The sequence below is a fragment of the Candidatus Endoriftia persephonae genome (genome assembly GCF_023733635.1).
GTDB classification, from domain to species: Bacteria; Pseudomonadota; Gammaproteobacteria; order Chromatiales; family Chromatiaceae; genus Endoriftia; species Endoriftia persephonae.
The window spans coordinates 2,873,547-2,930,510 of the sequence record NZ_CP090569.1 but is presented as its reverse complement, the minus strand read 5'-3'; the positions used below and the strand labels follow the sequence as shown (position 1 = coordinate 2,930,510).

Below are 56,964 nucleotides of genomic sequence, written 5' to 3'. Positions count from 1 at the left end.
GTAAGGGGCGCCCGACCTGCAAGGTGGAGGTGGTGGATGCTTGGTGATGGCAGGAAACGTCACAATTGTTGACGATTTCTATGCCAAACGATGGAGAAGTGATGGCTACACAACGTGCTGGAGTGATTGGCACCCTGGTGTTCGGCGTCATTTGCGCCTTGGCGGGCTATTTTGCCGCCTTTGAGTGGGGCAAGCCGATCCTCGATAAGGCCGAGGCAAGCGTCAATTGGCCGCAGGTTGCAGGTCGGATCGAGATCGCGGAACTGCAGCAGGCGCGTGACAGTGACGGCAATCGCCTCTATCGAGCCCAGATCGACTACAGCTACCAAGTGGCGGGGGCGCACTACCGGGGTTCGCGCATCCGCTTTGATGGTGGCCCCAGCTCAAGCAGCGCCGCTGAGGCGAAGCGGGTACTCAATCGTTACCAGCCGCAGCAGCCGATCGAGGTCCACTACAATCCGCAATCACCGGAAGAGTCGGTGCTCGAGCCCGGCACCACCCTGGATAGCTATCTGCCCTACTTTATCGGTCTGACATTTTTTACCATTGGGGTGTTGATCAGCGTTGGCATGCTGCTCAAACTGCTGCTGGTGGGAGGCGTCATCGTTGGTGCGCTGCTGCAGCGGTGGAAGCAGAGAGCAACGCCGCCACCGCCACCCAAAGGCTGAAGCGACTGAGCTGCCTGGTCTGAACAGAAAGGAAGGAGAGCAAACCATGTTTGATGCAGAGAAGATGTTGGGCGGACTGCTGGGCGGTGTGCTCGGTGGTGACAGCGGAAAGTCCGCCATCCCTTCGGTGGGGATGGGGGTGCTGGGAGTCGCGATGGCCGCCTATGAACATTTTACCAGCCAGAGTGGTGCCGGGCAGGCGTCGGCCCAACCCGGCACGACCCAAGCCCCGCCGCCCCCGCCTGGGCAGGCCGCTGCGCCGCCACCCCCTCCGCCTGGTGTGGCCCCCACCACAGCTGCTCCGCCGCCTCCGCCCGCTGCTCCGCCGGCCGCTGCCGATGAGAGCCAGCCAAGCCTGGCGGTGGTGTTGATCCGCGCCATGATCGCCGCCGCCCATGCCGATGGCGAGGTAGATGCCGATGAACGCCAGCGTATCTTCGGCAGGCTTGAGCAGAGCGGTCTCGACCCGGAAGAACGGGCCTTCATGGAGCACGAGATCGACAACCCGGTGAGCGCTGCACAGCTGGCTGGCTGGAGCGACTCCGCTGACAGTGCCCAGCAGATCTATTCGGCATCGCTGCTGGCGATTCAGCTCGATACCCCGCAGGAGGTCGTCTATCTGCGCGCCCTGGCTGGTCGGCTGGGGCTGACAGATGATGCGATCAATGCGGTGCATGCGGCACTGGGTGTGCCGCCGCTGGCGCCTGCAATCTAAACGACAGAAGGAGTATCAGGATGTCTCAAGAGTGGTATCTCAGCTATAACGGCCAGCAGATAGGGCCGATGGATTTCGCGCAGGCCGCCGCCCGCGCCCAGGCCGATCCCAACGGCCACGCCTGGCGTCAGGGCATGGCGGAGTGGCTGCCGATCAACCAGATCCCAGAGCTGATGAGCGGCCAGCCGCCGGCAGGTTCCGCGCTAGTGCCGGGTAAGGCGGACGAGATTGACTATCAGATCCACGGCCACGAGAGCCAGTTTGTCGAGGTCGAGCTCGATCCCGGCGAGAGCGCGGTGGCCGAGGCGGGGGCGATGATGTACAAGGACGCTAGCATCGGCATGACCACCCTGTTTGGCGACGGCTCCGGCAGCGATGGCGGTGGCTTCATGGACAAGCTGTTGGGGGCGGGCAAGCGTCTGCTCACCGGCGAGAGCCTGTTCACCACGGTCTTCACCCACAATGGTTCGGGCAAGGCGAAGGTCGCTTTCGCCGCGCCCTTTCCCGGCACCATCATCCCGATCTCCCTGGCCGACATGGGTGGCCGGCTGATCTGCCAGAAGGACAGCTTCCTGTGTGCCGCCAAGGGAGTCTCCATTGGCATCCACTTCCAGAAGAAGATCCTCACCGGACTGTTCGGTGGCGAGGGTTTTATCATGCAGAAACTGGAGGGCGACGGGCTGGTCTTCGTCCAGGCCGGCGGCACCCTGCTGGAGCGTGAGCTGGCCCCCGGTGAACAGCTGCATGTGGACACCGGCTGCCTGGTGGGGATGCAGGACTCGGTGCAGTTCGATCTGCAGCAGGCGGGCGGCGTGAAGACCGCCCTGTTTGGCGGCGAAGGCCTCTTCTTCGCCAACCTGCAGGGGCCTGGCAAAGTCTGGCTGCAGTCGCTGCCATTCTCGCGCTTGGCTGGCCGGATGCTGGAGGCCGCGCCCCAAGGTGGCGGGCGAGACCAAGGTGAAGGTTCCGCGTTGGGTGGATTGGGTGATCTGCTGATGGGGGATAATTGATCCGGCGCTTGCCGGTCGGTTCTGCCCTGTCGCAAGAACATTAGGAAACCGATGTGATGTTTGGCCTGTTGAAATCAACCCCGCCTATCGATGAGCCCTCAGCAGAGTGGCTGTTTGATGCCTATGCTTGGGCGCTGAGAAACTTTGATGCGCGGGTCTTCCATCAGGAGAGCATCCTGGTGGTGCCCTCCAATGAACACTTTCCGGGTCGTGAAAACAGCCTGCACGGCATGGCAGAGCTGATCTTCGAGCAGGTCAAGGCCTATGCTGGCATGGCCCACTGGCCCTGTCGGCTGCTGGATCAGCAGGCCTGTATGACACTGGAAACGCCCAGCCTGCGTCTGGCCGGTGCAATCAGAGGCTCCCGGGGTATTCCGCTCACGACGGTGGCGGAGGATCAAAAACTCATCGTCCTCTACCAGCCGAATCAGGTCAGCAATCCGGAGGCGCTGATCGCCAGCTTCGCCCACACCCTGGCCCACTATCTTGGCACCACCGCTGAAGAGCCCCCGCCGGGCGGGCCGGAGCAGTGGCCCCATCTCACAGAACTGTTGGCGGTGTTTATGGGGTTTGGGCTGATGTTTGCCAACAGCGTCTACGCCTTCAAAGGCAGCAGTTGTGGCAGCTGCGGCGGTGGCGCCCCAGGTCGCAGCGCCTTTCTTTCAGAGGAAGAGACAACCTACGCCCTGGCAATCTTTGCTGTGCTGAAAGAGATCCCGGCCAAAGATGTCAGCCGCCACCTGAAAAAATCACTGCGCCCGGTCTACAAGCAGGCGCTCAAGGATCTGGCAGGACGAGGAGAGCAGCTTGCGCGGTTGCAAGATATCGATGGGGATGCTGTTGCTGCCTTAGCCCAATAGGGTGGATTTTGTGAAGCGCAGCTCGTCATCATCACCCATAAAAAAGGCCTCCCCACCGAGGTGAGGAGGCCTTCTTCACAGCTCAGATCGCTGTCGATCAGCCCATGTTGCTGGCAACGAAGTCCCAGTTGACCAGTTTCCAGAACGCATCCAGGTAGGCGGGGCGGGCGTTGCGGTAGTCGATGTAGTAGGCGTGCTCCCAGACGTCGGCGGTGAGCAGGGCCTTCTTGCCGGCAGTCATCGGGGTGCCGGCGTTGGAGGTGTTGTAGATCTCCAGGCTGCCGTCTTCGTTCTGCACCAGCCAGGTCCAGCCGGAGCCGAAGTTGGTGGCGCCGGAGGTGGCGAACTTCTGTTTGAATTCGTCGAAGGAGCCGAAGGTGCTGTTGATTGCGTCGGCCAGGGCGCCAGTCGGGGCGTTCTCATCGCCGGGCGAACGCAGGCAGTTCCAGTAGAAGGTGTGGTTCCAGACCTGAGCGGCATTGTTGAACACGCCGCCCTCGGACTTCATGATGATCTCTTCCAGGGAGGCGTTTTCGAACTCGGTGCCCGGGATCAGATTGTTGAGGTTGGTGACGTAGGTGTTGTGGTGCTTGCCGTGGTGGAACTCCAGGGTCTCTTGGGAGATCACAGGCTCAAGGGCGTCGATTGCAAAGGGAAGCGCAGGCAGTTCGTGTGCCATCAGTCAGGTACTCCTTGGATCTTATTGAGAGTCGTGGTGGGGTCGATCTGTGCCGCACCACTGGTAAAACCTAGTAAAATGCTTGGCCATTCTAGCCAGAGGGGTTGAGTCTGGCAAGGTTATTTTTGTACTGATTCTAAATGGAAATATGGGAACGTCGATGGACCCGGTTGAACTGAATATCTTCGCCTCGCGTCTGGAGGCGGTCTGCGATGAGATGGGGGCGGTGCTGCGTAATGCCGCCTTTTCGCCCAACATCCGCGACCGTCTCGACTACTCCTGTGCGGTGTTCGACGCTCAGGGGGAGCTCTGCGCCCAGGCGGCCCACATCCCGGTCCACCTCGGTAGCATGGCCTTTGCGATGGCCGGAATCGTCTCGAGTCTGGAGTGGCAGGCTGGCGATATGGTAGTCCTCAACGACCCCTATCTTGGCGGCACCCATCTGCCGGATGTGACCCTGATCGCGCCGCTCTTTGCCGACGGTGAGCTGACTGCTTTTGTGGTGAACCGCGCTCATCATGCGGATATCGGCGCCGAATCCCCAGGTTCGATGCCGCTCTCCAGCTCTCTGGAACAGGAGGGGCGGGTGATCCCCCCCGATTATCTGCTGCGCGGCGGTGAGCTGAATCAGCGACTCTACCGCAGCTTGGTCGAGGAGAACCGGAACCCGCAGGAGTCGGCCGGCGATTTTGCCGCCCAGATCAGCGCCAACCGCAGCGGTGTGGAGCGACTGAGTCTGATGATCGACGAGTGGGGGCGGGCGGGCTTCCTGAGCGGCCTGCAGGCGCTCAACGATTATGCCGAGAAGCTGGCGCTGAATGCTATCGCCGCGCTGCCCGACGGCGCCTACCGCTTTGAAGATCTGATGGACGATGATGGTCAGGGTAGCCTCGATATCCCGATCCGGGTCTGTCTGACGATGCGTGGCGGGCGGGTGACGGTTGATTTCAACGGTACCGCCGGGCAGGTGGCCGGTAACATCAACGCGCCGCTCTCGGTGGCCGCGGCGGCAGTCTTCTACGCCTTCCGCTGCTTGATGCCGCCTCAGACCCCCGCCTGCGCCGGCACCTTCCGGCCGATCAGTCTCAACGCCCCGGTGGGTTGTCTGCTCAATGCGCAGCGCCCGGCGGCGGTGGCGGCGGGTAATGTGGAGACCAGCACCCGGGTGGTGGATGTGGTGCTGGGGGCGCTGGCCCAGGTGGTGCCGGAGCTGATCCCGGCCGCCAGCCACGGCAGCATGAACAACCTGGCGATGGGCAGCGATACGCCGGGCCGCCGTTGGGACTACTACGAGACCATCGGCGGTGGCATGGGAGCGGGTTGCCGGAGCCCTGGTCAGAGTGGGGTGCAGACGCATATGACCAACACTCTCAACACCCCCATCGAGGTGGTGGAGGGCCGCTTTCCACTGCGCATCCGACGTTATGAGCTGCGTCGTGGTTCCGGTGGTGCAGGACGGTATGGCGGTGGTGACGGACTGCGGCGGGAGTTCGAATTCCTCGCCCCGGTCCAGGTCTCACTGCTCACTGAGCGACGCCGACGTGGGCCTTGGGGTGCCGATGGCGGTGGTGCTGGGGCGGCAGGGCGCAATCTGCTGGATGGGGAGGAACTGTCGGGCAAGGTCAGTCTGAAACTGGAGGCGGGGCAGCGTCTCATCATAGAGACCCCCGGCGGCGGGGGCTGGGGCACTCCCAGTTCCGACGAGTAGGCCGACCGGCGATGTGTGGTATCTGCGGCGAATTGCGCTTTGATGGTGAGTCGGCGGAGCTGGCCGTGATCCAGCGCATGAGCGTCCGACTGGTGCGTCGCGGTCCTGACCACGCCGGTCGCTTCAGTGACGGTCCGCTCGCCTTTGGGCATCGCCGCCTCGCCATTATCGACCTCTCCGAGCAGGCCAACCAGCCGATGTTCGATCCGCAGCTCGGGCTGGTGCTGGTCTTCAACGGCGCCATCTACAATTATCGGGCGCTGCGCGAGACGCTGATCGCCAAGGGTTACTGCTTCTTCTCTACTGGCGATACGGAGGTGATCCTCAAGGCGTGGCACGCCTGGGGCGAGGCCAGTGTTGAGCGGCTGGAGGGGATGTTCGCCTTCGCCATTTGGGATCAGCAGCAGCGCCGGCTGACTCTGGTGCGCGACCGGCTCGGCATCAAACCATTCTACTATACGCTCGATCAACGCGGTCTGCGTTTCGCCTCCAATACCCAGGCACTGCTGGTGGCAGGTGGCGTCGACACCTCCATCGATCCACTGGCGCTGCACTATCAGTTCACCTTGCATGGGGTGGTGCCGGCGCCACACACCATCTTCAACGGCATCCGCAAGCTGGCGCCGGGCCACGTGATGCGGGTGAGCGAGGCGGGCGCCGGTCCGCAGTACGCCTATTGGTCCTATCCTGTGGATCGTCCGGCCGTGCCACGCAGTGAGGGCGAGTGGCTGGAGGTGATCGAGGTGGCGCTGCGCCAGGCGGTGCGCCGACGCAGCCAGGTGGCTGATGTGCCGGTGGCAGTGTTGCTCTCCGGTGGCCTCGATTCGAGTCTGTTGGTAGCGTTGCTGGGGGAGGCGGGGGTCAGCGATCTGCATACCTTTACTATCGGCTTTGAGGATCAGCCGGAGGAGCAGGGTAACGAGTTCGAGTATTCCGATGCGGTGGCGGAGCACTGCGCCACCCGCCATCAGCGGTTTCTGGTCTCTGATGCCGAGGTGCTGCGGCGTCTGCCGGAGGCAGTGGAGCAGATGGCGGAGCCGATGTTCGGCCAGGATGCTGTGGCCTTCTACCTGCTGGCGGAGCAGGTTGCCAAACAGTTCAAGGTGGTGCAGTCGGGGCAGGGGGCAGACGAGGTATTCGGCGGCTATGCATGGTACCCGCGGATGTTGGCGGATAGTCATGGTGATCCAGTGGCGCGTTTTGCCCGCCACTATTTCGATCGGGATCATGGGGAGTACCTGCGCCTGATCACTCCGCGGCTGGCCGGGGCCGACCACAGCCGGGCGCTGATTGGCGACTATCTACAAGACGTCGCTGATGAGGACTTTATGCAGGCGGTGCTGCGCATGGATCAGACTATGCTGCTGGTCGATGATCCACTGAAGCGGGTCGACAACATGACCATGGCCTGGGGGCTGGAGGCGCGGGTGCCGTTTCTTGATCAGCAACTGCTGGAGCTGATGGCGGCCTGCCCGGCGGAGCTGAAGCTGCGTGAGGCTGGCAAGTATCCGCTCAAGGCGGTTGCCCGGGGGCGGTTGCCCGACTCTGTCATCGATCGTCCCAAGGGCTATTTCCCGCTGCCGGCGCTGAAGTATGTGCGGGGAGAGTTTCTGACGTTTGTGCGCGATATCCTTGATTCATCGGTGGCGTGTGAGCGCGGTCTGTTCCAGCGAAAATATGTTGAGATGCTGCTGGCGGCGCCGCAGATGCACCACACTCGCCTCTGGGGCAGCAAAATCTGGCAGCTGGCGGTGTTTGAGCTGTGGCTGCAGCGGCAGGGCGTGTAGGTTATTAATCCGGCCAAAGCAGGATCTATCGGCGGTTAATCATAGATATAGGGCGGCCTGTGGCCGCTGTCTGTCATATATTGAAATCATGGATGATGTCGGGCGCAGCCTGCCCTATACATGTGCCATGTTTAAATGTCGGCAATCAAATGGACCTAGTAATAGCCTCGCCAAGTCCCTACAAAGACACGATGTTCTTCCCCTGTCTGGCGGGGTAAACTGCCGCGCATCATTGCGGCGCTTGAAAAGCGGCAGTCTGCCACCATCTAGTGCCGGTCACTGAACTCATTACCGAGGTATTCCGATGGACGTGTTGGATCGAATTCGTGAACAGGTGGAAGGCAATCCGGTTGTCATCTACATGAAAGGCACCCCCCAGTTCCCCATGTGCGGCTTCTCCTCCCGTGCGGCGGAGGCGCTGAAGGCATGCGGCGCGCCTTTCTCCTACGTCAATGTGCTGGCCGATCAGGAGATTTTTGAGAACCTGCCACGCTACGCGGATTGGCCGACCTTCCCCCAGATCTATGTGGATGGTGAACTGGTGGGCGGCTGCGATATCACCCTGGAACTGCAAGCTAGCGGCGAGCTGAAAACCATGATGGAGAAGGCCGTGGCGAAGTCGGAGGCTGCCGGCAAGTCCGAATAGTCGATTCTCTGCGGCAGGCGCTCACCTCTGCCTGCCGCTTCTCTGTCTCTCTTCCTGTCAGGCTCTGTTGTTGGTCTGCAATGGGGCCTCGCTTTTTTGCATTGGCTGATCCCAGGGGTTGGCGGGGCTCAGCTCCTGCCAGCGGTTGACGATGGTGCAGAATAGGCGCGCGGTCTGTTCGGTATCGTAGATCGCGGAGTGGGCCTCGTTGCTGTCCCACTCCAGCCCGGCGCACTGGGCAGCCCGTGCCAGCACCGTCTGTCCGTAGGCGAGACCGGCCAGGCTGACCGTGTCAAAGGTACTGAAAGGGTGGAACGGATTGCGTTTGTAGTTGCTGCGTTCCACTGCGGCATTGATAAAACCTAAGTCAAAAAAGGCATTGTGCCCGACCAGAATGGCACGCTTGCAGCCGCTCGCCTTCACTGCCTTGCGAATTGGCTCAAAGATCTTTTTTAGTGCCTCCCGCTCCGGTAGTGCATCGCGAAACGGGTGGTACGGATCGATGCCGTTAAAGGCGAGCGCCTTGGGGTCGATATTGGAATTGGGAAAGGGTTCGACATGGCAGGCATGGGTCTCACCCAGTTGTAACAGGCCGGCCTCGTCGAGCAGGAGGGTGGTTGCGGCGATCTCCAGCAGGGCATCCTGCTTGGCGTCAAAGCCGCCGGTCTCCACGTCGACCACAATCGGCAGGTAGCCGCGGAAGCGGTCGGCGATGATGGGGTTGTATATCGGTTCGTTCATCTGCCAAGGATAATGAAACTGCGGTGGATTTACGACCTACACTGGGGTTGGTTAAGGTAGTTCTTATGAAAGTTCTACAGGATGCCGGGTATGCTGAGGGAGATAGGGTGCCGTTATGATGAGTCGCTTTTTTTTGCAGAGTGGCGCTGTGAGTGTGTTGGTGCTGGTCTGCCTGGGGATGATCTCCGGTTGTGCCAGTGTGCCTGCTGAACAGGCTCATCCGTCCGATCCACTTGAATCGTTCAATCGTGGCAGCGATCGTTTCAATAGGGACTTTGATGAGGCTATCGGCAAGCCGGTGGCCAAAGGGTACCGTCGGGTGTTGCCCGATCCGTTTGATCGGGGTTTCACCAACTTCTTCGAGAATCTGACCGACGTCAATTCAGCTGCCAATAATCTGCTGCAGGCGAAACCCAAACAGGCGGCCTCTGATGTGGGGCGGTTCTGCGTCAACACCACCATTGGTCTGCTCGGTTTCTTCGATGTGGCCAGCGATATGGGGCTGCAGCGCTATCGGGAGGATTTCGGCCAGACGCTTGGTCATTGGGGTTACGAGGAGTCCGCTTATTTTGTCATTCCGATCCTTGGGCCGAGTACGGTGCGGGATGCTGCAGGGCGAGTGGTGGATCTGTTTATCAATCCGCTCTACTTCACGCAGGAAGGGCTGCGTTGGAGCTTGTTGGTGGTCAAGCTGATCGACATCAGGGCAGACCTGCTGGAAACGGTCGAAGCAGTGGATGAGGCGGCGCTGGACCGCTATGTCTTTGTGCGAGAGTCCTATCTACAGAAACGCCGCTACGATATCTTTGATGGCGATCCTCCGTTGGAGGACGACCTGTTCGATGAGTTCTTCGATGAAGATCTTAATCAGACTCCATAGCGGTTAATCACTGACGATTCGCCATTCAATCTTCTCCCCGGCACGCAGCGGGATTACCCGGTCACTGCCAAAGGCGTAACTGGTCGGTACATCCCAGGCGCTTTTCTCCAGCGTGATGCTGTCTCTGTTCCTTGGCAGTCCGTAAAAGTCCGGCCCGAAGTGGCTGGCAAACCCCTCCAGCTTGTCCAGCGCGCCGGCGCGGTCGAAGGCCTCTGCATAGAGTTCGATGGCGGCGTGGGCGGTGTAGCAACCGGCGCAGCCGCAGGCGCACTCTTTGGCGTGAACCGGATGGGGAGCGCTGTCGGTACCCAGAAAGAAGCGTGGATCGCCGCTGGTGGCAGCATCGACCAGTGCCTGTCGGTGTCTCTCCCTTTTAAGGATCGGCAGGCAGTAGAGGTGAGGACGAATGCCGCCAGTGAAGATCGCCGTGCGATTGTAGAGCAGGTGGTGGGCGGTGATGGTACCCGCAACCCGTCCGGAAGCCTGTTTAACAAACTCCACGCCCTCCTGGGTTGTGATGTGCTCGAGTACTAGGCGTAGCTCAGGGAACCTCTCCACAAGCGGCGCCAACTGTTGATCGAGAAAGACGGCTTCACGGTCGAAGGTGTCGACCTCCGGGTGGGTTGCCTCGCCATGAATCAGCAGCGGCAGATCGTGCTGCTGCATTGCCTCCAGAGTGGGATAGATACGTTCGATATTGGTGACACCGGCGTCCGAATTGGTAGTGGCGCCGGCCGGATAGAGCTTTACCGCATGCACAAAACCGGAGGTCTTGGCGCGGGCGACCTCATCGGGACCGAGGTTATCGGTCATATAGAGTGTCATCAGAGGCTCGAAATGGCTCCCCTCTGGCAGGGCGGAGAGGATTCGTTGTCGGTAGGCCTGAGCGGTATCGGTATTGGCTACTGGCAGTTTGAGGTTAGGCATGATGATGGCACGGGCAAACTGTTTGGCCGAATGGGCCAGGACAGAGGTCATCGCCGCGTCATCACGCAGATGGAGGTGCCAGTCGTCGGGACGGTGGATGGTTATCTTCATAGAACGCAATTCTTATAAAATAATATTATCTATAGATAAGCAGAATAAATTTGTTAGATTAAGTAAATACTAATATTCTTTCGCTCGAAGGCTACGCTGTATCTGCTTTCAACAACGCTGCTAAAGACACATTGTATCTATTGGAGAGTTAACAATGAACAAAATCGTTAAAGCCGCTGCTGCTGCAGCTCTGGTTGTTGCTTCTGCTTCTGCTTCTGCTTGGTGGGGCGGTCCCTGGGGCAACCGTGGTTGGAATGACAACAACTGGATGGGCGATGGTTTCGGCGACGGCGCTTTCGATTTCAACATGAGCGCTCGTGGTCGTGGCAACGGTTATGGTAGCGGCTACAACCGTTACAACGACTACTACGGTTACGGTCCTTACGGCTACGGTGCTCCTTATGGCGCTCCTTACGGTGCTCCCTATGGCGCTCCTTACGGTGCTCCGGTTGCCCCTCAGGCTCCGGCTGCTCCTGCTAAATAAGTAGGAACGAATCAGGATGATTGACAGCACAGGGACGTGCTGAAAAGACTAAGCGTGGTTTTCAAAAGATTTTCCGGGTGAGTGACATGAAAAAGGTTTCTACTATCGCTGCTGCCGTTGCACTGGCTGCTGCTTCTGCTTCCGCAAGTGCCTGGTGGGGCAACAACGGCAACAACTGGGCGAATGACTTCCTTGGTGACGGTTTTGCTGATGGTGCTTTCGACATGAACTTCAGCATGCGTGGCCAGGGTCGCGGCAATGGCTACGGCTACAACCGTTACAATGACTACTACGGCCCTTACGGTTACCCCTACTACGGTGCCCCCTATGCAGCGCCGGTTGCTCCGACCGCTGAGCAGCAGGCTGCCCTGACCGAACAGCAGAAGACCTTCGCTGAGCAACAGCGCAAGGCCTTCGAGCAGGCGATTGCCGCCCAGCGTGAGTACGCCAAGAACTTCCAGAATGTTGATCCTTTTGCGTCCATGGAGCAGGAGAGGAAGGCCATGCAGGAGCGTATGGCAGCAGAGCGCAAGCAGATGGAACAGCGCTTCGCCAACTTTGCTCCCGCCAACCGCGCCATGCCTGCTGACGTTGCCAAGCGCATGGAAGAGTCCAAGGCTCGCCGTGAAGCATCTATGAAAGAGATGGAGGCGCGCCGCGCCGAAGCTCGCAAGCAGATGGAAGAGCGTCGCAAGGTTGCTATGGAGCGCAAGCCTTTTGAGCGCCCGGCCTTCGCACCGCACAAGGACATCTAAACTCTTGCGGGTTTGATGCCGAAAAAGGCGCGTTCGAGTAATCGGACGCGTCGCACTGCTGACAAAGCCCTCGCCGTCTGGTGGGGGCTTTGTTTTTTATGGGGTTTGCTGAACTCCAACCCCATCTGTAGTACGCATCCCTGACGCTTGCGATGATGCGGTAACTCGTCCCAAGTGTTTCGCCTTTGATTCCCTGGTGGTTCCGCTTGGGAGGCTTAACAGCTCCCGGCTCAACGCTCGATGGTGTAGAACAGGTCCACCCCCTGGGATCGACCGGTCTCGGTCTGAATCTGCAGCCTGTCGGTGAGGTCGTAGCGCAGCCGCAGCTTGGTTTCGCGCGAGGCCAGTTCGTTGACGTATTGCACGTAGAGGCGCGGCGACAGATAGGTGCCGGCCACCACCGATGCCTCGGCCAGGCTGTTACCGGTTTCCACCCGCAGTTCCTCCAAACCCAACTGACGGCCCACCTCGGTGGTGAGGCTACCCACACCGGTGGCCTGTAGTGCCGTGGCCACGCCCACATTGGCGCCGGATTTACCCGGCGGATGCCCGGTGAGCAGATAGGAGACGACCTCACTCTGGGTCATGGGCGGGGTGGAGTAGAGTGTCAGCTTGGGCGTCTTCAGGGTGCCGCTCACGCGCAGCCCGGCGGTCACCTCGCCAACCTCGCGCACCGCCTGCACGTCCAGCCCCGGATTGTCCACCGGGCTGTCGGCGAACAGGGCGTAGCCGCGTTCTATTTTGAGGTCCTGGCCGTAGGCGCGGTAGCTGCCGTCCGTCACGCCCAGCCGACCGCGACCGATGACCGGCCGACCCGGCTCGTCGATCACCAGCAGGTTGCCGGTGAGGTTGGCGCGCAGGCCGAAGCCCTCGAAGCTGACTCTGTCGCCGAAGACGATGCGCAGCCTGGAATGGAAGTTCGGGTCGGCCTGTTCCTGTTGTGGTGCATCGCGGCCCACCACCACCAGATCCGGGGTGCCGGTGACAGCGGTTTCTGGCAGTTCGCGTGGCCGGATGCGGCCGTAGGGGATGCGGACCTCGCCGTTCAGCTCGGTTTGTTCCTTGGTGTGCAGGATCAGCAGATCTGGCGATACATGCACCTCCGCCTCGGGGATGTTCAGCGCCACCCAGTCTTTACCCTGCAGCTTGAGTCGGGTGAGATAACCCTCGGCCGGTTCGATGCGGGTCTCACCCTCCAGGGTCAGGGTTCCTCCGCCGGAGCGTACCCTGCCCTTTATCTCCAGCCGTTCCAGACTCGGTGCCTTCAGGCTCAGGCCCAGTTCGCGCAGCTCCAGCCCGAGTTCCGGGATATCCAGGGCTCCCTCTTTCAGCTCCGCTTTGCCCTTGAGTTTGGGTCTGGCCAGGCGCCCGGCCAAGGTGAAATCAAGATCGATGTAGCCCGCTACATTCTGCAACTGTGGTGCCATTGCCGAGGCCAGGCTCAGGTCGTTGATGCGTGCTTTAAGCTGGCCGGCCAGGGGTTGCTTGTCCGGGGCAAGTGCCGACAGTTTCAGTCCGGGCAGGCGTATTTCTCCGTCGATCTCCCCCAGGTCGGCCAGGGGTATGCCAATTTCGGCATGGGCACCCGTGGCATCCAGCTTTGCCTGCAGGCTGCCACCGGAGAAGTCCAGTTGGTGTGGTTCGCCCTGCACCTCGAAGGCTAGCTGGCCCTCGGGTAGCTCCAGTTCGGCTCGGCCACGGATATCCCCATCTGGGGCGGCATAAAAGTCCGCCGCCAGGTCACTGCGACCAGTGAGCTTCAATTCCGGGGGCAGCCAGTGCTGGAAGAAGGCCAGGGGAAAGGCGGGGGCGCTCAGCTTCGCTTTCCAGCCCTTGGCGTCGCTGCCATCGAATGCCGCGCACAGACGCCCGCCGTCGGCGGCCAGACAGAGTTCCTGCACCCGCTGGGTCTCGGTCGCCAGGGTGAAGAGGGTGGGGTGCTCCAGATCCCAGCGGCCGATCTCGGGCAGGGTGAGGGTCAGGGCCTGTAAGGTTCCGCTCCAGCTGTTTTTTGCATCCAGGCCGGCGTCGATGAGCAGTTGCGCGGTTGGTGCCTGCTCGCTCTCTAGTTTCAACTCGATCTGGTGCGCATTGCGCGTGCCCTTGGCGCCCAGCGTCAGTTGATGCCACTGCATGGCGCCGGATTTCAGCCCTCGGGCTGCCAGGTCCAGGTCGATATTCTGCTCACCGCCCAGCTCCAGCTCCGCCTGTACCTGGAGATCTGCAACCGCGTGCTCCTCGAAACCGATGGCCTTGCCGTCGATGTTGGCCTTGAGCTGTGGTGCTTCACGGCTGCCAGCCAGCCGACCCTCGCTGTGCAAGGAGCCGGACAGGCCTGGCCACAGGCTGGCCAGATTCTCTGCCTGTAGCGTCCAGCCCAGGTCGAGGATATTGCCGGCGCTGCCCTCGATGCGAATCACACTGCTGCCGGAGGTCAGCGCCAGTTGCTTGATGTGCAGCGTCTCGCCGGTCAGTTTCAGTTCGCCCTCGGCCTTGAGCGGATAATCGCGCAGCACGCCCTCAAGCTGGGTCAGCTCTACCTCGGCTTGCGGCGTGCCTTCCGCCACCCGGCCCCGGGTGGCTAGCTGCAGCGCTAGTTTGCCGGGAAAATCGGGGTGGAACAGACCGGGGTTGATGCTGGTGCCGGTCAGGTTCAGCTGCCAGGCCGGCTGCGGCGCCCAGTCGGCGCGGCCGGAGCCGTCGATATGCCCCTCTGGCAGGCGAATGCGCAGCGCCTCGAAGTCCACGCCATCGGTATTGCCGCTGCCGGATGCCTCCAGCGTGAGCGCAGGCTGATCCGGCAGGATTGCGTCCAGGATCAGTTGGTAGCGGTAGTCTGCCGGTTGGCCCTTGATTTCCAACCGGCCCTGGTTGCTACGTACCTGGACTCTCTCCCCAGTCAGGGGCCAGCGCAGAGCGCTCCAGGCGAGCTCGGCATCGAATACGCCCAAGGCGTCGTCGGTAGTGTATCGACCGGAGCCTTCGAGTTTAGAGCCAGCGGGAGTAGTAATGAGCAGCCGTTCGGCGGTCACCGTGCCGTCTTCATAGGTCGCGGCCAGGTCCATATTCAGCTCGCCCAGGGCGGGCTCGGTCAGCCTCAGTCTGCCGTCGACTGTGACTACCTCCGGAGTACCGCTACTGTGTAGTCGTCCGCTGACCCGGGTAGGAAAGTTGGCGGCAAAGGCGCCGAGATCGGTGTTGTTCAGGGTCAGCTTCGCATCCCACCGGGGTGCCTGCTGCAGTTCATACAGGCTGGCGTTCAAAACGGCGGCGAGGGGGGCAGACAGGGTCTGTTCGAGTTTGAGTTCGGCCAGATCGCCGGTAATCTGGCCCTGGCCGGAGAGTTCTGGGCCTTCAGGTAGCTGGTAGTGCCAGCCCAACTCCAGGTTCAATGGTAATAACGGAGCCAGTTGCAGCTCGCCGGCCAGCTCCACCCGGGCGCCAAAGCCAGCAGCCTCCAGATGTTCGATCTGCACCACATCGTCGACGGCCCGGGCAGCCAGGCCGACTTGTTCGATGAGGATGGGTTCGGCTGTCGTGGGTGGGATGATGTGGACGTCGGTCAGCTGGAGCGATTCCAGCACCAGCTCCAGGGGCAGGCTGAGACCGGGGAAGGGTTTGGTCGGGGCAGAGTCCGACTCGGTTGGCGGCAATGCCAGGCGGCCCCGATCCAGTTCCAGGGAGATAATCTGCAGGCGCCGCTGCAACAAGGCGGTGGGCCGCCAGTCCAAGTGTAGCCGGTCCAGCTCCAGCAGCAGATCGCCATCGTGATAGCTGAGCCCGGTGAGGTCCAGCGGGCCGGTGAGGCGGCCTTTGAGGCTCTCTGCGGACAGCTCGCCGGGGACCAGATCCCGGGCCAGGTTGAACAGCCAGCGGGTGCCGTTTTCACTATGCACTACAAGGCCTAGTCCCAGGAGGAGGCCGATCAGGGCCAGCAGGGCGGTGTTGAGCAGGGTCGCCAAAACATGCAGCGCTTTTCTGCGCCAGCTCATAGCTCGGGGCCGACCACGATGTGCAAGCGCAGCGCGGCTTCATCCGTGCTCAGAGTCCTGGCCAGATCGATGCGGACCGGCCCCACTGGCGAGTGCCAGCGCAGACCGATGCCGGCGCTGTAGTGGATCTCGGCATCGTAGTCGGGGTCGAAGGCGTTGCCGGCATCGATGAACATTGCAGCGCTCCACTTGCCAGTCAGCAGACGTTCCAGCTCGATGCTGCCCACGGCGAGAAAGCGACCGCCGATCACCTCGCCGGATGCATCCCGCGGGCCAATCTCATCCAGGCCGAAGCCGCGTACGCTGTTGTCACCACCGGCGAAGAAGCGCTTGGAGGCGGGCAGGTCGGTCAGGCCCTCCGCCAAGGTGGCGCCTAGCTCCGCCCGGGCGAGGATGCGCCAGTGGCCGTCGCCCAGACCGCGGATGAGCTTGTCGTTGGTGTGGGCCTGGATGTAGCTGGTGCTGGAGAGCAGTTGTTGGGTGGCGCCCTCAAGGCGGAAGTCGATCCGATGGCCGCGCTGGATGTAGTCCAGGCTGTCGCTGTGCAACTGCGACCAGCTGAGGTAGGGCACCAGCAGGAAGGCGTTGTCGTCCTGCGCGCCCACTTCGAAATTCTCGTAGGAGTAGTCGATGCCGATGGTGCGTCGCCAGTCGTTGTCCAGGCCGATTGAGTGGGCGCTGTTGAGCAGCAGGCGCACGCCAAGACGGCTGTCGGTATCGTAGTGGTCACCCTGGGCCGAGAATGATAGAGAGTCTTGTGATGGTCGCTCCAGAGGGATGGTGTATTCCGTCTTCAGTGAGCTGCGTGGTGCCGACAGACGCAGCTCGCTGAGCATGCGGTGGCCTTCACGGTTGATCAGTCGGCGTTTCCAGTCCAGGGTGATGCGCGGTCCGGTGTCGGTGGAGAAGCCAATACCGGCGCGGTAGCGGTTCGGTTTGTTGGGCGACAGCAGCAGCTCGATGGGCACCTGATCTGCCACTGCCTGATCGCGCAGGGTTCGCACCTCTACATGGTTGAAGTATTCGCTGTCGATCAGGTTGGATTGCAGCGTCAACAGCTGCTCGTGGCTGAACGGGTCGCCCGGTTGGAAGCGCAGGTAGCGGGCCAGGAATCCGGGGGCCAGCTTGTCTTGTATGAAGCGTACCTCGCCGAAGTGGTAGTGCGGGCCGGTCTCCAGTTGCAGGCGAATGGAGGCCTGGTAGCTGTCCAGATCTACCCGAACCTGGTGGATGGTGTAGCGGGCGTCTAGGTAGCCGGCCTCGATGGCATCGCTCAGTAGCTGCTGCTTGAGCTTCTCATAGCGGGCCTGGTTCAGGAAGGTGCCTGGCTGCAGGTCGAGGCCGAATGCAAATAGGGCGTCATTTCTGCCCGGGCCGGTGGTGTTGAACTCGACCTTCGCCAGTTGGATCCGGGGGCCTGGCTCAATCTGGTAGCGGGCACGGTAGCCGGTGTTGGTCTGCTCCAGGCGGGAGTCGATTGCCGGCTTGAAGTGGCCGAAGGGTTGCAGTGCCCGACGGATCTCCGCCGGTGCCTGTCGGTGCAGCAGGCGCATGCGGCCCTTGGTCAGAGCTTCTCGCTCTTTCTCTCGCTCGAGGGAGAGGAAAGCGCGTACATTCGCCTCCTGCTCCCTGTCCAGGCCTTCAATCTGCACCTCAATCTCTAGGGCATGAGCGGCTGCGGCGGCCAGCAGCAGCCAGGTGGCAACAAAAAATTGCTGCATTGGCCTCCATACAATTCAGAAATGAAGAGGTGGGGATTTTACCAGTTCCGCCCGGTACGGAAGCGAACTCATATACAAGGGGGCTTCTGATCACGTCATGAACGCGTATCTTGTGCCCAGAATATCCAGCTTCTGCGCTGCAAATCTCGGCAACGGCTCCATGCGTTGCCCTACCTCCTGCCTCCATGCAATCGTTCGCAAGAGCCAGCTATCCCCGACAGGGATGTAGGGGAGGCGCGTGAGCAGGAAGCGGTAGCTTTACATGCGATTTGCGCCTTGAATCTAAAAATTCTGAATCACAATCCACTTCGTCCAGATTTAATCAAAGGCTTCCAAGCAAAAATTCCTGGTTTATCGGATGATGATGGAGCGACGGGATAAAGAGAAGGCCGCATTCCTTGTGACCAACAACATGAAAGAACCCAAGCAGGTGTCGGGACTGCGTGCGGAGAATTGAGTATAGGTGATCTGATATGTCCAGCCGTGTTGCCCAAGAATGACAAAGGCCTGCATTTGCAGGCCTTTAATGTCGCCCGACTACAGTCAGGCCTAAGCTGGTACCGAGGGACGGACTCGAACCGTCAAGGCCGTGAAGCCGGGGGATTTTGAATCCCCTGTGTCTACCAATTCCACCACCCCGGCGTGGTAGGTGATGATTATAAACGTGTTGTGGGGCGGCTGAAAGGGGTTAGGGAGCCCCTGATCACGTCATGAACTCGTATCTTGTGCCCAGACTATCCAGCTTCTGCGTGGCAAATCTCGGCAACGGCTCCATGCGTGACTTTACCTTCTGCCTCCATGCAGTCGTTCGCACGAGTCAGCTATCCCCGACAGGGATGTAGGGGAGGCGCGTGAGCAGGGAGCGGGAGCTTTACGTGCGATTTGCGCCTTGAGTCTGAATGTTCAGATTCGCAATCCACTTCGTCCAGACTTAATCAGAGGCTCCTTAGCCGGTTTTAGCTGGTTTGTTGAGTTCGGGGGCGGGTTTGCCGAATAGGTACCCCTGGCCATATTTGAAACCGATGCGCCTGAGACGTTTTGCCGTCAGCTTATCCTCGATACCTTCAGCCACCAGGCGATGGCCAGCGTCAATAATCATTTTGGCGAGATAGATCAGGATCCGCTGTTGCTCCTTGTCGTTGAGCAGCTGGACCAGGCTGATGTCGAATTTGACGATGTCCACTGGCATGGTGGCGAGATATTTAAAGGAGGAGTAGCCGCTGCCAAAGTCATCGAGAGCGATCTCGAAGCCGATGTTTCGCAATCGCTTGAGGTTCTTGGTTGCCAAGTGAAGCTGGGTGATCAGCGCCGTCTCTGTGACTTCCAGCACCAGTTTGTGGCTCCTTACGTAGGGCTGGAAATCCTCCAGCCAGTCGATGATGCCTTCGTCCACCACCGAGGGGGGAGAGAGGTTGATCGAAACCCCGCTGCCGGGTGGGATGCGATTGCTCTCTAAATCGCGAAAGATTGCCTCGATGATCGAGCGGTCAAGATCGGGTTCGAGTCGGCGTGCTTCCACCAGCGGGAAGATATGGGAGGGCATGATCAGCTCATCGCCATGCTGGATACGCACCAAGGCTTCATAGTAGTGGGTCTGTCCGCTCTCCAGATCGACGATCGGTTGGTAGTAGATGTGCAAATCTTTTCCACTGGTCACCGCCTCGTAGACTGCGAGGCGGGTCCAGCTGGAGAAGAGCCCCTGGGTGCTTTTCTCCATCGCTGGGGTGAACAGGGCGATGGAGGATGAGCTGGGCCGCTTGGCGGAGTACATCGCTACATCCGCCTTCCACTGCAGGGATTGCAGTGGATCGTTTTCGAGCCGGTCGGTGTGGGTCAGTCCAATACTGATGCGCACAGGTTCGCGTACCCCAAACTTTTGGAAATTGCTTTGGGCGGTTGCCTGTTCACAGCGTTCGGCAATGCTCAGTGCGGTTTGGGGTGTGCAGTTGATGAGGAAGGTGGCAAATTCATCACCGCCGAGACGAAACAGGCGTTCATTCTTGCGCAGCACGCCTTGGATAGTTTTGGCGATCACTTTCAGTACCTGATCGCCAGCCTGGTGGCCGTAGCTGTCGTTTATCGCCTTGAAATGGTTGATGTCGAATAGCGCTAGGCAGATCGGGGTTCGGCTGTCGGCAAAGATGTCATTGAGTTCCTGCCAGTATTTCTCGAATGCTCGCCGGTTGTGTGCGCCGGTGAGTGGGTCGTGGTGGGCCATTTTCCACAGTTCACGATTTTTCTGGTCAAGGCTCCGGTTAACGTCGTTGAGCCGCATGTGGTAGGCGTTGAGTGATTGCCGGATCTTCTCCAGTTCGGCGATCTGGAATGGTTTACTGAGCGAACTTGGGACAGATTCACCAGGGTTTTCGCGCAACAGATCGATGTGTCGGGAGACTCGCTGGATCGGTTGGCTGAGCAGCCAGATTACGAAGGGGTAGAAGAGCAGGGTGACCAGCCCCATGAGTAATCCAAAATGGACGAAGGCTGATGTCATGATCTTCAGCAAGGTATCGGAAAAAGGGTCTGTGCGCAGATCAAACTCGATCAGGCCCTGCAACTCATGCAGTGGAATCGGGGCCGCGGCTGGCCGTTCAATATGGATCGTTTCTGCGTCGATCTGGCTGAAGCCGCCGGTTCTGAAAAGCTCCGGCAAGAATCGAATCAGGGTGGCGACATAACCCAGTGTTGAGCCCTCCTTGTTGGTGACTGGGGCGTACAGCAGTAGCGAGGGTTTGTTGCCATCAAAGATCAGTGTTGCTGTGTCGGACTTCTCTGGCACCCGTGCTGGCAGCAGTGAGGTGTCGAGTTTGCTTAGTACCTTGCCTTTGGCGTTATAGATGGCTGCATCCTGGGTGTAGTCCGGCAATACTTCTGAGCTGAGTGCTCGGTGTTTATGCCAGTAAGCGTAGAAGTTTGGATTCTGGATCTGCTGCCGCACTTCCTGCCAGCGGGCATACGCTTTGGTGCGGTCAAGAATTTCTCGATAGGCGGCATTGATGGCCCTGCTTAGTTCGACATCTGCTTGAGTGAGTGAGGTGGTCTGGAACTCCTGTCTCAGATGGTCTATCTGCTGCAGGGTAATGATGCTGAGGAGCCCCAGCATAGCCAGGGCGGCAAAGATGAAAAGGGCGAGATAGGCCTTGATGGATGGGGCTTTTTTCGCCATTTTTGGCCTATTTCCTGTTGTTGTTTTCCAGGGCCGCTTCCACGGCTTCTACCAGATCGAATTCGTGTTCGTGATCGAAGAAATGGTTGGCTCCCTCCACTTTGATCAGTTTAACTCGCCTATCTTGCAGTTGTCGGCTCCATTGCGGAGTGATGCGCTGATCGGAGCCACCGATGATAACCGTGGTCGTGGTCTGGATGGTTGCCATCTTCGACAGGATTTTCTGTCTGGACCAGCTGACATAGGAGAGATAGGCGGAGGGGGTGGTCGGGTAAAGCTTACAAAATGCCAGGCCAAAGTTGTCGAGCCTCTGCCCCTGGCCAGCCTTGATCGCGTGTTTGGCGCGTTGGATATCTGCCAGCGTTTCATTGGCAGCTGGACCCTGGCCGAAATGGGTGAGGCTGATCAGAATCGCGGCAGATACTGGCGCATCCGGCTCGGCGCCAAGATAGCCAACCAGCGTGACACTGCCGTCGCTGTGTCCGATGATGATAGCGTTCTGGCCGGTGTGCGTCTTCAGCCATTGGTTCCAGACGCCCACCTCTCGCCTATCCTGATCGAAGGAGTGGGTATGGATTGCTTCGCAGGGCAGACTGGCATTGCGCTGGTCGATACCAAGCGTCAGTGTCGGAGTAAGCACGCTGTATCCACTCTCTGCCAGGGTTTCAGCGAGCCGGCGGACAGTAAAGAACTCCCGGGTTTGCAAAAAACCGTGCAGGATCAGTATCGGCGGGGCGTCGAGATTCCCCTGCCGGAACTCCGCGCTGGCTCGAATCCCTTTGGCCATTTTCAGTTCGATAAGCTCTGCCTTGAGTGGTGCAGTGAATAGGCTCAGCAGAATAATCAGAGCGATGAGGTTTGTCGCATTGTGGGGGGCTGCAGAAGCCATTGTACGCTCGCGGATGTAGTTGGGGTGGCGCTGACAGATGTTAGCTTGGAATAAAGTGGTTCTACTGCTCGATTGTCGGCCGGGCCTGGCTGTGCTTGAGTCGGCAGCGTTCTGGAAGGCGGTGGCTGTTTAGGCTTGTTGTTGATTCCACAAGGTTTTCCTGCATGCTACTATCCGCGCCCTATGCGCCTTTCCGATTTTCGATACGAGCTGCCTGACGAGCTGATTGCCCAGTTTCCCCAGCCCTCGCGAACCGCGTCGCGCCTGCTGTGTCTCGACGGCAGCAGTGGTCGGGTCGTCGACCGGCAGTTTACCCAATTGCCCGACCTGCTGCAGGCTGGCGATCTGCTGGTGTTTAACGATACGCGGGTGATGCGGGCCCGGCTCTATGGACGCAAGGCCTCCGGTGGCAGAGTGGAGCTGCTGATTGAGCGGGTGTTGGCGCCGCAGCGTGTGCTGACTCACGTTCGTGCTAGCAAGTCACCCAAGCCGGGGAGTCGCCTGCTGCTGGGTGAGGCAGATACTGAAGTCGAAGTGGTCGCCCGGGAGGGAGCGCTGTTTGAGCTCTCCCTGGCTGATGGCGATTTCTACCAATTAATGGAGCGGCAGGGGCATATCCCGCTGCCACCCTATATCACCCGTTCCGACCAGGTCTTGGATCAGGAACGCTATCAGACCGTCTACGCACGCAGTGAGGGAGCGGTGGCCGCGCCGACAGCCGGGCTCCATTTTGACCAGCCGCTGCTTGATCGGCTGGCGGCGACCGGGGTCGGAATGGCCCATGTCACCCTGCACGTGGGGGCCGGCACCTTCCAACCGGTGCGTGTCGAGAACCTCGATGAGCACGAGATGCACAGTGAGTACCTTGAGGTGGATGAGGTGGTGTGCGAAAAGATCAGAGAAACCCGTGCCCGCGGGGGGCGGGTCGTGGCGGTGGGTACGACCACCGTGCGCAGCCTGGAGACGGCGAGCGCGGATGGGAATATCCGTCCCTACCGTGGCGATACCCGCCTGTTCATCCGCCCCGGTTACCGCTTCTCCAGTGTCGATGCGATGGTGACCAATTTTCACCTGCCGGAGTCGACCTTGCTGATGCTGGTGTCGGCCTTTTCCGGTTACGACGCGGTGATGGCCGCCTACCGGCATGCGGTCGAGCAGCGCTATCGCTTCTTCAGTTATGGAGATGCGATGTTTCTGACCCCCTCATCAAGCGCCAAGTACGAGTAGGGGGCGGAGCTGAGTCAGTGTCTCGAAAGAAAATTGAGGCAAAAAAAAGCGCGGCAGGGGTGCCGCGCTAAACGTTTCCACCAAAGGAGGATGGAGGAGTGTGGGCTGATTCAGTTAAGAATCAGCACATAATCATCTTCTAATATAATTTATTGGCTGTCAACTAATCCTAGGGAAAACCCTTGCTTTCAGGATATTAAATCCTGTTTGCCCTAAAATTATAGGGCGAAGGTGGCAGCAATTACCAATGTAGAGTCATGTACTTCGAAAAGATCAAAACCGATGGGGCAGCGCGACGCGGCCGGCTGACATTCGAGCGGGGCACCATCGAGACCCCCGCCTTCATGCCAGTCGGCACCTACGGAACCGTCAAGGCGATGACCCCGGAGGAGCTGCAACAGAGCGGCGCCGAGATCATCCTTGGCAACACCTTCCATCTGATGCTCCGACCAGGCACTGACGTAATCCGCAAGCACGGTGATCTGCACGGTTTCACTCACTGGGAGCGACCGATCCTCACTGACTCCGGTGGCTTTCAGGTGTTCAGCCTGGGAAAGATGCGCAAGATCACCGAGCAGGGGGTCGCGTTTCGCTCGCCGGTGGATGGCAGCAAGGTCTTTATGGGGCCGGAGGAGTCGATGCAGGTGCAGCGGGAGCTGGGTTCCGACATCGTGATGATCTTCGATGAGTGCACCCCCTATCCGGCCACACAAGAAGAGGCGCGGGCCTCGATGGAGCTCTCGCTGCGCTGGGCAGAGCGCTCGAAAGTCGCCCACGGCGACAATCCGGCAGCGCTGTTCGGCATCGTCCAGGGTGGAGTCTATGAATCTCTGCGCCAGGCCTCTCTGGATGGGTTGATGGCGATCGGCTTCGACGGCTATGCGGTGGGTGGGCTGTCGGTGGGTGAGCCGCCAGAGGATCGCTGGCGCATCCTCGACTTCCTCGCCGACAAGCTGCCCGCGGATAAACCCCACTATCTGATGGGGGTCGGTACCCCGGAGGATATCGTCGGGGCGGTGCAGCGTGGTATCGACATGTTTGACTGCGTGATGCCGACCCGCAACGCGCGCAATGGCCACCTTTTTACCCATCAGGGGGTGGTGCGGATCCGCAACGCGGTACACCAGTACGATGAGGGGCCCCTCGACCCGCTCTGTGACTGCTACACCTGTCGCAACTACAGTCGCGCCTACCTGCGCCATCTGCAGCGTTGCAACGAGATTCTCGGTCATCGCCTCAACACCATTCACAACCTCCACTACTACCAGTCGCTGATGCGTGGCCTCAGAGAGGCGATCGAGGCTGGCCGGCTGGAGACGTTTGTGGCGGAGTTTTATCGGATGCGCGAGTAAGATACCGGATTCGGGCGACGGCCGTTGGTTTGGCCACTGCATCTTCAATGCTTCTGTGTCATAATCCGCGGCTGATTTTGCCGCCGCCAGGCGATTTGCGGCGGCTATGATGACTTTCCAAAGAAATTAGCGGGAAAAACCATGAGCTTCTTTATTTCCGATGCATTTGCCGAAGGCGCGGCCGGCGCTGGACAGGATCCCCTGATGGGGCTGTTGCCGCTGGTCCTGTTTGGTGTGGTGCTCTACTTCCTTCTGATCCGGCCTCAAGTGAAGCGCCAGAAGGAGCACGGTAAGATGGTCGAGAGTCTCTCCAAGGGGGATGAGATCGCCAGCTCCGGCGGCATCGTCGGTAGGATCACCGGCCTGGGCGATAACTTCATCACCGTGGAGGTCGCCGAAGGCGTCGAGCTGAAGATGCGCCGCCAGGCAGTGGAATCGGTTCTGCCAAAGGGCTCTATCAAGGAGATGTGACGGACCGGCAACCGCCGATCCGTCAGGAGCCTCTGGATGAATTTGTACCATAAGAGTACCGTCCATGATTCGTTCAGAGGCACCTTAGTCAGGAACAGTTCGCCGGTTCTCTCCGGCGTCGCAACAAGCATATCGCGATGAATCAATACCCCCTGTGGAAAAACCTGTTGGTGGTGATCGTGATCCTGGTCGGGGCGCTCTACGCCCTGCCCAACATCTACGATCAGGATCCCTCCATGGAGATCTCCGGCACCCGCCGGGCTCAGATCGATGCCACCACACCGCTGCGTATCAACACGGCGTTGGCAGCTGCCCAGATCACAGCCAAGGCGATAGAGCCGCTCGAAGGCAAATTGCTGGTGCGCTTCAGTAGTTCGGAAGATCAGCTCAAGGCGGTTGAGGTTATCGCTGCAGAACTGGGGGGAGACTTCAATCAGGCACTGACGCTGGCACCCGATCTGCCCGACTGGCTGCGCAGCTTGGGGGCCGAGCCGATGTACCTGGGGCTCGACCTGCGCGGCGGCATTCATGTGCTGATTGACGTCGACATGGAGGCGGCGGTGCAGCAGGCGATGGAGCGTTATGCGGGCGATATCCGCGGCCTGCTGCGCAAGCAGAAGATCCGCTATCTGCGGGTGGCGCGTGAGGGTGATGCGGTATTGGTCAAGTTTCGCGATGCTGCCAAGCGGGATGCGGCAGAGCAGAAGATCCACAGTGAATTCCGTGAGTTGGTGCTGGAGACTCTAGACCGTGGTGCCGACTTTTTTGTGAAGGCTAGCCTCACACCCGCCGAGCGTAGAGGCGTGCAGAAGTTCGCTCTGGAGCAGAACATCACCACCCTGCGCAATCGTGTCGACGCGCTGGGAGTGGCGGAGCCGCTGATTCAGCAGCAGGGCGAGCGGCGCATCGTGGTGCAGCTGCCCGGCGCACAGGATCCGGCCAAGCTGAAGGAGATTCTCGGCGCTACTGCGACCCTGGAGTATCGTCTCGCCGACACCGAACATAGCGTGCAGGATGCGGTCAACGGCCGAGTGCCCCCGGGTTCTAAACTCTATCGGGAGCGTAACGGCCAGCCGGTGTTGCTGAAGAAGTCGGTGATCATCACCGGTAATCAGATCACCGATGCCTCCTCTGGACTCGACCAGCGTGGCGGTGGCCCTATGGTCTCGGTCACCCTGGACGGCGTGGGTGCCAAGCGCATGCGCCGTCTCACCAGCGAGAATGTCGGCAAGCCGATGGCGGTGGTGTTTATCGAGAACCGCACCATCACCCGCATGGTCGACGGCAAGCCGGTCAAGCATAAAGTTAAGGTGGAGGAGGTGATCAGCATCGCCAATATCCTTGAACCTTTCGGTCGGCGCTTTCAAACCACCGGCCTCGACAGTTCGGAAGAGGCCCGAGATCTAGCGCTGCTGCTGCGTGCCGGCGCGCTGGCTGCTCCCATCGAGATCGTCGAGGAGCGCACCATCGGCCCCAGCCTGGGTCAGGACAATATTGACCAGGGCTTTCAGTCAGTGGTGATCGGCCTGGTCTTGGTGATGGTCTTCATGGCGGTCTACTATCGCGTCTTCGGTCTGGTGGCGGACCTTGCGTTGGTGATGAATCTGGTGCTGATCATCTCGGTGCTCTCCATGTTGCAGGCCACCCTGACCCTGCCAGGCATCGCCGGCATTGTGCTTACCGTGGGTATGGCGGTGGACGCCAACGTGCTGATCTTTGAGCGTATTCGCGAGGAGATTAAGATCGGTAACTCGCCCCAGGCGAGCATCCAGGCCGGTTATGGCAAGGCACTCTCCACCATCCTGGATGCCAATATCACTACCCTGATCGCGGCGGTGGTGCTGTTCAGCTTCGGTACCGGCCCGATCAAGGGCTTCGCGGTGACCCTGGCAATCGGTATCCTTACCTCCATGTTCACCGCGATCATCGGCACCCGGGCCCTGATCAACCTGATCTATGGCGGTCGCCGGGTCAAAGAGCTGGCGGTGTAACAGGAAGCAACGACCATGCAGATATTCAATAAGACATCCAAGTTCAATTTCATGGGTGGGCGCAAGCTGGCCTCCGGTCTCTCCGCGGCGGTTATCCTGGTGGCGCTGGTTTCAGTGTTCGCCAGGGGGCTGAATCTGGGTATCGACTTTACCGGCGGTACCCTGGTTGAGGTGGGCTATGCGCAGCCTGTCGAGCTTCCAGCGGTGCGCAAGTCGCTGGTTGAAGGTGGTTTCGACGACGCCACGGTGCAGCATTTTGGCACCTCCCGCGACGTGCTGGTGCGTCTCGCCCCGCGTGACGGGGTGGAAAGCGCGGTGGTCAGCGACCAGGCGTTTGCCGCGATGCAGCGTGCCACCGAAGGTAAAGCTGAGCTGCGCCGGGTGGAGTTTGTCGGTCCCCAGGTGGGTGACGAGCTGACCGAGGATGGCGGTCTGGCGATGCTCTATGCCCTGATCTGTATCCTGCTCTATGTTGGCATCCGTTTCGAGTACCGCTTTGCTATGGGCGCGGTGATCGCGTTGGTGCACGACGTGATCGTCACTATCGGCATCTTCTCCCTGTTCCAGGTGGAGTTCGATCTGCCGGTGCTGGCAGCGGTATTGGCAGTGATCGGCTACTCGCTCAACGACACCATCGTGGTCTACGACCGGATCCGCGAGAACTTCCGTAAGATGCGTAAGGGTACGCCGATCGAGATCATCAACGCCTCCCTTAATCAGACCCTGGCGCGTACCCTGGTGACCTCCTTGACCACCCTGCTGGTGCTGATCGCACTGTTCCTGTTCGGTGGCGAGATCATCCACGGCTTCGCCCTGGCGCTGATCGTCGGCGTGGTAGTCGGTACCTACTCCTCCATCTATGTGGCGAGCAGCGCAATCATCATGATGGGCATCAGCAAGGAAGATCTGATGCCGGTGGAGAAGGAGGGTGCCGAGCTGGACGAGCGGCCCTGAGTGACGCTAGCCACTTCTGCCGGGCGCGGTTCCTAGGGGGATGGCGCTCTGGCCCTCCCGTATCCTTCTGTAGGGTTGGTTTTGAACAGCCCAAAGCAAATGATCAGCCCAGCCTTCGATACAGCACATGCGGTTGATAAGATCCTCTGTGGATCTATGTCAAAGCGGGGCTAAAACAGGTTGTTTGGGGATAGCCTTTCAAGGTGATGAGCAAAACGCCCTCACCTCTGAATGTCATATGGAAAACTTTGCAGCGACTTCCTTTAAGTTAGTAGCAAGGCGGGCTTGGTCCTTGCTAGCGGTGGCTGTGTGGCTGGCACCATCCGCTGTTTGAGAGGCAAGGTTATTGATGGAGACCACCCTCTGGTTGATCTCTTCTGCGACAGTACCCTGCTGTTCCACGGCAGTGGCAATCTGGACGTTCATCTCTTTGATATGTTCAACAGCTTGAATAATCCCGCTAAGCGTTGCCCCCGCATTCACGACTTTTTCTACGCTGTTTTCCGCCTTTTTTTGGCCTTTCTCCATGGCATCAACAGCCTCCTTGGCACCTTGCTGAAGCCGTTCGATGATTTGCTGAATCTCCTGGGTAGACTCTTGAGTTCTTCCAGCCAGAGTGCGTACCTCATCAGCAACAACCGCAAAACCACGGCCCTGTTCACCCGCTCGAGCCGCTTCAATTGCGGCATTCAGTGCCAGCAGATTGGTTTGTTCTGCTATGCTACGAATGACATCCAGAACTGTACTGATTGAGTCGCTCTCATCTTCTAGTTTGTGGATGACAATCGATACATTTTGTACTTCACTGGCAAGGTCATTTGTTGCTTTAACAGCCTCAGCAACAACCTCCCGCCCTTTAGCCGCCTCATCATTGGCCTGCTGAGCAGCCTGTTCTGCTAGATTGGCGTTTTTCGCCATTTCATGTGTGGTGCTAGCCATCTCATTCATTGCAGTGGCAACTTGCGTAGTTTCACTCTGTTGCCTTTCCACTCCTTGATTGGTCTGCATCGAAACAGCCGAAAGGCTTTCAGCGCCGGATGAAAGTTCTTCACTGGATCTATGTATATTAGCGATGAGGCCACCAATATTGTTTGCAAGTTCATTGAAGTCATGGGCTAGTATGGAAAATTCGTCTTTTCCCTTGTAATCCATGCGAGTTGAGATGTCTCCCTGAGCAAATCTACGCATCGATTCCGTTGCCATGGCCAATGGACGATTAACTCGACGCAGCACGATAAAGCTAATAAAAATCAAAACGACCAGCGCGACTGATGCCGTTACTAATAAGATTGTGCGGCTGCTGCTGATCACGCGATATCCCTGTTCTTCTGCTTCTGCCTGTATCTTGTCTACAGCTTTCACCAGTGTATTGAGCGCCTGCTCCATGGAAGTCCCTGCCGATTGCATATCGGTGAGTGCTGACCGCATCTCTTTGGAAAGTCGCAGGCTTTTTCTTCGCAGGGTCAGAATGGAGATTTTTTCATTGATGAGCGTTTCCACCAGTCGATCAAATTCTTTGTTCAGCTGCTTGATAAGATCATTCAGTTCCTTATTATCGGATGATTCCTCATCAACTTTGACAATAGACTCCTTTGTGGCCTGGATGACCTGAGCAAGCTGGTTCTCTTTGATGCTGGTTAGGATATCGGGATTACTCTCCAACATAAATTGCCGACCCAAGCCACCCATGATGGCAACACCGGTTCGGATGCTTGAGCTTTCTTGTTGCAGGTTTGAGGAACGCCCCAACAGGCTAGCTGATACCTGATCACGAAACTGGAAAGCAGTTTCCGCATCTTGATCCCCAATTTCATTTATATCCTGAAAATCCTGGATCTTTTTGTATAGTTTTCGGATACGTCGTTTAGCTCGCTTGTTGGAGAAGTTGATTTTTCCTGCAATGCTTTCGGCTGTTTGTTGGATAATCTGTATTGCCGAGTCCATCTTGGTCACGAAATCTGCCTGTTCCTGGTTGATTTGAAGAGTTGCCTTCTTTTTCTCAAATAAAGTGTTGCCTGCATTTATAAAATCTTCATACGTTTTTTCAAGTGCAGTGAGAGACTCTTTTATAGTGATATCATTCCCCGCCGCATTTTTTGCACTGGCCATTGCGGAAGCGAATATATTTTCCATCGCGCCATGGTTTTTCAGGCTCATCAACTTCTCTAAGGAATTGGTACTGATAATCTTTGACTGGTGACTAAAAACACCTGTAATCGTATTCTTGATATCATAGTTTGCAGTCTGCAGCGGTATTGCTTTTCCAGCTATTTTCTGCTGGTTATCCGAAATGCTTTGGTAAGCGGTCAGGGATGTAAGGACCTGAATCAAAACAACCGCTACGGCAGTAACAACCCAGATTATCAAGAGCCCTTTGATCGTGATGTTGAGCTTTTTCATCGTTGCGTCCTTGATGCGGAACGAGCAATCAAAAGAGTATAGGGAGAAGTTATTACCTCTCCCGTTTCTGGTTTCAGAGCTCAGACCAGTTGAAGGCGACAAACTTGCCGTGCTTGATCATGGTCGGCCATATTTTATGGCTTGCTTGATGTTTGGTTTTGCTAAAGCCAACCTTGCTACCGATATCAACATTGGGAGAATTTAGGGACTCCAGCCCATCTACGATGCTCTCTCTGTTAGGGTTGGAACCAGCATTTTTCATACCTTCCACAAACAGCTTGGCTACCAGATAACCCTCTAGTGAGACGAATCCCGGCTCCACACTGGCGTTATAGTCATTGAGGGCTTCACGATATTCCTTGACAGTGGCATGGCCGGAATCGAAGTGTGGAACCACCTGAGTTACGATGACGCCATCACCCTTGTCGCCCAAAGCCTTGGCCAGGGCGGTGCTTCCGACAAAGGAAACATTAAGAAACTTGGTGTCAGGGAGGTATTCCTTGGCCATCTTGATGAACTTGGCGCAGGGAGCGTAGGCTCCCACCATGATGATCGCCTTGGGTGTGATTTCAACATCGAGGAAGGTTCCCAAGCCATCTTCCACATTCAGAGTGTTGCGCGTGTAGCGACCGTGGGCCAGTTTTTCAGGATTCGCTACGCCTTTTGCCTTAAGTGCCTTCATCGCCCCTTTGTAGCCAGCATCACCATACCCGTCATTCTGGGTGAAGAAGGCGATCTCTTCAGGCTTGATGCCAGAGGAGAGAAGACCATCGATCATCGCAGATGTTTCTTCCGCATAGCTTGCGCGATAGTTGATGATATAGCGGTCAGGTGGCGTCTTGCGCAATACGCCGGCGCCAGTAAAGGCACCGAATAGCAGCGTCTTTTTCTCGTTGGCGATCGGTACACTGACAATGGCGGTGGGTGTTCCCACATTACCCATAACAGCAAGCACCTTCTCCTCATCGATCAGTTTGCGCATGTTCGGGGCCGCCCTGGCTGGCTCATAGCCATCATCCAGCGCGACTAGTTTCAGGGTGTTGCCATTGATTTCTGATTTGTTGACTTGATTGAAATAGGCTTCGATGCCCAGTTTCATGCCCTGTCCCAAGGCCTGAGCCGGTCCAGCCAAGGCTGTGGACATACCCACCTTGATCTCAGCAGCCTGAGTGACAGAAACACCCAATGTGCAGATAATCAGTGCAGTAATGGTGGTTTTGCGGAAATAAGAAAGAATTTGTGTGTTCATTTCAGCCCCTTTTGTGAAAACTCCTTGTAGCGGCTCAACAAAATGGGAGTGCGAGATGGGCCCCGAGATTAAGTAATGAATGTGCCAAACCTGCTACTAAATGCAGGTATCGGCCATGGTTAAAAAATCTTTATTGTCTATCAGGGGATTAAAATCACCGGCTAAAGACGGTGAGCTTTAGCAGCGAAAATAAGCTGACAGATAAGAGGGAAGGCGGTATGGACTACATATATGGCAGCCTGATGTGGTAAGGGTTTTCCGGATATAAAATCAGAGATAGTAAATTAAATTATGTAGCTGCTCATAGATCAATACCTGAAGTGGCCCACAAAAATACTGGACAGGGGTATAAAATTTGACTCGCTAATGAGAGAGATGAGATGAGCAAGAAACGAAAGCAGTACAGTGCAGATTTCAAGGCCAAGGTAGTGTTTTTATCCTGTGGGAAATAGAAACGAGGGCAGAGCTGGCAATCCGCTATGGGCTACACTCGACCTAAATCAATCAATGGAAGCGATAAGCACTGGAGAATCTGGCTGAGCTGTTTGAGCGAGGTAGCATAAATCAGGGCCCTTCGACCTTATCGGTCAACTGACGGTGGAATGCGATTTTTTAGCCGGAAAGCTCGGTTACTGAGCCTCAAGGATAAACACCAGATGATTGAGTACCATCCAGAGTTGAGTATCAATCAGTAATGCCAGCTACTGAATATCAGCCGTTCCACCCACAGTTATTGCCCATGCCACAGGATAGTGATGGTCTAGGGATAATGCGCCTGCGCGATGAGTAATACATGAGAACGCCATTGTTTGGGTCACAGAGTATGGTGACGTACCTTAGGTGGTAGGCACCTCATCAATCGCAAGCAGATTCGCCGGCTTATGCAGCATATGGGTTGGCCTCCATTACCCCAACCTTTAATACCAGCCGAAGACACCCACAGCACAAAATGGGTATCAGTAAGGAGGATCTAATGCCGCTGGAGAAAGAGGGCGCCGAGCTGGATGAACGCTCTTGAGCGATGTGCTGCTAGGCACTTGTTCCGGCAGAGGGTTGTTCCGAGATGGTTTCCGAAGGGGAGGCTCTGAGCAGACCAAGGCGAACGGCCAGTCGTTCCAGCAGCAGTATTCCACCTGCAAGAAGATAAAATTTGATAGCTGGATCGCCCGCCTTGCTTAGCCAGAGGTAGTGGAGCAGGCTGGCGATCACTGCTAGATGTACCAGCTGGTGGAGTTGTTGCCAGTTGTGCTTGAGGCGGCGCATCATGGCGTTGCTGGAGGTGATGGCCAGCGGTAACAGCAGTATCAGGCTGGTGAATCCTGCGGCGATGAAGGGACGCTCTTGCAGCTCGTAACCGACCTCCTCGAGACTGAACCCCAGTTCCAGCCAGAAGTAGATGAGAAAGTGGCTACTGGCATAGAAAAAGGCGAGCAGTCCCAGTGCCCGGCGCAGTCCCATCAGCCAGTTCCAGTCCGACAGGCGGTGACCATAGTCTGCTGCAAGAGCGATCATGCCCCGCGAGCACCAGCGCCGTAACGGGCTGACCGCATAGATCAACAGTAGAAAGATCAATGCCCACTCGCCTGTGCTGTGAATCAGCCGCTCAAAGCCATTGATGCCAAGGCTGTCGCTCAGGAACTCCCAGAGCAGTCTGATGGAGGGTAGCAGCGCAAGAAGGATCAGGCTCCGCTTGAGTAGAAGGCTGTTTTGGTTGGCGAGGCGAGCGGGATTGAATCGTAGGACCGGCATGACACGGCTGTTCCTCAAAAGTGTTGCGACAGATCCATACCGCTGTAGAGCGATGCTACCTGTTCTGCGTAGCCATTGAAGGGCAGGGTCCGGCGCTTTTGCAGTTCGCCGATGCGGTTTTCCCGTCGTTGACTCCAACGGGGGTGGGGGACTGCGGGGTTCACATTGGCATAGAAACCGTACTCGGAAGGTGCTGCCTGTTGCCAGCTGGAGAGAGGCTGCTGTTCGCTCAGACGGATGCGCACGATCGCCTTGACACTTTTGAAACCATATTTCCAGGGTACCACCAGTCGTAGCGGGGCACCGTTCTGATTCGGCAGTGGGGCGCCGTAAAGCCCAGTGGCGATGATGGCCAACGGGTGCATTGCCTCATCGATACGCAGGCCGTCGCGGAACGGCCATTCGAGCACTGGTCGGCGCTGCCCGATCATCTCTGAAGGACGCTCCACGCTGATGAGTTCCACATATTTGGCGCGGGAGGTGGGGCGGACAAGCTTCAGCAGATGGCAGAGTGGGAAGCCGTTCCAGGGGATCACCATCGACCAACCCTCGACACAGCGCATGCGGTAGATGCGCTCTTCCGTTGGCCAGCGTGAGAGCAGTTCGTCGAGTTCGAGTGTCAGTGGCTGTTCGACCTCACCATCCACCTGCAGCGTCCAGGGGCGTGGGTTGAACTCCTGAGCGAGCAGGTGGATCACCTCTTTGTTGTTGGAGAACTCGTAGTAGTTGTTGTAGCGAGTGACAGATTTCAGGGGGGTTAATGTGTCGGTTTTGTTCAAGCTGGCAGGTTGGGCGAGTTCGCAGTCGTTGCCGGCTCTGCTGCCAATCAGGGGCAGCAGCCCGACGACTCCTGTTGCGGTCAGCTGCTGGATAAAATGCCGGCGTGATTTCCAGACCGCAGGAGGAGTGATCTCCGATGGTTTGGGTTGATTGAACTTGAAAACCATAGTGGTAATTCAGCCTCCTTGTTCTTGCAACTGAAGGGTGTTCAGTTGGGTCCTGCTCAATATCTGCGCAGGGTTTTGATGTACTGAATCACCGACTGCAGTTCGGGCTCAGAGAGCTCGTCGCCCCAGGGTGGCATACGATAGGAACGGCTCATTTTTTCACCACCTTTGCTGATTATCTGATGTAGGTACTCATCAGGGGCTCGGCTCAGGGTCAGATTAAAGGGTGGTGGATTTTTGATGATCTTTGCCATGCGGCCATTGCCTTCGCCTGTTTTGCCATGGCAGATGGCACAACGTCCCTGGTAGATGTTGCTGCCGAGTTTGAGTGAGATGCTTTTACTCGATTCGAGCTTGCGCAACATGGCAACCGCCTGCTCTGTCTCTGTGTGCAGATATTGTACGAACATGACCACCGACTCGATCTCTGTCCAGGTCAACTCGTCTCCCCAGGGGGGAGAGTAGTCGTGCATCGCCTTCTTGCTGCCGCCCCAGATCACAATCTCTTGTAGACTTTTTTTGTCCACGCCATAGCGGGGTTCCATCAGATTGGTCTTGGGGTAGTTTTTTAATGCAAGGGGCAGTACCCCCTCACCCATTCCTACATCGCCATGACACAGGGAGCAGCGCTCCTGGAAGACTCTTGCGCCCTTGTCCAGGTTGGGCTCGGTCTGATTGCCTGCCAGGGCTGCGCTGGTGACTGCCAGGCTGCCGGCAAACAGCAGCGCTGAAGCGGATAAGGTTCGCATGGCCTGCTCACTTCTCAACGATGATGTCCATATACATGTTTGGATGAATTGCACACTCGACAGGGATCTTGCCCGCTTTGTCGAACACGACGCTGCGGAACTCGCCCTTTGGATAGGAACCCAGATCGAATGTTTTTAGATCGGAGAGGCTGTAGACATTGTGGAAGAAAGGATCCTGGTTGGTGAATTTGACACTGTCACCAACCTTGATACGCAACTCCTTTGCGGTAAATGCCTTGTTCTTCTGGCCCACTTCGTGCTCTGCAGCGACTGCGGGCAGGGTGTTGATCAGCAATATGCTGGCAATGGGTAGGACGAATTTTTTCATCGCGTGTTCCTCTTGCGAATGGGTTGTTTTTGCTGTCTGGAGCTCAGTGCTTCCAGGCTTTATCTGTACTATTCAAGCGGTAGGAGCGGCAGTTTGAAGGGTTTCTGCGGGGTGGTCAGTGCCTTCAGGAAGGCAACGATCGCCTCCATTTCCTGCTGGTTCAGCTTCAAGGCTTTGATGTTGGGTGAGAGATCCTGCTTTACCTCGCCACCACGGTTATAATGCTGCACCGCCTCCATCAGGGTGCTGGAGCTGCCATCGTGAAAGTAGGGCGCCGAGAGTTCGATGTCTCTCAGGGTCGGGGTCTTGAAAGCCCCTTTGAGGATGCGTATTGGCTTCTGTGCATAGCGCCCCATATCCGGATTCTCTTTTCCGTAGGAGGCCAGGCCCACATTGTGGAAGCCGTTATCGGTGAAGTTAGGCGCTGAGTGGCAGACTTCACAGTTGCCTTTGTCAGGATCGATAAAAAGCTTGAAGCCCTGCACCTGTTGAACGCTCATGGCGTTGGTATCCCCCTTGACCCAACGATCGAAGGCGGAGTTGTTGCTGATGATGGTGCGCTCGAAGGCGGCGATTGCCTTGCCCGCGGTGGTCGCGTCGACCGGCTCTCCCGGGTAGGCTTCGGCGAAGGCTTCACGATAGCCATTGTTGTTGAGCAGTCGCTTCAGGGCGATCATGTCGGTGTTCATCTCGACCGTGGCTTCCATCGGGCCAGTGGCCTGATCCTCCAGGGATTTTTTTCGGCCATCCCACATCTGCAGAGAGTTGAATGCGGTGTTGGTGATCACCGGGGAGGCGCGGCCTAAGACCTGACTTTTGAATCCCTTGGCGGTTGGCAGCCCATCTGACCAACCGAGCATCGGACTATGACAGGTGGCGCAGGACATGTTGCCGTCGCGGCCGATGCGGGGATCAAAATAGAGCTGCTTGCCGAGTGCGATGCGCGCCGGGCTGGGTTTATTATCAGCCGGATAGGGTGGTTCGTCCGGCAGCAGCCACTCCTGCAGGCTTGGGTGGCCGGGTTGCGCAACATATTTGCTGTCGGCGCTGGCCGTGCTGATGGTGATCAGGCTGCCCAGCAACAGGCTCAGCGGCAGCAGTGTGGGTTTTACCAGTAATTGACTCAGTTTCATGTTGTTACCTTTCTTTGGTGGCGCCCTGATGAGGTGTCCGCAGGTTTAGGGGCCGTGCTACAGGGTGAATTGTCGAACGGTGGACTGCAGTTCTTCAGCGCTGTTTGTGAGACTGGAGGAGGAGGCACGTAGACTCTCTGCGTTGCTATTGGAGGATTCAGACAACTGCACGAGTTCGCCGAGAGCGGAGGTAATACCGGAGACGGCGTTCTGTTGCTCGGTCATTAGATCAACCACTTGATGCATGACCTGTTGCAGATCACGGGCCTGCTCACTGCCCTGGCTGGAACTGGCAGCAATCTCTTGTAGGTCGTTGATGTGGTTGCGTGCATCTTTCAGGGCGGTGCCAAGAGCGCTGACGGTAGAATCGACACTGGAAGAGATGGTATCCGCCATCTGCTGGATCTGTTCGGTGGCCTCCCGGGTATTGGTGGCGAGATGACGCACCTCATCGGCGACCACTGCAAAGCCTCGTCCATGATCCCCGGCTCGCGCCGCTTCGATGGCGGCGTTGAGGGCCAGCAGATTGGTCTGCTCCGAGATATTGTTGACGGTGCCAACCACTGAGGTGATCGTCTCCGCTGCCTGTGCCAGCTTGCGGGTAGTCTCCACCGTGCCTTCCATCTCCTGCTGAAAACGCTCGAAGGTTGTGACCATCTCCAGCATCTGATTGGCCGCTGCTGCAGCGGACTGGGCGGTGGATTGCGCGTTGTTGGCGGCCACGTTGAGCTGGGCGGTGGCATTGTCGGTGGCGGTTGAGACCACTGAGGTATCCGACTGGATACGCTGTACCCCCTGATGCAGTTTTTGTGAGACCGCAAAGGCATCCGATGCAGAGGTGTTGAGGTGCTCGGCCTCCTGTGACAGCCGCGAAGAGTTAGTGTGCAACCCGGAGATGATGTTGTGCAGTTTTTTTATGGTGGTCTGCAGTGCGCTGAGGGTCTGGCCGGTTTCATCCCTGCCATAGGCGTTCACCTGGATGCTGAGATCACCCGATGCCAGTGCATCGATGGCCTTGGCGGTGTGGAGCAGCGGCCGGGTGAGCAGATTGGCGGCGATAATGCTGATCAATAGGCCGATGCCAAAGGCAATCGCAAGTCCGATCCCGATACTGATCAGGATGGTGCGGCTCGCGGTGATGCTCTGTTGCATACCCTGTAGCAGAGTCTCGCGTTCTGTTGTCACCAGTTCGTCCGACAGACCGGCGATCTTCTTTATCGAGGCCTGGACCGACTGCATCTTGCCAAAGGCCTCCTGGTCCTTGTTGGCTTTACCTAACTTGATGATCTGGATTTCTACCGGGCGGATACTCTTGAGTTCTGCGGCAAGCTCGCTCACCTTTGGCTGATCAGGCAGCTTCTGCTCCAGCAGCTGGATGTTCTCATCGAGGATGGCGGCAGCGCGGATCATGCCGATGGCGTTTTTACGGATTTGCCCCGCCTCTTCGGCTGCAATCAGCTCCGCCTTGGCGCGCGCCATATCCAAGACTGCGTTACGGGCGTTGGTTGCCGCGTCAAGCCGCTCTAGTGCCAGGCTGACCGTGCTCTGGGTGGCGTGGTTTTGTCGATCAATGAGGAATCCGGCGATCAATGCGGTAACACCGAAGATAACGATGAATGACATAATCAGGCCGATGATCTTTGCCTTCCAGGGGATGTTTGAAAGCAATTTATCGAGTGAATTCATCGCAAGAAACCTCAGGGATTCTGGTCGCTAAAACAGGAATCGGCTTACTTGGTTAGAACTTTAGATTCTACTGTGGGGCCGCTGATCAACGATTCTGCGCAGGAAATGAGAGGGATAAGGGGTAGAAATTCAGACTGCGATCTTGCGGAAGCAGGCAGGATAGATGATCTCTGCGGTTGAATCGCTCGCAGTGCTGTGAGGTTCCTGGCAGGGATGCGTCACCTTTTCGATAGAGATGATCTCAACCGGAAAGGGGTTGGCGCTAAAAGCGCTCTGCAGCGAGGTATCCTGGAGGCTGTCGAGCACATCCCGCATGATCAGTTCCAGCGCCTGATCACTGAGAGGGGGATCAAACTCATTGTTTCGCGCCATGATAAAGCCCGCTGGTTACTGGTTGCTTGAGTTAACTCCGGTAACGGTATCGGGCGGGAATTCTTGAGCCGGGCAGGGTTGGCTCGGGAAGTGGGTTAACACGCTTGCCGAAGTGTGGCGGCTGCGGCGTGGTGGTAGATCAGGCGTTCAGCTTGTCATCCAGATGGGGGCGGATCTTGCGCAGCATAGCGTTATGCACCTTGATGCCGCCGGCGATCACGTTGCCGGTTTCGAGGTAGCGCTCACCGCCGCCGATGTCGGTGACCATGCCGCCGGCCTCGCGCACCAGCAGGGCGCCGGCGGCAAAATCCCATTCGGAGAGCCCCAGCTCCCAGAAGCCGTCGAGCCGGCCTGCCGCCACATAGGCAAAATCGAGCGCGGCTGAGCCGGGGCGGCGCACGCCGGCGGTCTCTTCGATCAGCTCATTGAGCATCCCCATGTACTGATCGCGGAAGCGGAAGTCCCGATAGGGCAGGCCGGTGCCGAGTAGTGCGCCCTTCAGTCCTTTGCGGTTGCTGACCCGCAGCTTGCGATCATTGAGCAGTGCGCCGGAACCGCGACTAGTGGTGAACATCTCGTCGCGGAGTGGGTCGTAGACCACGCCCAGTTCCAGCCGCCCCTTGTGCTTCATCGCGATGGAGATGGCGAACTGGGGGAAGCCGTGGAGATAGTTTGTGGTGCCATCCAGCGGGTCGATCACCCACTGGTAGTCATCGCCGGCGTGCGTGCCGCTCTCCTCGGCGAGGATCGCGTGGTTGGGATATTTTTCCCGCAGCACCTCGATGATCACCTGTTCCGCGTTGCGGTCGACCTCGGAGACAAACTCGTTGCGCCCTTTCTCGGAGATGTTCAGGACATCGGCCCGCTCGTAGTAGCGGAGCAGGACCTTGGATGCCTCACGGGCGGCGCGTACAGCTATGGTTACCATCGGATTCATGGGCGGCGAGGATACAGCAAGCGTGCTGGAGGATAAAGAGCGAGTGCCTTCAAGTTGGCGGCGATAGCCGGCTTTGGTAGGCTGCCGTGCCATGTTGAAAAATATTCGCATTGTGCTGGTCGAGACCAGCCATCCGGGCAATATCGGTGCGGTGGCCAGGGCAATGAAAAATATGTGCCTGAGCCGCCTCTGCCTGGTGGCGCCAAAACGTTATCCGAGCGAAGAGGCGGTGGCGCGTGCCTCTGGCGCTCAGGATCTGCTCGATGCGGCGGAGATCTTCGATGACCTGGATTCGGCTCTGCAGGGTTGTCGGCTGGTGATCGGCACCAGCGCCCGGGAACGCTCAGTCGCCTGGGCGGTGTTGAACCCCCGCGAGTGCGGTGGCCAGGTGATCGAAGAGGCGGCGGTGGGTGAGGTGGCGCTGGTGTTTGGTCGCGAGAACTCCGGCCTGAGCAATGAGGAGCTGGATCGCTGCAATCTGTTGGTGCATATCCCAACCAATAGCGACTACAGCTCCCTCAACCTGGGCGCCGCGGTACAGCTGCTCGCCTATGAGGTCTATCTCGCCTCGCTGGAGGAGGCGGATAAGCCGCTGCGTGCCCCCAGAGAGGTGGCCAGCGCCGAGATGCTGGAGGGCTTTTACACCCATCTCGCCCAGGCATTGGAGGATATCGGCTTCGCTGACCCGCGCCAGTCCGACAAACTGCTGCGCCGCCTGCGCGCGTTGTTCCATCGCGCCCGCCCTGACCGGGATGAGATCAATATTCTGCGTGGCATCCTCAGCGCCGCCCAGGGGCGCAAATCAATGCGCCGCTGAGGCTCCTAGGCCCAGATTCATTTAACGGCTTCTTAGAGTCCGAGCCTGTCGCAGAGCCTCAGGGTCGGTTCCGACTGGTTCATAGTATAGAAGTGGAGCCCTGGTGCGCCGCCCTCCAGCAGACGGCGGCAGAGTTCCGTGACCACCTCGAGACCGAAGGCGCGGATGCTCTCCAGGTCATCGCTAAAACCCTCTAGCCGTTTGCGAATCCAGCGCGGGATCTCGGTGCCGCAGGCATCGGAGAAACGCACCAGACTGCTGTAGTTGGTGATCGGCATGATGCCGGGGATGATCGGGATCTCAACACCTAGTCGGCTGCACTCGTCCACGAAGCGGAAGTAGGCGTCCGGGTTGTAGAAATACTGGGTGATGGCGCTATCGGCGCCGGCATCCACCTTGCGTTTAAAGTTGGCCAGATCGGTCTCCGGGTTGGGTGCCTGAGGATGAAACTCGGGGTAGGCCGCCACCTCGATGCGGAATTGATCGCTGAAACGCTCGCGGATCAGGCTGACCAGTTCGTTGGCGTAGTTGAGCTCCCCCAAGGCGCCAAGACCGGCGCCGGAGGGTAGGTCGCCGCGTAGCGCGACGATGCGGTTTACCCCCTGATCCCGGTAGTGCTGCAGGATCGCCACCGTCTCCTCGACGCTGGCGCCGATGCAGGAGAGGTGGGGGGCGGTCTCTATGCCCTGTTCGCGCAGCCAGTCGACGCTGGCAAAGGTACGCTCCTGGGTGGAACCGCCGGCCCCGTAGGTGACCGAGAAGTACTCAGGTTTGGCCTGGTTGAGCTGGCTGATAGTGCGCTTGAGGTTTTCGAAACCCTGCCCCGTCTTGGGCGGGAAGAGTTCGAAGCTAATCGATGGCGCTGTTTTTGTCTGGGATGTCATCGATGACTCCTGCCAAACGGCGACGTCCCGGCCTGCTCCCACCGCTGTAAAACGGGGTGAGGTGGTCCGGGCCGTCGCCTATCGGATTGAAGGATCAGTAGCGGTAGTGATCGGCCTTGTAGGGACCTTCCACGGGAACGCCGATGTAGTCGGCCTGCTCCTGGGTCAGCACGGTCAGCTTGGCGCCGATCTTATCCAGATGCAGACGGGCCACCTCTTCGTCCAGCTTCTTCGGCAGGATGTAGACGCCGATCGGGTACTCTTCGGGCTTGGTGAACAGCTCGATCTGCGCCAGCACTTGGTTGGTGAAGGAGTTGGACATGACAAAGCTGGGGTGGCCGGTGGCGCAGCCCAGGTTCACCAGACGGCCCTCGGCCAGCATGATAATGCGTTTACCGTCAGGGAAGATGATGTGGTCGACCTGCGGCTTAATGTTCTCCCACTCATACTTCTGTACGCCGGCGATGTCGATCTCATTGTCGAAGTGGCCGATGTTGCAGACGATGGCCTGATCTTTCATGGCGGCCATATGGTCGTGGGTGATGATGTCCTTGTTGCCGGTGGTGGTGACGTAGATGTCGGCCACCGGCAGCGCATCTTCTATGGTGACCACCCGGTAGCCTTCCATCGCCGCCTGCAGGGCGCAGATCGGATCGATCTCGGTGATCCATACGTTGGCGCCGAGACCGCGCAGGGACTGGGCCGAGCCCTTGCCCACGTCGCCGTAGCCGCAGACCACGGCGACCTTGCCGGCGATCATCACGTCGGTGGCGCGCTTGATGCCGTCCACCAGTGACTCGCGGCAGCCGTAGAGGTTGTCGAACTTGGACTTGGTGACTGAGTCGTTGACGTTCATACCGGGGAACAGCAGTTCGCCTGCTTCGACCATCTGGTAGAGACGATGCACGCCGGTGGTGGTCTCTTCGGTGACGCCGCGGATCGATTCGGCCATGCGATTGTAGCGGGTCGGGTCTTCTGCCAGTGAGCGCTTTAGTACGCTCAGGATGACCTTCCACTCGTCCGCGTCGTCATCCTTGGGCTCTGGGACGCCTTCGGCAGCGAATTTCACGCCATTGTGTACCAGCAGGGTGGCGTCGCCACCATCGTCCAGGATCATGTTGGGTTCCTGGTCGCCAGGCCAGTTGATGACCTGCTCGGTGCACCACCAGTACTCTTCCAGGGTCTCGCCCTTCCAGGCGTAGACCGGGATGCCAGCGGCGGCGATGGCGGCGGCGGCGTGGTCCTGGGTGGAGAAGATGTTGCAGGAACACCAGCGCACTTGGGCACCGAGCTCCACCAGGGTCTCGATCAGTACTGCGGTCTGGATGGTCATGTGTAGGGAGCCGGTGATGCGGGCACCGGTCAGTGGCTTGGATTCGCCGTACTTCTCACGCAGTGCCATCAGACCTGGCATCTCGGTCTCGGCGATGCGCATCTCTTTGCGGCCCCAATCGGCCAGGGACATGTCAGCGACTTTGTAGTCAGTAAACTCACTCATGGTAATCAACTCCTGAATATCGTGAGTGAGCGCGGTTTTTTACGATTTTTTCCTTCGCTCCGAGCCTGGCGGGCGTTGTTGCCCGTTGCAGCGCTCCTCGGAGGAGAGGATGTGTGATTTTGAATTTTTCTGGCCGGGGTCGGAGTCGATCCGGCGAGTAACTAGGTTAATCGTATGGTATTATCTCGTATCGACTCCGACCCCCTTATCTTGACTGGGCCTTAAAGCCCCGCGTCGTTTTTCAGTACCACCGCCTTGTCGGTATTCTCCCAGGTGAAGCCCTCGTTCTCGCGGCCGAAGTGGCCGTAGGCGGCGGTCTTGCGGTACTTGATCTGCGCTGCGTTGAGTAGGTCGAGCATCTTTAGAATGCCGTAGGGTCGCAGGTCGAAGTGTTTGTGTACCAGTTCGATGATCTTCTCGTCGGCAATCTTGCCGGTGCCGAAGGTGTCGAGCATGATCGAGGTTGGCTTGGCCACGCCGATGGCGTAGGAGACCTGGATTTCACAGCGCTCGGCGAGGCCGGCGGCGACGATGTTCTTGGCGACATAGCGGCCGGCATAGGCGGCGGAGCGGTCGACCTTGGAGGGGTCCTTGCCGGAGAAGGCGCCGCCGCCGTGCCGCGCCGCGCCGCCGTAGGTGTCGACGATGATCTTGCGGCCAGTGAGGCCGGCGTCACCCATCGGGCCGCCGATCACGAACTTGCCGGTGGGGTTGATGTGGATGTTGGTGTCGCTGGTCAGCAGGCCGGTGGGTTCCAGTACCGGCTTGACGATGACGTCCAGCACCGCGTCGCGAAGGGCCGCTTCGCTTAGCACATCGGCATGCTGGGTGGAGAGCACCACCGCGTCGATGCTGACTGGCTTGCCATCCTTGTAGTGGAAGCTGACCTGGCTTTTGGCATCGGGGCGCAGCCAGTCGAGCTCGCCGCTCTTGCGCACCTCAGATTGGCGCTCCACCAGGCGGTGGGCGTACTGGATCGGGGCCGGCATCAGCACGTCGGTCTCGTTGGTGGCATAGCCGAACATGATGCCCTGGTCGCCGGCGCCCTGGTCCTCGGGGCGGGAGCGGTCGACACCCTGGTTGATGTCGGGGGACTGTACGCCGATGGCGGTCATCACTGCGCAGGTCTCCCAGTCGAACCCCATCTCGGAGCTATTGTAGCCGATCTCCTTGATAGTCTGGCGCATGATCGCTTCGTAATCGGGCTTGGCGGTAGTGGTGATCTCGCCAGCGATCATCACCATGCCGGTCTTGAACAGGGTCTCACAGGCGACTCGGGCGTGGGGGTCTTCTGCCAGGATGGCGTCGAGGATGGCATCCGATACCTGATCGGACATTTTGTCGGGGTGCCCCTCTGAGACAGATTCGGAGGTGAAGATATATTCACTGGCCATGGTATTTATTTCCGTGCTTGGTCCTTCGGGGGAAGGTGAAAGAAATGCTGGACCCGCGCCTAGGTAGTGTGGCTATCCCTGGTCAAAGGCGGCGATTTTACACCTGGTTTTGCTTTTTGCATAATGCCGGCCGGAATTTCAATCAACTACTCACAGGGTTGCAAGAGCATGGTATCACTGCAAACGCCGGTATGTGATTTTGGTCACGGGGCGCCCGAATTCAGTTTGCCTGGTGTCGATGGCAGAGTATGGTCGCTCGGCGAATGCCGGGGTGAGAAGGGCCTTCTGGTCATGTTCATCTGCAATCACTGCCCCTATGTGAAGGCGATCCGCGACCGCATCGTGCGCGACGCCAGGGAGCTGAAGAGTCTGGGCGTGAATTCGGTGGCGATTATGTCGAACGATCCCAGCGAATATCCGGAGGACTCTTTTGAGAATATGCAGCGTGTCGCGGAGGAGTTCGACTTCCCTTTCCCCTATCTGCTAGACCAGACTCAGGCGGTGGCCAAGGCCTATGGTGCGGTCTGCACCCCGGATTTCTTTGGCTACAACGCCAGCCTTGAGTTGCAGTATCGTGGGCGTCTTGATGAAAGCCGCAAGCAGGCGGCGGCAGCCGATGTGCGGCGCGACTTGTTTGAGGCGATGAAGCAGGTGGCGGAGACTGCCCAGGGCCCACAGCAGCAGATTCCGAGCATGGGGTGCTCGATCAAGTGGCTTGACGAGTGATTTCCGGGACAGGGCGGTTTGTTGACTGGAGGTCGAAATAAAAAACCAATAATGAGTATTGGAGTTTTCATCAGCATTCTTTATCGCACCTATAAGGGCTTCTTCTTTGCCCAGACATTTTTGTTGGGGCAGAATAGCTCACCTTTTGTCCGCGGCTGGCATCTGCAGGCTCGATTTTGAGAGCCAGACAGCGGCGAGATGGATACCCCCGTTTCAGGATGGCGGAGATGCCGCCGTTTTCGGGCTGCAGGCCGGGGCATTACCCTCTGGCAGAGTCCCGAGCAAACCGATAGATAAGATTTGTACATCTAAATCAGGAGTGATCAATGTCCTCACGCAGAGAACTCGCCAATGCCATCCGCGCTTTGAGCATGGATGCCGTGCAGAAAGCCAACTCCGGCCATCCCGGTGCGCCCATGGGTATGGCGGACATCGCCGAAGTCCTATGGAACGGCCACATGAAGCACAATCCGGCCAACCCGGACTGGGCCGACCGCGACCGTTTCATCCTTTCCAACGGTCACGGCTCGATGCTGATCTACTCCCTGCTGCATCTGACCGGCTACGACCTCAGTATGGATGACCTAAAGAACTTCCGTCAGTTGCACGCCAAAACTCCGGGGCATCCCGAGTACGGTTACGCTCCCGGCGTTGAGACTACCACCGGCCCCTTGGGTCAGGGCATTACCAACGGTGTGGGCATGGCGCTGGCCGAGAAGACCCTGGCGGCCCAGTTCAATCGTCGCGGCCACGAGATCGTCGATCATCACACCTACGTCTTCATGGGCGACGGCTGCATGATGGAAGGTATCTCTCACGAAGCCTGCTCCCTGGCCGGTACTCTGGGTCTGGGCAAGCTGATCGCCTTTTGGGACGACAACGGCATCACCATCGACGGTCACGTCGAGGGCTGGTTCACTGACGATACCCCCAAGCGTTTCGAGGCTTACGGCTGGCACGTCATCCCTGGTGTCGATGGTCACGATGCAGACGCCCTGAACGCGGCGATCGAAGCGGCCAAGGCGGTTACCGATAAGCCGACCCTGATCTGCTGCAAGACCACCATCGGTTTCGGCTCTCCGAACCTGGCCGGTACCCACGACTGCCACGGTGCGCCGCTGGGTGATGATGAGATCAAGCTGACCCGCGAGCAGCTGGACTGGAATTACGGTCCATTCGAGATCCCGGAAGATATCTATGCCGGTTGGGACGCGAAGGATGCTGGTGCAGCCGCCGAGTCTGCCTGGAATGAGAAGTTCGCCGCTTACGAGGCCGCACATCCCGAGCTGGCCGCCGAGTTCAAACGCCGCATGGCCGGCGAACTGCCTGCCAACTGGGAAGAGGAATCCAACAAGTTCATCGCTTCCGTCAATGCAGCGGCTGAGTCCCCTGCGACCCGCAAGGCCTCCCAGAACACCCTCAACGGTTACGGTCCGCTACTGCCTGAGTTTCTGGGCGGCTCTGCCGACCTGACCCCCTCCAACCTGACCTCCTGGTCCGGTTGCAAGGCAATCACTGAGGGTCACGCCGACGGCAACTACATCTCCTACGGTGTGCGCGAATTCGGTATGTCCGCCATCATGAACGGTGCCACTTTGCACGGCGGTTTTATCCCCTATGGCGCCACCTTCCTGATGTTCTCCGAGTACGCTCGCAATGCCCTGCGCATGGCGGCGCTGATGAAGATTCAGTCGATCTTCGTCTACACTCACGACTCCATCGGACTGGGTGAGGACGGCCCGACCCATCAGCCAGTCGAGCAGATTCCGACCCTGCGTATGATCCCCAATATGAATACCTGGCGTCCTGCCGATGCGGTCGAGACCGCAGTGGCCTGGAAGTGCGCGGTAGAGAAGAAGGACGGCCCCTCCACCCTGATCTTCTCCCGTCAGAACCTGCAGCACCAGAAACGTAACGACGCGCAGATCGCCGACATCGCCAAGGGCGGCTACGTGCTGGTCGACTGCGACGGTACTCCAGATGTGATCGTCATCGCCACTGGTTCTGAAGTCGATCTGGCAGTCAAGGCTGCGGCCGAGTCCGACAAGAAGGTGCGTGTGGTCTCCATGCCCTGCACCAACGTCTTCGATGCCCAGGACGCGGATTATAAAGAGTCCGTGCTGCCGGCTGCCTGCACCGCCCGCGTGGCAGTCGAGGCCGCGGTCACTGATAGCTGGTACAAATATGTCGGTTTGAACGGCAAGGTGATCGGTGTTGATCGCTTCGGTGAGTCCGCACCGGCGGGTCAGCTCTTCAAAGAGTTCGGCTTCACCGTGGAAAACGTTGTCGCAGCGATCAACGAAGTTTCCGCCTAAGGCATTGCAACGGACGCCGCGAGGCGTCCGTTAAGCAGATCAATTAACGACAAAATATTACGTTTTAACGGAGAATCAAACATGACTATCAAAGTAGGTATTAATGGTTTCGGTCGTATCGGCCGCATGGCTTTCCGCGCAATCGCTAAGGATTTCGCTGGTGACATCGAAGTCGTTGGTATCAACGACCTGCTGGACGCTGACTACCTCGCATACATGCTGAAGTACGACTCCGTACATGGTAACTTCGATGGCGACATCGCTGTAGACGGCAGCAACCTGGTTGTTAACGGTAAGAACATCCGTTTGACCGCTGAGCGTGATCCGGCCAACTTGGCCTGGGGCGACATCGGCGCCGATCTGGTTATCGAGTGCACTGGCTTCTTCCTGACCGAAGAGACCTGCCAGAAGCACATCGACGCAGGCGCCAAGAAGGTTGTCATGTCTGCGCCTTCCAAAGACGGCACCCCCATGTTTGTACACGGTGTTAACCACGAGACCTACGAAGGCCAGGCCATCGTTTCCGCGGCTTCCTGCACCACCAACTGCCTGGCACCTGTCGCCAAGGTCCTGAACGACAAGTGGGGCATCAAGCGTGGCCTGATGACCACCGTTCACGCTGCAACCGCTACCCAGAAGACCGTTGACGGTCCTTCCATGAAAGATTGGCGTGGTGGCCGTGGTATCCTGGAAAACATCATCCCGTCTTCCACTGGTGCTGCCAAAGCTGTGGGTGTTGTACTGCCTGAGCTGAACGGCAAACTGACCGGTATGGCCTTCCGCGTACCGACCTCTGATGTTTCTGTAGTCGACCTGACTGTTGAGCTGGAAAAAGATGCGTCTTACGACGACATCTGTGCGGCCATGAAGGAAGCCTCCGAATCCGGTCCGATGAGCGAGACTCTGGGTTACACCGACGAGAAGGTTGTTTCCACCGACTTCCGCGGATGCGGTAACTCGTCCATCTTCGATGCAGGTGCTGGCATCGCACTGGATGGCACCTTCATCAAGGTGGTTTCCTGGTATGACAACGAGTACGGCTACACCTGCAACATGCTGCGCTTTGTGAAGCACGTATCGGCGTAACTGATAGCCTTGTCCAGCCTTCGGCTAGCAGTGGGTACACAATTTGCTGCTAGCCGGTAGGTTGGGTTGAGCATGGCGAACCCCAACAGATTGTTGTTGCGGGATTTCGTTCACTCGACCCAGCCTACGCTGGCTGTTCGTTAAGCGACTTCTCGGCTGAGAGGTGGTTTACCAAACAGTCATATCTTTTAGAACACTTATGAAGGAGTTGATCATGGCTTTCATCAAGCTCACCGATCTCGATCTTGCCGGCAAGCGCGTTCTTATCCGTGCTGACCTGAACGTTCCTGTCAAAGACGGCAAGGTCACCTCCGACGCCCGCATCACTGCCTCTATGCCGACTATCGAACACTGTGTCAAGGCTGGCGCTAAGGTGCAGGTTATGTCGCACCGTGGGCGTCCGGAAGAGGGCAAGGCCGACGATGAAAACTCCATGCAGCCGATCGCTGAAGACATGTCTGCTAAGCTGGGCACAAGCGTGCGCCTGGTGAAGGATTATCTGGAGAACACCCCTGAAGTGGCGGACGGCGAAGTCGTGCTGTTTGAGAACGTGCGTTTCAACGCCGGTGAGAAGAAGGACAACGAAGAGCTGGCTAAGAAGTACGCAGCTCTGTGCGACGTCTTCGTGATGGATGCCTTCGGTACCGCCCACCGCGCCCAGGCCTCTACCCACGGTGTCGGCAAATTCGCCCCCACCGCTTGCGCCGGCCTGCTGCTGGCCAGCGAATTGGATAACCTGGCTAATGCGCTGGCCAATCCGGCCCGCCCGATGGTCGCCATTGTTGGTGGCTCCAAAGTCTCCACCAAGTTGACGGTGCTGGAGGCCCTCTCTGAGAAGGTTGATCAGCTAGTGGTCGGTGGTGGTATCGCCAACACCTTCCTCAAGGCGATGGGCAACAATGTCGGTAAGTCTCTTTGTGAAGACGACCTGGTTGATACCGCCAAGGCCCTGGTGGAGAAGATGACGGCCCGTGGTGCCAATATCCCGATCGCCACCGATGTGGTCTGCGGTAAGAATTTTGCGGAAGCCGAGCCGGCTGTGTTGAAAGCAGCAGGGGATGTGGAAGACGACGACATGATCTTCGATATTGGCCCCGACTCCGCCAAGGAGCTGGCCGACATCATCGCCAAGGCAGGCACCGTGGTGTGGAATGGCCCCGTGGGTGTGTTTGAGTTCGATCAGTTTGGTGAGGGTACCAAGACTGTCGCCATGGCCATTGCCGATTCCGACTGCTTCAGTTTGGCTGGTGGCGGCGACACGATTGCCGCTATCCAGAAATATGACATCTACGATAAAGTCACCTATATCTCTACCGCCGGCGGCGCCTTCCTCGAGTATCTTGAAGGCAAGACCCTGCCTGCTGTGGCGATGCTTGAAGAGTGTGCCAAGGGCTGATCTCTGGTAGGAGCGGCGCCTTGCGCCGCGATTTATACTACTTCTTCGCGCCAAGGGGCGACGCTCCTACAACTGAGTTAAATATGCCAAGACGTACAAAGATCGTTGCAACCCTGGGCCCGGCCACAGACGACCCCAAGGTAATGGACAAACTAATCCATGCCGGGGTGGATGTGGTTCGCCTCAACCTCTCCCATGATCCTCATGATCAGCAGCGTGAGCGTGCTGAGCGCATCCGTGATCGTTCCCGCGCCAGTGGCCGTCAGGTCGGTGTGCTGTGCGACCTGCAGGGACCGAAAATACGTATCGGGCGCTTCAAATCCGACTTCGTGATGCTGGAAGAGGATGGCGCGTTCATCCTCGATGCCGAATGCCCACTCACCGATGGCGATGATGAGCGTGTTGGTCTGACCTATCCGGATCTGATCAACGACGTCGCTCGCGGCGATACCCTGCTGCTGGATGATGGGGCCATTGTGCTCTGGATCGCCGAAGTGGAGGGCAAGCAGGTCCACTGTAAGGTGGTGGTCGGTGGTAAGCTCTCCAACAATAAGGGCATCAACAAGCAGGGTGGCGGTCTCTCTGCACCGGCCCTCACCGAGAAAGACAAGCAAGACATCAAGTTCGCTGCCGAGATCGATGCGGATTATCTAGCCGTCTCTTTCGTGCGCTGCGCGGATGACGTGCGCGAGGCACGTCGCCTGCTGGAGGAGGCCGGTGGTGACGGGGGTATTGTCGCCAAGATCGAGCGGGCCGAAGCGCTGGATGTCATAGAAGAGATCATCGAGGCCTCGGATGCGATCATGGTGGCGCGCGGCGACCTGGGTGTGGAGATCGGTGATGCCGAGCTTCCAGCGGTTCAGAAAGAGCTGATCAGGACGGCACGACGCATGAACAGCGTGGTGATCACCGCCACCCAGATGATGCAGTCGATGATCGAAAGTCCGATCCCGACCCGCGCCGAGGTGTTCGACGTGGCCAATGCGGTGCTTGATGGCACCGATGCAGTGATGCTCTCAGCCGAGACATCGGTGGGCAAATATCCCCATAAAGTGGTCGAGGCCATGGATCGAGTCTGCATCGAGGCGGAAAAACAGGCCTCCGTGAAGCGCTCGAAACACCGCATCGATTCGGTGTTTGGTCGGGTCGATGAGGCGATAGCCATGGCCAGCATGTACACCGCCAACCATCTTGGGGTGAAGGCGATTGCAGCGCTTACCGAGTCTGGTTCCACCCCGCAATGGATGTCGCGCATCAGCTCTGGTATCCCGATCTACGCGTTGACCCGCAATGTGAAGACTCGTCGAAAAGTGACCCTATTCCGCGGTGTCTATCCGGTTAGCTTCGACGTCGCCAGCACCGACTACAACCAGGTCAATGAAGAGGTGATCGACGAACTACTGCGTCGCGGCGAGGTACGTGATAATGACTTGGTGCTGATCACCAAGGGCGATCGCTCCGGTGTGGAGGGGCAGACCAACATCATGAAGATCATGCGGGTCGGCGAACACATGCGCTATCGGGGTGATTGAGCAGAGCACGAACTCCAAGAAAGAATTTAAAGCTCGGAACGACAGGCTGTTGCTAGCTTCTGTTCCGGCGATCCAATGGACGGTTTTTTTGGTTTTGACACTACAGATTAGGAGGCAATCATGGCCCTGATTTCCCTGCGCCAGCTTCTCGACCACGCTGCCGAGAACGGCTACGGACTTCCGGCGTTTAACGTCAACAACATGGAACAGGTACACGCTATCATGCAGGCCGCTGATGCGGTTGACAGCCCTGTTATCCTGCAGGGCTCTGCTGGTGCCCGCTCCTACGCAGGTGAGCCCTTCCTGCGCCACTTGATCGAGGCGGCGATCGAGATGTATCCGCACATCCCGGTCTGCATGCACCAGGATCACGGTGCTTCCCCAGACATCTGCCTGCGTTCCATCCAGTCCGGTTTCAGCTCGGTGATGATGGACGGCTCGTTGATGTCCGACGGCAAGACCCCTTCCTCCTTTGAGTACAACGTGAATGTCACCAAACAGGTCGTGCAGATGGCGCACGCCGGCGGTGTTTCCGTCGAGGGTGAGCTGGGCTGCCTGGGCTCTCTGGAGACCGGTGAGATGGGTGAGGAAGATGGCCACGGAGCCGAGGGCAAGCTGGACATGGATCAGCTGCTGACCGGTGTTGAAGAGGCTGCGGACTTTGTCAAGCAGACCGGCGTGGATGCTCTGGCCATCGCCATCGGCACCTCCCACGGCGCCTACAAGTTCACCCAGGAGCCCACCGGTGAGATCCTGCGTATCGATCGCATCAAAGAGATCCACGCGCGCATCCCCAACACCCACCTGGTGATGCACGGTTCTTCCTCGGTGCCACAGGAGTGGCTGAAGATCATCAACGACTACGGCGGTGACATGGGCCAGACCTATGGCGTACCGGTTGGAGAGATCGTCGAAGGTATCAAGTCCGGCGTGCGTAAGGTCAACATCGACACCGATCTGCGCATGGCCTCCACTGGCTCCGTTCGCCGTCACCTGGAAGAGAACAAGAGCAACTTCGATCCGCGTAAGTTCCTCAAAGAGGCGACCAAGGCGATGTCCGATATCTGCAAGAGCCGCTACGAAGCATTTGGTTCTGCCGGCATGGCCTCCAAGATCACCCCGATCTCCCTGGAGAAAATGTTCGAAAGGTATGCAACAGGCGAGCTTGATCCCAAGGTCAGCTGATTGGCCGCAGCATACTAAAAAAGGGGCCTTAGGGCCCCTTTTTTTATCATCTGATTTTGCTTCAGGCAGCCCTATTGGTGGGATTCAGCGGGGGGAGGGGATCAGTCCGGAGCGCGAGAGAAAATCTTTCAGTTTGTTGGGGTTGAACCCGGTAAGCTGCTGCTCTCCCACCACAAACATGGGGACGCTACGTCCGCCAATACTGAAGAATTTCTTCTGGATCTTGTTTGGTTTCCCGACATCAAAGTCGAGAAAGGGGACGCCGTGCTGCTTCAACCAGGCTTTGGCCTGTCTGCAGTGCTTGCACTGCTGGGTAGTGTAGATCACGACCTTTGCTGTTTTTTCTTCTTGGCCATTCATGTGCAAGGCAGTTACCGTATGTTCTCTGTCCTGTGGTAAGTGGGCGTAACATTTGTTACGTCCCACGCTAGCTGACGACTTAGTTTCCTGTCAACTGTCGTTCCGCCTCGCGGTATTTTTCGGCCGTTTTGTTGATGATTTCGGCGGGCAGTTCCGGGGCGGGCGGGGTCTTGTCCCAATCCAGGGTTTCCAGATAGTCCCGCACAAACTGTTTGTCGAAGCTCGGTGGGCTGATTCCCGGTCGGTATTGATCAGCCGGCCAGAAACGGGATGAGTCAGGGGTGAGCGCCTCATCGATCAGGTGCACCACACCGTTATCGTCCAGCCCGAACTCGAACTTGGTGTCGGCAATGATGATGCCTTTGCTCCGCGCATACTCCGCCGCCTCGGTGTAGATGTGCAGACTGAGATCGCGCACCTGCTCTGCGAGTTCACCGCCGAGCAGTTCGACGGTCTTGTCGAAGCTGATGTTCTCGTCGTGTTCGCCAACTGCGGCTTTGGTGGAGGGGGTGTAGATCGCCTCTGGCAGCTTGTCGGCCTGCTGTAGCCCCTGCGGTAGCTGGATGCCACAGACAGCGCCGCTGCGCTGGTAATCCTTCCAGCCGGAGCCGATCAGATAGCCGCGCACTATGGCCTCCACCGGCAGTGGTTTGAGGCGGCGTACCAGTAGCGCCCGGTCACCCAGTGCGGCTCGCTGGTCGGCATCGGTGATGATGCTGCTGAGCGGCAGGTCGGAGAGGTGGTTTGGTACCAGCGCTTCGGTGCGCTTGAACCAGAAGTTGGAGACCCGGGTCAGTACCTCGCCCTTGCCGGGGATCGGCTGCGGCAGGACCACATCGAATGCCGAGAGACGATCGGTGGTGACGATCAGCAGATGATGGCTGTCGACTTCGTAGATGTCCCTGACTTTGCCGCGATTGAGCAGATGCAAATCGGGGAGTTCGGATTGGAAGAGGGTGTTAGCAGTTTCGATCATAGCGGTTGCCGTGGATACAAATCGGCATTATAACCGGATTTTTCGCCGGGCAGCCTGCAAAAAAAACAATTGCTTGGCTGATAAGCGGCTGTATAAACGCAACTCTTGACTGACGGCCTGATAGGGCCGCATCCAGATCGCACCGCGCAGCGTATAGCTGGGAGGAGAGAGAACTTGAGAGGATCGCTCACATGACAGAACAACAGCACTATCTGGTGGCATTTCGTGGCAGCTTTACCTCGGCACTTCGTTGGCACCATCTGGATGACCTGTGGGGTGTGTTGAGGGAAGATGCCGAAGGCGGCTGGTATGTCTATGCAGTCGGCGAGACGCCGCCCAGTACGGTGCTGGACAGTGCTGCATTCAACCGCTTCATCAGCGAGATCGACACCCTGCTGCGGGAAGAGCATAAGGAGAACTACTGTGGCATCGTCTATGCGGATGATCTCAGGCAGCCCAGCTTCGTCAAGATCTACGACCCGAACAACCTGGGAGTCTCCTGCGGTTACAGTGACAACCCTCCTCTACCGGGTTGGGTGCTGAGCAAAATTCCGCCGGTGGATCTACCGGCAACCCAGCAGCTGCCGAATAATCGCAAACGCTGGTGGAGGCGTCTGTTCAGCAGCTAATAAATCCATGATCAGGAGCCGGAAATAGTCCGGCAACGGCATGTTAGACTGCCCCTCCAATAACCATGATCACGACTACGTATTTGGGGCTCCCGGGTGAACTATGACAGAGAATAAGACAGCAGAGTTCGAGATGTCGTTGAATGACCGGCTCGATATGACCCAGAGTGTGTTGAATATGCTCGAGAGCTGGGGCCTGCGGGCGGAAGAGATGATGGCGCTGCTCAGTGTCGAAGGTAAACCCCGCCACTTCATGCGCTATCGACAGGATACCCCCTTTCCTCATACTCCGGAGCTGATGACGCGGATCGAGTACTTGGTGCGTATCGATGACGCCCTGCGCACCACCTATCCGGGCAACCCGCAGATAGGGCGGCGCTGGTTCCGTCAGGCCAATCACAAGCTAAGTCGCCGTACCCCCCTGTCAGTGATGCTGGATGGCGAGAAGGGGATGGTCAGCGTGCTCTGTCACCTCGACTGCACCTTTGCCTGGGATATGAGTGGATCCCGCAACACCTCCTGTCGGACTCTCTGACGTACTTGGCTGGACGGTGTTAGGCGTGAGCCTCACGCCGCCGCAGCCAGACCTCCAGCCCCTGACTGTTGAGCTCGAGATCGAGAGCCAGCAGCGCCAGGCACTGCTCCTGCGGCAGTTGGCAGCCACGCCGCTGTAGTGCTTCCAGCGCCCAGCTTTCCAAGCCAGTGCGGATCTGCGCCTGGCGATCCTCCTCGTTGGCTTGCAGCGCGATCTCAACAAATGTCTCCAGACCCTCCCGCAGCTGCGTCGCCAGCTGCTCCACCCCGGTGACCGCTCCGAAGTGAGTCAGGTAGATCACCTTGGGCCTGTAGCTCAGCAGCCGATCGAGGGTGGCGTTCCAGGCATCCGGGTCGAACTGCACCGGGGTGGTGGTGGGAAGCAGAAAGGCGCCGCTGTCTGTATCGAACTCCCGGTAGGAGAGACCGAAGGTGTCGCCGCTGAAGAAGCCATTGGTCTGGGAGTCGTGGATGCAGATATGGTGACGGGCGTGGCCAGGGGTGTCGAGACACTCCAGGCGGCGTCTGCCCAGCTCCAGGGTAAGTCCATCTTCAGCCTCGATCACCCGTTCCGCCGCCACCGGGATGATTTCGCCATAGAGACGCTCAAATTCCGCCTTGCCGTAGACCGCGATGGTGCCGGCGATCAGCTTGGCCGGATCGATCAGGTGGCGTGCGCCGAACGGATGCACCACCAACTGCGCATTTGGCAGCGCCCGCATCAGCGCCCCAGCGCCCCCCGCATGGTCAAGATGCACATGGGTGGGAATAACATACTTCACCGCCTCCCGCACCAGCCCGCGCTGCTCCAGCGCCTGCAGCAGCAGCGGCAGGGAGTGGCTGGTCCCGGTGTCGACAAAGGCCGCCTCACCTTGGGATTCCAACAGATAACAGGCAGCCAGACCGGGACGCTGATACTCGGTGTCGATCCGGACGATCCCGCCAGGCAGGGTTTCGATCGGGGCAGGCTGCATCGCGGTCACCTGGGTCAAATCGGCATCAATCTCAGCGAGCCGCCGTCGGGATCAGCTTCTGAAACTTGCGTTTCACCTTCTCCGGGAAGAGCAGCAACCAGAACATCACAAACAGCACTAGGCCGCCGGCCAAGGCGCCATAGCCCATGGCACTGACCGGCGATTCCGGCATCGCCATTTTGATCCCCAGCAGGGTCAGCAAGTAGGGCAGAGCGCACAGTAGTGGCACCCCAAAGGCGCGGTGCAGATAGCGCCAGAGCGGGATCTGCAACACCCGGCTGGCATGGATCGGCACCAGGATACCATAGGCCAGCAGCTCAGGGACCAACACTATCCAGGCGGCCCGGTCAAGGCTCCAGCCGATCGAATTCAGTATCGGAATGCCGATCGACAGGGAGGCGACAAACGCCAGTGCAGCGCGCATTGCGATATAGCCGTGCTCGTTCATTCCCATCAGGAAGCGGAAGCTGGGTTGCTGTGAGATGGGGAGGAAGAAGCCGCAGCCGAGCAGCACTATCAACGGGATATTGACATAGTCACTGCCCATCCAGACCTGCATCAGCACATCGCCGAACACCACAAACGGGATCATCATGGTCAGCGCCAGAGCGGCGGCATACTTCGCCGCGGAGAACAGCAGATCCTGCAGCTCCTTGAGCTTGCCCGACTGCTGCACCGCACCCACCGTGGGCACCAGCACATGGGCGAACTTTTTCATAAAGGTCTCAACGTGGCGGATCAGCGAGAAGGGGCGGGCGAACACCGCCAGCGAAGCCGGTCCCAGATTGCTCAACAGGAAGATGTAGACGGTCTGGATCGAGAGGATCGGCACCAGATCGGTGATCAGGGTCTTGCCGCCAAAGTTGAACATGGTCCTGGCGTGTGCCATCGATGCCAGCTTGGGTGCGATGCGCATCTCCGGGCAGACTTTGAAGACCACCGTCACCCGGGTCAGCTCCGCCATCAGGGTGACGATGAAGTAGACCATCGCGATCTCCTTCAGGCCGCCACCCAGCTTCAGTGCGATGATCATGCAGATTACGTTGAGGGTGTAGAAACCCGAGGCGATGCCGTTCTGCAGCCCCCACTTGTGGTAGCCGGTGATCACCCCGCGCGAGGTTTGCAGCGCCAGCTCGAAGCTGAAGCCGAGGCCGAGAAACAGCACCACCCACTGTGCCTCCTCGGTGTGGCCGGCCAGCTTGTCGGCGAACTGGGTTGGTAGCAGGAAGTAGAGCCCGATGACGGCAGTGGCCACCAGCAGCGCCATGCAGACCTGGATAAAGGCCACCGTGGTGACCGCACCGCGCAGCTTGTCGAACTCGCCGGCGGCACGGTAGGTGCCCACATAGCGGGTTACCGAGGAGGTGAAGCCGA

At 58.4% G+C, this 56,964-nt stretch carries 48 protein-coding genes, 1 tRNA gene and 1 riboswitch (1 of these 50 cut by a window edge); of the genes, 24 read left to right on the top strand and 25 right to left on the bottom strand.

What is annotated here, in order from left to right:
• Positions 1–101 precede the first annotated feature (101 nt).
• Genes L0Y14_RS13150 through L0Y14_RS13135 form a run of 4 tightly spaced genes read left to right on the top strand, consistent with a single transcriptional unit; the run spans position 102 to position 3,253 of the window.
• Complete coding sequence (locus tag L0Y14_RS13150; RefSeq protein ID WP_006475748.1) at positions 102–668, top strand: DUF3592 domain-containing protein; 567 nt, start codon at positions 102–104, stop codon at positions 666–668.
• A 46-nt stretch (positions 669–714) separates the two neighbouring features.
• Positions 715–1,383: a tellurite resistance TerB family protein gene (locus L0Y14_RS13145; protein ID WP_251859208.1), complete on the top strand. Its 669-nt coding sequence runs from the start codon at positions 715–717 to the stop codon at positions 1,381–1,383.
• Positions 1,384–1,403: 20 nt separating this feature from the next.
• Positions 1,404–2,393 carry a TIGR00266 family protein gene (locus tag L0Y14_RS13140; protein WP_005965910.1) on the top strand — a complete coding sequence of 330 codons (990 nt, stop codon included), beginning with the start codon at positions 1,404–1,406 and terminating at the stop codon, positions 2,391–2,393.
• A gap of 56 nt (positions 2,394–2,449) precedes the next feature.
• Positions 2,450–3,253 (top strand): hypothetical protein, encoded by an 804-nt coding sequence (locus L0Y14_RS13135; protein WP_006474847.1) that lies wholly within the window; start codon positions 2,450–2,452, stop codon positions 3,251–3,253.
• Positions 3,254–3,350: 97 nt separating this feature from the next.
• Here L0Y14_RS13135 and L0Y14_RS13130 read toward each other — a convergent pair whose 3' ends face one another.
• Complete coding sequence (locus tag L0Y14_RS13130) at positions 3,351–3,932, bottom strand: superoxide dismutase (protein ID WP_005965908.1); 582 nt, start codon at positions 3,930–3,932, stop codon at positions 3,351–3,353.
• 160 nt (positions 3,933–4,092) lie between these two features.
• Here L0Y14_RS13130 and L0Y14_RS13125 point away from each other — a divergent pair, with 160 nt between their 5' ends.
• From L0Y14_RS13125 to grxD, 3 genes are all read left to right on the top strand, one after another.
• Positions 4,093–5,640 carry a hydantoinase B/oxoprolinase family protein gene (locus L0Y14_RS13125; protein WP_006474846.1) on the top strand — a complete coding sequence of 516 codons (1,548 nt, stop codon included), beginning with the start codon at positions 4,093–4,095 and terminating at the stop codon, positions 5,638–5,640.
• Between the two features lie 11 nt (positions 5,641–5,651).
• Positions 5,652–7,427 (top strand): N-acetylglutaminylglutamine amidotransferase, encoded by a 1,776-nt coding sequence (locus L0Y14_RS13120; protein ID WP_006474845.1) that lies wholly within the window; start codon positions 5,652–5,654, stop codon positions 7,425–7,427.
• A 304-nt stretch (positions 7,428–7,731) separates the two neighbouring features.
• Entirely contained in the window at positions 7,732–8,073 is a 342-nt protein-coding gene (gene grxD / locus L0Y14_RS13115) for a Grx4 family monothiol glutaredoxin (protein WP_005965905.1), read from the top strand.
• Between the two features lie 57 nt (positions 8,074–8,130).
• Here the strand turns inward: grxD and rnt are convergent, their stop codons facing one another.
• A complete protein-coding gene (rnt, locus tag L0Y14_RS13110) occupies positions 8,131–8,814 on the bottom strand; it encodes a ribonuclease T (RefSeq protein ID WP_005965904.1) in 684 nt (227 codons plus the stop codon).
• Between the two features lie 115 nt (positions 8,815–8,929).
• Here rnt and L0Y14_RS13105 point away from each other — a divergent pair, with 115 nt between their 5' ends.
• Positions 8,930–9,694 carry an MlaA family lipoprotein gene (locus L0Y14_RS13105; RefSeq protein ID WP_005965902.1) on the top strand — a complete coding sequence of 255 codons (765 nt, stop codon included), beginning with the start codon at positions 8,930–8,932 and terminating at the stop codon, positions 9,692–9,694.
• Between the two features lie 3 nt (positions 9,695–9,697).
• On the opposite strand, the gene pyrC is transcribed toward L0Y14_RS13105, so the two are convergent.
• The gene (gene pyrC, locus L0Y14_RS13100) at positions 9,698–10,732 is read right to left on the bottom strand and encodes a dihydroorotase (RefSeq protein WP_006474844.1); all 1,035 of its coding nucleotides are present in this window, start codon (positions 10,730–10,732) and stop codon (positions 9,698–9,700) included.
• A gap of 154 nt (positions 10,733–10,886) precedes the next feature.
• Between pyrC and L0Y14_RS13095 the strand changes: the two genes are divergently transcribed.
• A complete protein-coding gene (locus tag L0Y14_RS13095; protein WP_006474843.1) occupies positions 10,887–11,216 on the top strand; it encodes a sulfur globule family protein in 330 nt (109 codons plus the stop codon).
• 86 nt (positions 11,217–11,302) lie between these two features.
• Positions 11,303–11,971, top strand: coding sequence for a sulfur globule family protein (locus tag L0Y14_RS16405; RefSeq protein ID WP_039960692.1), 669 nt, complete (start codon positions 11,303–11,305; stop codon positions 11,969–11,971).
• 230 nt (positions 11,972–12,201) lie between these two features.
• Here L0Y14_RS16405 and L0Y14_RS13085 read toward each other — a convergent pair whose 3' ends face one another.
• The 5 genes from L0Y14_RS13085 to L0Y14_RS13065 form a co-directional block, all read right to left on the bottom strand.
• The gene (locus tag L0Y14_RS13085; protein ID WP_005966395.1) at positions 12,202–15,963 is read right to left on the bottom strand and encodes a translocation/assembly module TamB domain-containing protein; all 3,762 of its coding nucleotides are present in this window, start codon (positions 15,961–15,963) and stop codon (positions 12,202–12,204) included.
• On the bottom strand, positions 15,960–17,684 hold the full coding sequence (locus tag L0Y14_RS13080; protein ID WP_006474841.1) for an autotransporter assembly complex protein TamA: 1,725 nt from the start codon (positions 17,682–17,684) through the stop codon (positions 15,960–15,962). The genes L0Y14_RS13085 and L0Y14_RS13080 overlap by 4 nt, the downstream gene beginning before the upstream one ends.
• Before the next feature lie 555 nt (positions 17,685–18,239).
• Positions 18,240–18,326: transfer RNA gene (locus tag L0Y14_RS13075), tRNA-Leu, on the bottom strand.
• 304 nt (positions 18,327–18,630) lie between these two features.
• Positions 18,631–20,850 (bottom strand): putative bifunctional diguanylate cyclase/phosphodiesterase, encoded by a 2,220-nt coding sequence (locus tag L0Y14_RS13070; protein ID WP_251859207.1) that lies wholly within the window; start codon positions 20,848–20,850, stop codon positions 18,631–18,633.
• Between the two features lie 7 nt (positions 20,851–20,857).
• Entirely contained in the window at positions 20,858–21,739 is an 882-nt protein-coding gene (locus L0Y14_RS13065; RefSeq protein WP_006474838.1) for an alpha/beta hydrolase, read from the bottom strand.
• Between the two features lie 183 nt (positions 21,740–21,922).
• Between L0Y14_RS13065 and queA the strand changes: the two genes are divergently transcribed.
• The 5 genes from queA to secF all read left to right on the top strand — a co-directional run bounded on the left by queA (position 21,923) and on the right by secF (position 27,734).
• Positions 21,923–22,966: a tRNA preQ1(34) S-adenosylmethionine ribosyltransferase-isomerase QueA gene (gene queA / locus L0Y14_RS13060; RefSeq protein WP_006474837.1), complete on the top strand. Its 1,044-nt coding sequence runs from the start codon at positions 21,923–21,925 to the stop codon at positions 22,964–22,966.
• 257 nt (positions 22,967–23,223) lie between these two features.
• Positions 23,224–24,318, top strand: coding sequence for a tRNA guanosine(34) transglycosylase Tgt (tgt, locus tag L0Y14_RS13055; RefSeq protein ID WP_006474836.1), 1,095 nt, complete (start codon positions 23,224–23,226; stop codon positions 24,316–24,318).
• A 141-nt stretch (positions 24,319–24,459) separates the two neighbouring features.
• Positions 24,460–24,789, top strand: coding sequence for a preprotein translocase subunit YajC (gene yajC / locus L0Y14_RS13050; RefSeq protein ID WP_005963882.1), 330 nt, complete (start codon positions 24,460–24,462; stop codon positions 24,787–24,789).
• Positions 24,790–24,926: 137 nt separating this feature from the next.
• Positions 24,927–26,780: a protein translocase subunit SecD gene (gene secD, locus L0Y14_RS13045; protein WP_006474835.1), complete on the top strand. Its 1,854-nt coding sequence runs from the start codon at positions 24,927–24,929 to the stop codon at positions 26,778–26,780.
• A 15-nt stretch (positions 26,781–26,795) separates the two neighbouring features.
• The gene (gene secF, locus L0Y14_RS13040; protein ID WP_005963876.1) at positions 26,796–27,734 is read left to right on the top strand and encodes a protein translocase subunit SecF; all 939 of its coding nucleotides are present in this window, start codon (positions 26,796–26,798) and stop codon (positions 27,732–27,734) included.
• A 234-nt stretch (positions 27,735–27,968) separates the two neighbouring features.
• Here the strand turns inward: secF and L0Y14_RS13035 are convergent, their stop codons facing one another.
• The 10 genes from L0Y14_RS13035 to L0Y14_RS12990 form a co-directional block, all read right to left on the bottom strand.
• Complete coding sequence (locus tag L0Y14_RS13035) at positions 27,969–30,134, bottom strand: methyl-accepting chemotaxis protein (RefSeq protein WP_006474834.1); 2,166 nt, start codon at positions 30,132–30,134, stop codon at positions 27,969–27,971.
• Positions 30,135–30,207: 73 nt separating this feature from the next.
• Entirely contained in the window at positions 30,208–31,383 is a 1,176-nt protein-coding gene (locus tag L0Y14_RS13030) for an ABC transporter substrate-binding protein (RefSeq protein WP_083825151.1), read from the bottom strand.
• A gap of 1,029 nt (positions 31,384–32,412) precedes the next feature.
• Entirely contained in the window at positions 32,413–33,132 is a 720-nt protein-coding gene (locus tag L0Y14_RS13025; RefSeq protein WP_006474832.1) for a protein-methionine-sulfoxide reductase heme-binding subunit MsrQ, read from the bottom strand.
• Positions 33,133–33,146: 14 nt separating this feature from the next.
• Positions 33,147–34,079 (bottom strand): protein-methionine-sulfoxide reductase catalytic subunit MsrP, encoded by a 933-nt coding sequence (msrP, locus tag L0Y14_RS13020; RefSeq protein WP_006474831.1) that lies wholly within the window; start codon positions 34,077–34,079, stop codon positions 33,147–33,149.
• Between the two features lie 56 nt (positions 34,080–34,135).
• On the bottom strand, positions 34,136–34,828 hold the full coding sequence (locus tag L0Y14_RS13015) for a c-type cytochrome (protein WP_006474830.1): 693 nt from the start codon (positions 34,826–34,828) through the stop codon (positions 34,136–34,138).
• Between the two features lie 7 nt (positions 34,829–34,835).
• Complete coding sequence (locus tag L0Y14_RS13010; RefSeq protein ID WP_005963854.1) at positions 34,836–35,156, bottom strand: plastocyanin/azurin family copper-binding protein; 321 nt, start codon at positions 35,154–35,156, stop codon at positions 34,836–34,838.
• Positions 35,157–35,224: 68 nt separating this feature from the next.
• Positions 35,225–36,289 (bottom strand): cytochrome-c peroxidase, encoded by a 1,065-nt coding sequence (locus L0Y14_RS13005; RefSeq protein WP_006474829.1) that lies wholly within the window; start codon positions 36,287–36,289, stop codon positions 35,225–35,227.
• A 57-nt stretch (positions 36,290–36,346) separates the two neighbouring features.
• On the bottom strand, positions 36,347–37,975 hold the full coding sequence (locus L0Y14_RS13000; protein ID WP_005963848.1) for a methyl-accepting chemotaxis protein: 1,629 nt from the start codon (positions 37,973–37,975) through the stop codon (positions 36,347–36,349).
• 129 nt (positions 37,976–38,104) lie between these two features.
• Complete coding sequence (locus tag L0Y14_RS12995; RefSeq protein WP_005963845.1) at positions 38,105–38,347, bottom strand: hypothetical protein; 243 nt, start codon at positions 38,345–38,347, stop codon at positions 38,105–38,107.
• Between the two features lie 139 nt (positions 38,348–38,486).
• Positions 38,487–39,284, bottom strand: coding sequence for an inositol monophosphatase family protein (locus tag L0Y14_RS12990; RefSeq protein WP_039960277.1), 798 nt, complete (start codon positions 39,282–39,284; stop codon positions 38,487–38,489).
• A gap of 91 nt (positions 39,285–39,375) precedes the next feature.
• Between L0Y14_RS12990 and trmJ the strand changes: the two genes are divergently transcribed.
• Entirely contained in the window at positions 39,376–40,101 is a 726-nt protein-coding gene (trmJ, locus tag L0Y14_RS12985) for a tRNA (cytosine(32)/uridine(32)-2'-O)-methyltransferase TrmJ (RefSeq protein WP_006474826.1), read from the top strand.
• A gap of 32 nt (positions 40,102–40,133) precedes the next feature.
• Here trmJ and metF read toward each other — a convergent pair whose 3' ends face one another.
• The 3 genes from metF to metK form a co-directional block, all read right to left on the bottom strand.
• Positions 40,134–40,985 carry a methylenetetrahydrofolate reductase [NAD(P)H] gene (gene metF / locus L0Y14_RS12980; protein ID WP_006474825.1) on the bottom strand — a complete coding sequence of 284 codons (852 nt, stop codon included), beginning with the start codon at positions 40,983–40,985 and terminating at the stop codon, positions 40,134–40,136.
• Positions 40,986–41,079: 94 nt separating this feature from the next.
• Complete coding sequence (gene ahcY / locus L0Y14_RS12975; RefSeq protein WP_006474824.1) at positions 41,080–42,483, bottom strand: adenosylhomocysteinase; 1,404 nt, start codon at positions 42,481–42,483, stop codon at positions 41,080–41,082.
• A gap of 20 nt (positions 42,484–42,503) precedes the next feature.
• Positions 42,504–42,588: riboswitch (S-adenosyl-L-homocysteine riboswitch) on the bottom strand.
• A 116-nt stretch (positions 42,589–42,704) separates the two neighbouring features.
• A complete protein-coding gene (metK, locus tag L0Y14_RS12970; RefSeq protein ID WP_005965611.1) occupies positions 42,705–43,877 on the bottom strand; it encodes a methionine adenosyltransferase in 1,173 nt (390 codons plus the stop codon).
• 168 nt (positions 43,878–44,045) lie between these two features.
• On the opposite strand from metK, the gene L0Y14_RS12965 reads away from it, so the two are divergent.
• The 6 genes from L0Y14_RS12965 to fba all read left to right on the top strand — a co-directional run bounded on the left by L0Y14_RS12965 (position 44,046) and on the right by fba (position 52,117).
• The gene (locus L0Y14_RS12965) at positions 44,046–44,603 is read left to right on the top strand and encodes a thioredoxin family protein (RefSeq protein WP_039960513.1); all 558 of its coding nucleotides are present in this window, start codon (positions 44,046–44,048) and stop codon (positions 44,601–44,603) included.
• A gap of 326 nt (positions 44,604–44,929) precedes the next feature.
• A complete protein-coding gene (gene tkt / locus L0Y14_RS12960) occupies positions 44,930–46,918 on the top strand; it encodes a transketolase (RefSeq protein WP_005965607.1) in 1,989 nt (662 codons plus the stop codon).
• A gap of 81 nt (positions 46,919–46,999) precedes the next feature.
• Positions 47,000–48,004 carry a type I glyceraldehyde-3-phosphate dehydrogenase gene (gene gap, locus L0Y14_RS12955; protein ID WP_005965605.1) on the top strand — a complete coding sequence of 335 codons (1,005 nt, stop codon included), beginning with the start codon at positions 47,000–47,002 and terminating at the stop codon, positions 48,002–48,004.
• A gap of 214 nt (positions 48,005–48,218) precedes the next feature.
• Complete coding sequence (locus L0Y14_RS12950) at positions 48,219–49,400, top strand: phosphoglycerate kinase (protein ID WP_040819599.1); 1,182 nt, start codon at positions 48,219–48,221, stop codon at positions 49,398–49,400.
• 83 nt (positions 49,401–49,483) lie between these two features.
• Positions 49,484–50,932: a pyruvate kinase gene (pyk, locus tag L0Y14_RS12945; protein ID WP_006474818.1), complete on the top strand. Its 1,449-nt coding sequence runs from the start codon at positions 49,484–49,486 to the stop codon at positions 50,930–50,932.
• 120 nt (positions 50,933–51,052) lie between these two features.
• Complete coding sequence (fba, locus tag L0Y14_RS12940) at positions 51,053–52,117, top strand: class II fructose-bisphosphate aldolase (RefSeq protein ID WP_005965598.1); 1,065 nt, start codon at positions 51,053–51,055, stop codon at positions 52,115–52,117.
• A gap of 84 nt (positions 52,118–52,201) precedes the next feature.
• On the opposite strand, the gene L0Y14_RS12935 is transcribed toward fba, so the two are convergent.
• Together L0Y14_RS12935 and L0Y14_RS12930 are read right to left on the bottom strand one after the other, a co-directional pair.
• A complete protein-coding gene (locus tag L0Y14_RS12935; protein WP_232433094.1) occupies positions 52,202–52,444 on the bottom strand; it encodes a glutaredoxin family protein in 243 nt (80 codons plus the stop codon).
• A 112-nt stretch (positions 52,445–52,556) separates the two neighbouring features.
• Positions 52,557–53,453, bottom strand: a complete 897-nt coding sequence (locus L0Y14_RS12930; RefSeq protein ID WP_006474814.1) for a phosphoribosylaminoimidazolesuccinocarboxamide synthase — start codon at positions 53,451–53,453, stop codon at positions 52,557–52,559.
• A gap of 191 nt (positions 53,454–53,644) precedes the next feature.
• Here L0Y14_RS12930 and L0Y14_RS12925 point away from each other — a divergent pair, with 191 nt between their 5' ends.
• Positions 53,645–54,082, top strand: a complete 438-nt coding sequence (locus L0Y14_RS12925) for a hypothetical protein (protein WP_005965592.1) — start codon at positions 53,645–53,647, stop codon at positions 54,080–54,082.
• 103 nt (positions 54,083–54,185) lie between these two features.
• The gene (locus L0Y14_RS12920; protein ID WP_006474813.1) at positions 54,186–54,617 is read left to right on the top strand and encodes a DUF2384 domain-containing protein; all 432 of its coding nucleotides are present in this window, start codon (positions 54,186–54,188) and stop codon (positions 54,615–54,617) included.
• A 19-nt stretch (positions 54,618–54,636) separates the two neighbouring features.
• Here L0Y14_RS12920 and L0Y14_RS12915 read toward each other — a convergent pair whose 3' ends face one another.
• Entirely contained in the window at positions 54,637–55,590 is a 954-nt protein-coding gene (locus L0Y14_RS12915; protein WP_305790608.1) for an MBL fold metallo-hydrolase, read from the bottom strand.
• A 31-nt stretch (positions 55,591–55,621) separates the two neighbouring features.
• Positions 55,622–56,964, bottom strand: the 3' portion of a protein-coding gene (locus tag L0Y14_RS12910) for a lipopolysaccharide biosynthesis protein (protein ID WP_005966343.1). Its footprint extends 208 nt past the window's final position; only the last 1,343 of its 1,551 coding nucleotides appear in the window; the start codon falls outside the window, past its right edge — the gene reads right to left on this strand; its stop codon occupies positions 55,622–55,624.

Excerpts from the sequence above, each read along its gene's own strand:
- L0Y14_RS13150 (WP_006475748.1), top strand. The coding sequence starts at position 102 with ATGGCTACACAACGTGCTGGAGTGATTGGCACCCTGGTGTTCGGCGTC.
- L0Y14_RS13145 (WP_251859208.1), top strand. The coding sequence starts at position 715 with ATGTTTGATGCAGAGAAGATGTTGGGCGGACTGCTGGGCGGTGTGCTC.
- L0Y14_RS13140 (WP_005965910.1), top strand. The coding sequence starts at position 1,404 with ATGTCTCAAGAGTGGTATCTCAGCTATAACGGCCAGCAGATAGGGCCG.
- L0Y14_RS13135 (WP_006474847.1), top strand. The coding sequence starts at position 2,450 with ATGTTTGGCCTGTTGAAATCAACCCCGCCTATCGATGAGCCCTCAGCA.
- L0Y14_RS13130 (WP_005965908.1), bottom strand. The coding sequence starts at position 3,932 with ATGGCACACGAACTGCCTGCGCTTCCCTTTGCAATCGACGCCCTTGAG.
- L0Y14_RS13125 (WP_006474846.1), top strand. The coding sequence starts at position 4,093 with ATGGACCCGGTTGAACTGAATATCTTCGCCTCGCGTCTGGAGGCGGTC.
- L0Y14_RS13120 (WP_006474845.1), top strand. The coding sequence starts at position 5,652 with ATGTGTGGTATCTGCGGCGAATTGCGCTTTGATGGTGAGTCGGCGGAG.
- grxD (WP_005965905.1), top strand. The coding sequence starts at position 7,732 with ATGGACGTGTTGGATCGAATTCGTGAACAGGTGGAAGGCAATCCGGTT.
- rnt (WP_005965904.1), bottom strand. The coding sequence starts at position 8,814 with ATGAACGAACCGATATACAACCCCATCATCGCCGACCGCTTCCGCGGC.
- L0Y14_RS13105 (WP_005965902.1), top strand. The coding sequence starts at position 8,930 with ATGATGAGTCGCTTTTTTTTGCAGAGTGGCGCTGTGAGTGTGTTGGTG.
- pyrC (WP_006474844.1), bottom strand. The coding sequence starts at position 10,732 with ATGAAGATAACCATCCACCGTCCCGACGACTGGCACCTCCATCTGCGT.
- L0Y14_RS13095 (WP_006474843.1), top strand. The coding sequence starts at position 10,887 with ATGAACAAAATCGTTAAAGCCGCTGCTGCTGCAGCTCTGGTTGTTGCT.
- L0Y14_RS16405 (WP_039960692.1), top strand. The coding sequence starts at position 11,303 with ATGAAAAAGGTTTCTACTATCGCTGCTGCCGTTGCACTGGCTGCTGCT.
- L0Y14_RS13085 (WP_005966395.1), bottom strand. The coding sequence starts at position 15,963 with ATGAGCTGGCGCAGAAAAGCGCTGCATGTTTTGGCGACCCTGCTCAAC.
- L0Y14_RS13080 (WP_006474841.1), bottom strand. The coding sequence starts at position 17,684 with ATGCAGCAATTTTTTGTTGCCACCTGGCTGCTGCTGGCCGCCGCAGCC.
- L0Y14_RS13070 (WP_251859207.1), bottom strand. The coding sequence starts at position 20,850 with ATGGCGAAAAAAGCCCCATCCATCAAGGCCTATCTCGCCCTTTTCATC.
- L0Y14_RS13065 (WP_006474838.1), bottom strand. The coding sequence starts at position 21,739 with ATGGCTTCTGCAGCCCCCCACAATGCGACAAACCTCATCGCTCTGATT.
- queA (WP_006474837.1), top strand. The coding sequence starts at position 21,923 with ATGCGCCTTTCCGATTTTCGATACGAGCTGCCTGACGAGCTGATTGCC.
- tgt (WP_006474836.1), top strand. The coding sequence starts at position 23,224 with ATGTACTTCGAAAAGATCAAAACCGATGGGGCAGCGCGACGCGGCCGG.
- yajC (WP_005963882.1), top strand. The coding sequence starts at position 24,460 with ATGAGCTTCTTTATTTCCGATGCATTTGCCGAAGGCGCGGCCGGCGCT.
- secD (WP_006474835.1), top strand. The coding sequence starts at position 24,927 with ATGAATCAATACCCCCTGTGGAAAAACCTGTTGGTGGTGATCGTGATC.
- secF (WP_005963876.1), top strand. The coding sequence starts at position 26,796 with ATGCAGATATTCAATAAGACATCCAAGTTCAATTTCATGGGTGGGCGC.
- L0Y14_RS13035 (WP_006474834.1), bottom strand. The coding sequence starts at position 30,134 with ATGAAAAAGCTCAACATCACGATCAAAGGGCTCTTGATAATCTGGGTT.
- L0Y14_RS13030 (WP_083825151.1), bottom strand. The coding sequence starts at position 31,383 with ATGAACACACAAATTCTTTCTTATTTCCGCAAAACCACCATTACTGCA.
- L0Y14_RS13025 (WP_006474832.1), bottom strand. The coding sequence starts at position 33,132 with ATGCCGGTCCTACGATTCAATCCCGCTCGCCTCGCCAACCAAAACAGC.
- msrP (WP_006474831.1), bottom strand. The coding sequence starts at position 34,079 with ATGGTTTTCAAGTTCAATCAACCCAAACCATCGGAGATCACTCCTCCT.
- L0Y14_RS13015 (WP_006474830.1), bottom strand. The coding sequence starts at position 34,828 with ATGCGAACCTTATCCGCTTCAGCGCTGCTGTTTGCCGGCAGCCTGGCA.
- L0Y14_RS13010 (WP_005963854.1), bottom strand. The coding sequence starts at position 35,156 with ATGAAAAAATTCGTCCTACCCATTGCCAGCATATTGCTGATCAACACC.
- L0Y14_RS13005 (WP_006474829.1), bottom strand. The coding sequence starts at position 36,289 with ATGAAACTGAGTCAATTACTGGTAAAACCCACACTGCTGCCGCTGAGC.
- L0Y14_RS13000 (WP_005963848.1), bottom strand. The coding sequence starts at position 37,975 with ATGAATTCACTCGATAAATTGCTTTCAAACATCCCCTGGAAGGCAAAG.
- L0Y14_RS12995 (WP_005963845.1), bottom strand. The coding sequence starts at position 38,347 with ATGGCGCGAAACAATGAGTTTGATCCCCCTCTCAGTGATCAGGCGCTG.
- L0Y14_RS12990 (WP_039960277.1), bottom strand. The coding sequence starts at position 39,284 with ATGAATCCGATGGTAACCATAGCTGTACGCGCCGCCCGTGAGGCATCC.
- trmJ (WP_006474826.1), top strand. The coding sequence starts at position 39,376 with ATGTTGAAAAATATTCGCATTGTGCTGGTCGAGACCAGCCATCCGGGC.
- metF (WP_006474825.1), bottom strand. The coding sequence starts at position 40,985 with ATGACATCCCAGACAAAAACAGCGCCATCGATTAGCTTCGAACTCTTC.
- ahcY (WP_006474824.1), bottom strand. The coding sequence starts at position 42,483 with ATGAGTGAGTTTACTGACTACAAAGTCGCTGACATGTCCCTGGCCGAT.
- metK (WP_005965611.1), bottom strand. The coding sequence starts at position 43,877 with ATGGCCAGTGAATATATCTTCACCTCCGAATCTGTCTCAGAGGGGCAC.
- L0Y14_RS12965 (WP_039960513.1), top strand. The coding sequence starts at position 44,046 with ATGGTATCACTGCAAACGCCGGTATGTGATTTTGGTCACGGGGCGCCC.
- tkt (WP_005965607.1), top strand. The coding sequence starts at position 44,930 with ATGTCCTCACGCAGAGAACTCGCCAATGCCATCCGCGCTTTGAGCATG.
- gap (WP_005965605.1), top strand. The coding sequence starts at position 47,000 with ATGACTATCAAAGTAGGTATTAATGGTTTCGGTCGTATCGGCCGCATG.
- L0Y14_RS12950 (WP_040819599.1), top strand. The coding sequence starts at position 48,219 with ATGGCTTTCATCAAGCTCACCGATCTCGATCTTGCCGGCAAGCGCGTT.
- pyk (WP_006474818.1), top strand. The coding sequence starts at position 49,484 with ATGCCAAGACGTACAAAGATCGTTGCAACCCTGGGCCCGGCCACAGAC.
- fba (WP_005965598.1), top strand. The coding sequence starts at position 51,053 with ATGGCCCTGATTTCCCTGCGCCAGCTTCTCGACCACGCTGCCGAGAAC.
- L0Y14_RS12930 (WP_006474814.1), bottom strand. The coding sequence starts at position 53,453 with ATGATCGAAACTGCTAACACCCTCTTCCAATCCGAACTCCCCGATTTG.
- L0Y14_RS12925 (WP_005965592.1), top strand. The coding sequence starts at position 53,645 with ATGACAGAACAACAGCACTATCTGGTGGCATTTCGTGGCAGCTTTACC.
- L0Y14_RS12920 (WP_006474813.1), top strand. The coding sequence starts at position 54,186 with ATGACAGAGAATAAGACAGCAGAGTTCGAGATGTCGTTGAATGACCGG.
- L0Y14_RS12915 (WP_305790608.1), bottom strand. The coding sequence starts at position 55,590 with ATGCAGCCTGCCCCGATCGAAACCCTGCCTGGCGGGATCGTCCGGATC.